General features: G+C 63.9%; 59 protein-coding genes (2 of these 59 running past the window's edge). 28 read left to right on the forward strand and 31 right to left on the reverse strand.

Annotation, left to right across the window (positions count from 1 at the left end; genetic code table 11):
* Positions 1-133 carry the 3' portion of a hypothetical protein gene (locus SB765_RS09995; RefSeq protein WP_016497998.1) on the forward strand. 332 nt of this gene lie to the left of the window's left edge, so 133 of the gene's 465 nt are visible here — the last part of the coding sequence; the start codon falls outside the window, past its left edge; it ends in the stop codon at positions 131-133.
* Between the two features lie 87 nt (positions 134-220).
* Entirely contained in the window at positions 221-1,033 is an 813-nt protein-coding gene (locus tag SB765_RS10000) for an SDR family oxidoreductase (RefSeq protein ID WP_410931249.1), read from the forward strand.
* 122 nt (positions 1,034-1,155) lie between these two features.
* On the opposite strand, the gene SB765_RS10005 is transcribed toward SB765_RS10000, so the two are convergent.
* The 4 genes from SB765_RS10005 to SB765_RS10020 all read right to left on the reverse strand — a co-directional run bounded on the left by SB765_RS10005 (position 1,156) and on the right by SB765_RS10020 (position 6,257).
* Positions 1,156-2,607 carry an efflux transporter outer membrane subunit gene (locus SB765_RS10005; RefSeq protein ID WP_410931250.1) on the reverse strand — a complete coding sequence of 484 codons (1,452 nt, stop codon included), beginning with the start codon at positions 2,605-2,607 and terminating at the stop codon, positions 1,156-1,158.
* On the reverse strand, positions 2,604-3,665 hold the full coding sequence (locus SB765_RS10010; protein WP_410931251.1) for an HlyD family secretion protein: 1,062 nt from the start codon (positions 3,663-3,665) through the stop codon (positions 2,604-2,606). The genes SB765_RS10005 and SB765_RS10010 overlap by 4 nt, the downstream gene beginning before the upstream one ends.
* Before the next feature lie 28 nt (positions 3,666-3,693).
* Complete coding sequence (locus SB765_RS10015; RefSeq protein WP_341796741.1) at positions 3,694-5,235, reverse strand: MFS transporter; 1,542 nt, start codon at positions 5,233-5,235, stop codon at positions 3,694-3,696.
* Between the two features lie 116 nt (positions 5,236-5,351).
* Positions 5,352-6,257, reverse strand: coding sequence for a LysR family transcriptional regulator (locus SB765_RS10020; RefSeq protein ID WP_016497993.1), 906 nt, complete (start codon positions 6,255-6,257; stop codon positions 5,352-5,354).
* 273 nt (positions 6,258-6,530) lie between these two features.
* Here SB765_RS10020 and SB765_RS10025 point away from each other — a divergent pair, with 273 nt between their 5' ends.
* Positions 6,531-6,980: a universal stress protein gene (locus SB765_RS10025; RefSeq protein ID WP_410931252.1), complete on the forward strand. Its 450-nt coding sequence runs from the start codon at positions 6,531-6,533 to the stop codon at positions 6,978-6,980.
* Positions 6,981-7,004: 24 nt separating this feature from the next.
* Here the strand turns inward: SB765_RS10025 and SB765_RS10030 are convergent, their stop codons facing one another.
* The 5 genes from SB765_RS10030 to SB765_RS10050 form a co-directional block, all read right to left on the reverse strand.
* A complete protein-coding gene (locus SB765_RS10030) occupies positions 7,005-7,781 on the reverse strand; it encodes an RHS repeat-associated core domain-containing protein (RefSeq protein WP_341796743.1) in 777 nt (258 codons plus the stop codon).
* A gap of 97 nt (positions 7,782-7,878) precedes the next feature.
* On the reverse strand, positions 7,879-8,739 hold the full coding sequence (locus SB765_RS10035; protein WP_234227734.1) for an efflux RND transporter periplasmic adaptor subunit: 861 nt from the start codon (positions 8,737-8,739) through the stop codon (positions 7,879-7,881).
* Between the two features lie 10 nt (positions 8,740-8,749).
* Positions 8,750-8,950, reverse strand: coding sequence for a DUF1656 domain-containing protein (locus SB765_RS10040; RefSeq protein WP_009685040.1), 201 nt, complete (start codon positions 8,948-8,950; stop codon positions 8,750-8,752).
* Positions 8,940-11,117: an FUSC family protein gene (locus SB765_RS10045; RefSeq protein WP_341796744.1), complete on the reverse strand. Its 2,178-nt coding sequence runs from the start codon at positions 11,115-11,117 to the stop codon at positions 8,940-8,942. Before SB765_RS10045 ends, SB765_RS10040 begins: the two co-directional genes overlap by 11 nt.
* On the reverse strand, positions 11,114-12,643 hold the full coding sequence (locus SB765_RS10050) for an efflux transporter outer membrane subunit (RefSeq protein WP_410931253.1): 1,530 nt from the start codon (positions 12,641-12,643) through the stop codon (positions 11,114-11,116). Before SB765_RS10050 ends, SB765_RS10045 begins: the two co-directional genes overlap by 4 nt.
* 192 nt (positions 12,644-12,835) lie before the next feature.
* Here SB765_RS10050 and SB765_RS10055 point away from each other — a divergent pair, with 192 nt between their 5' ends.
* A complete protein-coding gene (locus SB765_RS10055; protein ID WP_410910895.1) occupies positions 12,836-13,783 on the forward strand; it encodes a LysR family transcriptional regulator in 948 nt (315 codons plus the stop codon).
* 78 nt (positions 13,784-13,861) lie between these two features.
* Positions 13,862-14,836 carry a 2-hydroxyacid dehydrogenase gene (locus SB765_RS10060; protein WP_410931254.1) on the forward strand — a complete coding sequence of 325 codons (975 nt, stop codon included), beginning with the start codon at positions 13,862-13,864 and terminating at the stop codon, positions 14,834-14,836.
* Between the two features lie 72 nt (positions 14,837-14,908).
* Here SB765_RS10060 and SB765_RS10065 read toward each other — a convergent pair whose 3' ends face one another.
* Complete coding sequence (locus SB765_RS10065; protein WP_410931255.1) at positions 14,909-15,811, reverse strand: DMT family transporter; 903 nt, start codon at positions 15,809-15,811, stop codon at positions 14,909-14,911.
* A 274-nt stretch (positions 15,812-16,085) separates the two neighbouring features.
* Between SB765_RS10065 and SB765_RS10070 the strand changes: the two genes are divergently transcribed.
* Positions 16,086-16,961, forward strand: coding sequence for an AraC family transcriptional regulator (locus tag SB765_RS10070; RefSeq protein WP_341796747.1), 876 nt, complete (start codon positions 16,086-16,088; stop codon positions 16,959-16,961).
* Positions 16,962-17,060: 99 nt separating this feature from the next.
* Here SB765_RS10070 and SB765_RS10075 read toward each other — a convergent pair whose 3' ends face one another.
* The 6 genes from SB765_RS10075 to SB765_RS10100 all read right to left on the reverse strand — a co-directional run bounded on the left by SB765_RS10075 (position 17,061) and on the right by SB765_RS10100 (position 23,379).
* Complete coding sequence (locus SB765_RS10075) at positions 17,061-19,451, reverse strand: TonB-dependent siderophore receptor (RefSeq protein WP_410931256.1); 2,391 nt, start codon at positions 19,449-19,451, stop codon at positions 17,061-17,063.
* A 168-nt stretch (positions 19,452-19,619) separates the two neighbouring features.
* Positions 19,620-20,600: a FecR family protein gene (locus tag SB765_RS10080; protein ID WP_410931257.1), complete on the reverse strand. Its 981-nt coding sequence runs from the start codon at positions 20,598-20,600 to the stop codon at positions 19,620-19,622.
* On the reverse strand, positions 20,597-21,172 hold the full coding sequence (locus SB765_RS10085; RefSeq protein WP_059395166.1) for an RNA polymerase sigma factor: 576 nt from the start codon (positions 21,170-21,172) through the stop codon (positions 20,597-20,599). Before SB765_RS10085 ends, SB765_RS10080 begins: the two co-directional genes overlap by 4 nt.
* Before the next feature lie 4 nt (positions 21,173-21,176).
* Positions 21,177-21,503: a DUF3325 domain-containing protein gene (locus SB765_RS10090; RefSeq protein ID WP_341796751.1), complete on the reverse strand. Its 327-nt coding sequence runs from the start codon at positions 21,501-21,503 to the stop codon at positions 21,177-21,179.
* Entirely contained in the window at positions 21,503-23,077 is a 1,575-nt protein-coding gene (locus SB765_RS10095; protein WP_410931258.1) for a PepSY-associated TM helix domain-containing protein, read from the reverse strand. The genes SB765_RS10090 and SB765_RS10095 overlap by 1 nt, the downstream gene beginning before the upstream one ends.
* On the reverse strand, positions 23,074-23,379 hold the full coding sequence (locus tag SB765_RS10100) for a DUF3649 domain-containing protein (RefSeq protein ID WP_016497978.1): 306 nt from the start codon (positions 23,377-23,379) through the stop codon (positions 23,074-23,076). Before SB765_RS10100 ends, SB765_RS10095 begins: the two co-directional genes overlap by 4 nt.
* Before the next feature lie 475 nt (positions 23,380-23,854).
* Here SB765_RS10100 and SB765_RS10105 point away from each other — a divergent pair, with 475 nt between their 5' ends.
* On the forward strand, positions 23,855-24,202 hold the full coding sequence (locus SB765_RS10105; protein WP_016489041.1) for an HPF/RaiA family ribosome-associated protein: 348 nt from the start codon (positions 23,855-23,857) through the stop codon (positions 24,200-24,202).
* Between the two features lie 75 nt (positions 24,203-24,277).
* Here SB765_RS10105 and SB765_RS10110 read toward each other — a convergent pair whose 3' ends face one another.
* Positions 24,278-24,685 (reverse strand): response regulator, encoded by a 408-nt coding sequence (locus SB765_RS10110; RefSeq protein ID WP_016497974.1) that lies wholly within the window; start codon positions 24,683-24,685, stop codon positions 24,278-24,280.
* 22 nt (positions 24,686-24,707) lie between these two features.
* On the reverse strand, positions 24,708-24,878 hold the full coding sequence (locus tag SB765_RS10115) for a Flp family type IVb pilin (RefSeq protein ID WP_016497973.1): 171 nt from the start codon (positions 24,876-24,878) through the stop codon (positions 24,708-24,710).
* Positions 24,879-25,170: 292 nt separating this feature from the next.
* Here SB765_RS10115 and cpaB point away from each other — a divergent pair, with 292 nt between their 5' ends.
* From cpaB to SB765_RS10155, 8 genes are read left to right on the forward strand one after another with little or no spacing between them, the layout of a single operon-like run.
* Positions 25,171-26,121: a Flp pilus assembly protein CpaB gene (gene cpaB / locus SB765_RS10120; RefSeq protein WP_410931259.1), complete on the forward strand. Its 951-nt coding sequence runs from the start codon at positions 25,171-25,173 to the stop codon at positions 26,119-26,121.
* A gap of 18 nt (positions 26,122-26,139) precedes the next feature.
* Positions 26,140-27,378: a type II and III secretion system protein family protein gene (locus SB765_RS10125; protein ID WP_341796755.1), complete on the forward strand. Its 1,239-nt coding sequence runs from the start codon at positions 26,140-26,142 to the stop codon at positions 27,376-27,378.
* The gene (locus tag SB765_RS10130; RefSeq protein WP_410931260.1) at positions 27,375-28,565 is read left to right on the forward strand and encodes a pilus assembly protein; all 1,191 of its coding nucleotides are present in this window, start codon (positions 27,375-27,377) and stop codon (positions 28,563-28,565) included. The genes SB765_RS10125 and SB765_RS10130 overlap by 4 nt, the downstream gene beginning before the upstream one ends.
* A complete protein-coding gene (locus tag SB765_RS10135) occupies positions 28,562-29,818 on the forward strand; it encodes a CpaF family protein (RefSeq protein WP_016497969.1) in 1,257 nt (418 codons plus the stop codon). The genes SB765_RS10130 and SB765_RS10135 overlap by 4 nt, the downstream gene beginning before the upstream one ends.
* Positions 29,815-30,696 carry a type II secretion system F family protein gene (locus tag SB765_RS10140; protein ID WP_410931261.1) on the forward strand — a complete coding sequence of 294 codons (882 nt, stop codon included), beginning with the start codon at positions 29,815-29,817 and terminating at the stop codon, positions 30,694-30,696. The genes SB765_RS10135 and SB765_RS10140 overlap by 4 nt, the downstream gene beginning before the upstream one ends.
* A gap of 2 nt (positions 30,697-30,698) precedes the next feature.
* Complete coding sequence (locus SB765_RS10145) at positions 30,699-31,586, forward strand: type II secretion system F family protein (RefSeq protein WP_410931262.1); 888 nt, start codon at positions 30,699-30,701, stop codon at positions 31,584-31,586.
* A 10-nt stretch (positions 31,587-31,596) separates the two neighbouring features.
* A complete protein-coding gene (locus SB765_RS10150) occupies positions 31,597-32,298 on the forward strand; it encodes a tetratricopeptide repeat protein (RefSeq protein WP_016497966.1) in 702 nt (233 codons plus the stop codon).
* Between the two features lie 15 nt (positions 32,299-32,313).
* Positions 32,314-32,577: a DUF3613 domain-containing protein gene (locus SB765_RS10155; protein WP_341796758.1), complete on the forward strand. Its 264-nt coding sequence runs from the start codon at positions 32,314-32,316 to the stop codon at positions 32,575-32,577.
* 57 nt (positions 32,578-32,634) lie between these two features.
* Here the strand turns inward: SB765_RS10155 and SB765_RS10160 are convergent, their stop codons facing one another.
* On the reverse strand, positions 32,635-33,072 hold the full coding sequence (locus tag SB765_RS10160; protein WP_341798925.1) for a prepilin peptidase: 438 nt from the start codon (positions 33,070-33,072) through the stop codon (positions 32,635-32,637).
* Between the two features lie 75 nt (positions 33,073-33,147).
* Here SB765_RS10160 and SB765_RS10165 point away from each other — a divergent pair, with 75 nt between their 5' ends.
* Together SB765_RS10165 and SB765_RS10170 are read left to right on the forward strand one after the other, a co-directional pair.
* Positions 33,148-33,591, forward strand: coding sequence for a TadE/TadG family type IV pilus assembly protein (locus SB765_RS10165; protein ID WP_341796759.1), 444 nt, complete (start codon positions 33,148-33,150; stop codon positions 33,589-33,591).
* On the forward strand, positions 33,588-36,233 hold the full coding sequence (locus SB765_RS10170; RefSeq protein WP_410931263.1) for an ATP-binding protein: 2,646 nt from the start codon (positions 33,588-33,590) through the stop codon (positions 36,231-36,233). Before SB765_RS10165 ends, SB765_RS10170 begins: the two co-directional genes overlap by 4 nt.
* Here the strand turns inward: SB765_RS10170 and SB765_RS10175 are convergent.
* Entirely contained in the window at positions 36,218-38,176 is a 1,959-nt protein-coding gene (locus SB765_RS10175; RefSeq protein WP_410931264.1) for a pilus assembly protein TadG-related protein, read from the reverse strand. The genes SB765_RS10170 and SB765_RS10175 overlap by 16 nt on opposite strands.
* A 142-nt stretch (positions 38,177-38,318) precedes the next feature.
* Here SB765_RS10175 and SB765_RS10180 point away from each other — a divergent pair, with 142 nt between their 5' ends.
* Positions 38,319-38,609, forward strand: coding sequence for a DUF3509 domain-containing protein (locus tag SB765_RS10180; RefSeq protein ID WP_341796762.1), 291 nt, complete (start codon positions 38,319-38,321; stop codon positions 38,607-38,609).
* Positions 38,610-38,612: 3 nt separating this feature from the next.
* Here the strand turns inward: SB765_RS10180 and SB765_RS10185 are convergent, their stop codons facing one another.
* Complete coding sequence (locus tag SB765_RS10185; RefSeq protein WP_016497960.1) at positions 38,613-39,083, reverse strand: phosphate-starvation-inducible protein PsiE; 471 nt, start codon at positions 39,081-39,083, stop codon at positions 38,613-38,615.
* A 298-nt stretch (positions 39,084-39,381) separates the two neighbouring features.
* Between SB765_RS10185 and SB765_RS10190 the strand changes: the two genes are divergently transcribed.
* The gene (locus tag SB765_RS10190) at positions 39,382-39,645 is read left to right on the forward strand and encodes a YebG family protein (protein ID WP_341796763.1); all 264 of its coding nucleotides are present in this window, start codon (positions 39,382-39,384) and stop codon (positions 39,643-39,645) included.
* 62 nt (positions 39,646-39,707) lie between these two features.
* Here the strand turns inward: SB765_RS10190 and SB765_RS10195 are convergent, their stop codons facing one another.
* Positions 39,708-40,727 carry a Leu/Phe/Val dehydrogenase gene (locus tag SB765_RS10195; RefSeq protein WP_258653978.1) on the reverse strand — a complete coding sequence of 340 codons (1,020 nt, stop codon included), beginning with the start codon at positions 40,725-40,727 and terminating at the stop codon, positions 39,708-39,710.
* 124 nt (positions 40,728-40,851) lie between these two features.
* On the opposite strand from SB765_RS10195, the gene SB765_RS10200 reads away from it, so the two are divergent.
* Positions 40,852-41,658 carry a SirB1 family protein gene (locus tag SB765_RS10200; RefSeq protein ID WP_410910883.1) on the forward strand — a complete coding sequence of 269 codons (807 nt, stop codon included), beginning with the start codon at positions 40,852-40,854 and terminating at the stop codon, positions 41,656-41,658.
* Here SB765_RS10200 and maiA read toward each other — a convergent pair.
* The 3 genes from maiA to hmgA are packed head-to-tail and all read right to left on the reverse strand — an operon-like array spanning position 41,652 to position 44,894.
* The gene (gene maiA / locus SB765_RS10205; RefSeq protein WP_410910882.1) at positions 41,652-42,284 is read right to left on the reverse strand and encodes a maleylacetoacetate isomerase; all 633 of its coding nucleotides are present in this window, start codon (positions 42,282-42,284) and stop codon (positions 41,652-41,654) included. The two genes, SB765_RS10200 and maiA, sit on opposite strands and share 7 nt — an antisense overlap.
* Positions 42,285-42,296: 12 nt before the next feature.
* Positions 42,297-43,589, reverse strand: coding sequence for a fumarylacetoacetase (gene fahA / locus SB765_RS10210; protein WP_410931265.1), 1,293 nt, complete (start codon positions 43,587-43,589; stop codon positions 42,297-42,299).
* 3 nt (positions 43,590-43,592) lie between these two features.
* Entirely contained in the window at positions 43,593-44,894 is a 1,302-nt protein-coding gene (hmgA, locus tag SB765_RS10215; protein ID WP_410910880.1) for a homogentisate 1,2-dioxygenase, read from the reverse strand.
* Between the two features lie 174 nt (positions 44,895-45,068).
* Here hmgA and SB765_RS10220 point away from each other — a divergent pair, with 174 nt between their 5' ends.
* A complete protein-coding gene (locus SB765_RS10220) occupies positions 45,069-45,851 on the forward strand; it encodes an IclR family transcriptional regulator (protein ID WP_016497953.1) in 783 nt (260 codons plus the stop codon).
* 272 nt (positions 45,852-46,123) lie between these two features.
* Here SB765_RS10220 and SB765_RS10225 read toward each other — a convergent pair whose 3' ends face one another.
* From SB765_RS10225 to SB765_RS10240, 4 genes are all read right to left on the reverse strand, one after another.
* Positions 46,124-47,035 (reverse strand): SDR family oxidoreductase, encoded by a 912-nt coding sequence (locus SB765_RS10225; RefSeq protein ID WP_341796767.1) that lies wholly within the window; start codon positions 47,033-47,035, stop codon positions 46,124-46,126.
* A gap of 114 nt (positions 47,036-47,149) precedes the next feature.
* On the reverse strand, positions 47,150-48,055 hold the full coding sequence (locus tag SB765_RS10230) for an alpha/beta fold hydrolase (protein ID WP_341796768.1): 906 nt from the start codon (positions 48,053-48,055) through the stop codon (positions 47,150-47,152).
* 176 nt (positions 48,056-48,231) lie between these two features.
* Complete coding sequence (locus tag SB765_RS10235; RefSeq protein ID WP_410931266.1) at positions 48,232-48,918, reverse strand: LrgB family protein; 687 nt, start codon at positions 48,916-48,918, stop codon at positions 48,232-48,234.
* Entirely contained in the window at positions 48,908-49,294 is a 387-nt protein-coding gene (locus SB765_RS10240; RefSeq protein ID WP_016497949.1) for a CidA/LrgA family protein, read from the reverse strand. Before SB765_RS10240 ends, SB765_RS10235 begins: the two co-directional genes overlap by 11 nt.
* 98 nt (positions 49,295-49,392) lie before the next feature.
* Here SB765_RS10240 and SB765_RS10245 point away from each other — a divergent pair, with 98 nt between their 5' ends.
* The gene (locus SB765_RS10245; protein WP_410931267.1) at positions 49,393-50,286 is read left to right on the forward strand and encodes a LysR family transcriptional regulator; all 894 of its coding nucleotides are present in this window, start codon (positions 49,393-49,395) and stop codon (positions 50,284-50,286) included.
* Positions 50,287-50,355: 69 nt separating this feature from the next.
* On the opposite strand, the gene SB765_RS10250 is transcribed toward SB765_RS10245, so the two are convergent.
* Positions 50,356-50,811, reverse strand: coding sequence for a flavodoxin (locus SB765_RS10250; RefSeq protein ID WP_410931268.1), 456 nt, complete (start codon positions 50,809-50,811; stop codon positions 50,356-50,358).
* Positions 50,812-50,927: 116 nt separating this feature from the next.
* Between SB765_RS10250 and SB765_RS10255 the strand changes: the two genes are divergently transcribed.
* The gene (locus tag SB765_RS10255) at positions 50,928-51,356 is read left to right on the forward strand and encodes a PAS domain S-box protein (RefSeq protein ID WP_410931269.1); all 429 of its coding nucleotides are present in this window, start codon (positions 50,928-50,930) and stop codon (positions 51,354-51,356) included.
* Positions 51,357-51,415: 59 nt separating this feature from the next.
* Positions 51,416-52,033 (forward strand): PilZ domain-containing protein, encoded by a 618-nt coding sequence (locus tag SB765_RS10260; protein WP_049275444.1) that lies wholly within the window; start codon positions 51,416-51,418, stop codon positions 52,031-52,033.
* On the opposite strand, the gene SB765_RS10265 is transcribed toward SB765_RS10260, so the two are convergent.
* Entirely contained in the window at positions 52,018-52,953 is a 936-nt protein-coding gene (locus SB765_RS10265) for a MerR family transcriptional regulator (RefSeq protein WP_410931290.1), read from the reverse strand. The two genes, SB765_RS10260 and SB765_RS10265, sit on opposite strands and share 16 nt — an antisense overlap.
* A gap of 218 nt (positions 52,954-53,171) precedes the next feature.
* Between SB765_RS10265 and SB765_RS10270 the strand changes: the two genes are divergently transcribed.
* The 4 genes from SB765_RS10270 to SB765_RS10285 form a co-directional block, all read left to right on the forward strand.
* Entirely contained in the window at positions 53,172-53,732 is a 561-nt protein-coding gene (locus SB765_RS10270) for an antibiotic biosynthesis monooxygenase (RefSeq protein ID WP_410931270.1), read from the forward strand.
* A 77-nt stretch (positions 53,733-53,809) separates the two neighbouring features.
* Positions 53,810-54,502 carry a dihydromonapterin reductase gene (gene folM, locus SB765_RS10275; protein WP_410931271.1) on the forward strand — a complete coding sequence of 231 codons (693 nt, stop codon included), beginning with the start codon at positions 53,810-53,812 and terminating at the stop codon, positions 54,500-54,502.
* A 9-nt stretch (positions 54,503-54,511) separates the two neighbouring features.
* Positions 54,512-54,808, forward strand: a complete 297-nt coding sequence (locus tag SB765_RS10280; protein WP_003260708.1) for a DUF1244 domain-containing protein — start codon at positions 54,512-54,514, stop codon at positions 54,806-54,808.
* Positions 54,801-54,817, forward strand: partial view of a HopJ type III effector protein gene (locus SB765_RS10285; protein WP_016497941.1) — the 5' end (the start) only. 325 nt of this gene lie beyond the right edge of the window; only the first 17 of its 342 coding nucleotides appear in the window; it begins with the start codon at positions 54,801-54,803; its stop codon lies beyond the right edge, outside the window. Before SB765_RS10280 ends, SB765_RS10285 begins: the two co-directional genes overlap by 8 nt.

Below are 54,817 nucleotides of genomic sequence, written 5' to 3' on the forward strand. Positions count from 1 at the left end.
CCGGGGGCCGGGTGATTTGCAGCCGGGGGCCGAGTGGAAGGACTGCCTGCCGCTGCCCCCCCTGCGCGCCGGGTACCGGCCACAGACCCTGGAATTTCGTGCCGAGCACCTGCAAGGTACATTTGCCAATTGATATATCGCCTGTACCGACCCTTTCGCGGGTGAACCCGCGAAGAGGCCGGCACAGGAAAGCCAATCCTCCTTACAACAGGCCCCAACCATGCCCACCGTCCTGATCACCGGTTGTTCCAGCGGCATCGGCCGCGCCCTCGCCGACGCCTTTCGCGATGCCGGCCACCACGTCTGGGCCACTGCTCGCAAGGCAGAGGATGTTGAAGTGCTGAACGCCGCCGGCTTCACTGCCCGGCAACTGGATGTGAACGACAGCGAGGCCCTCGCCCGCCTGGCCGAAGAACTCGAAACCCTGGATATCCTGATCAACAACGCCGGCTACGGCGCCATGGGCCCGTTGCTGGACGGTGGTGTGGAGGCCATGCGCCAACAATTCGAAACCAACGTGTTCGCCGTGGTCGGCGTGACCCGCGCGCTGTTCCCGCTGCTGCGCCGCTCACGCGCAACGGTAGTGAACATCGGCAGCGTTTCCGGTGTGCTGGTCACGCCATTCGCCGGTGCCTACTGCGCCTCGAAAGCGGCCGTGCATGCGCTGAGCGATGCCTTGCGCCTTGAACTGGCGCCGTTCGGTGTGCAGGTGATGGAAGTGCAGCCGGGGGCGATAGACACGCATTTCGCCAACAATGCCCAGCGCCAGGCCGAGCAGGTACTGGCGGCGGACTCACCATGGTGGCCGTTGCGTGAACATGTCCAGGCGCGGGCGCGGGCTTCGCAGGACAGGCCGACTTCGGCGGCGGTGTTTGCCCAGGGTGTGTTGGCGGCAGTCGGCAAGTCGCCGGTACCGGGGGTGGTGCGGTTGGGGAATGGCAGTACGGCGTTGCCATTGATGGCGAGGTTGCTGCCTCGGCGGTTGCTGGATTGGGCACTGCGCAAGCGCTTTGGCCTGCTGCGCCCGCTCTGAGATCTCGGCTGCCCTGGGGCTGCTTTGCAGCCCATCGCGGCACAAGGCCGCTCCTACAGGGGACCGCGATCGCCTGTAGGAGCGGCCTTGTGCCGCGATGGGCCGCAAAGCGGCCCCTGCCTTTACGCTTTCTTCGTAGGCTGCTCATCAAACGCCTGCCAGCCACCACCCAAGGCCTTGTACAGCCCCACCAACGCCTGCGACACCGCCGCCGAGCTGTCGATCCACTGCTCCTCGCTGGCCAGCAATGCGCCCTGCACCGTCAGCACATTGAGAAAGTCCACCGCCCCTTCCACATACTGGCGCTGGGCAGTTTCCAGGGCGATGCGGTTCTGCCGCACGGCCTCGGCCAGGTGGTCACGGCGCAACTGGCTGGCGTTGTACAGGCGAAGCACATCGTCAATTTCATGCCAGGCACCCAGCACCACCTTGCGGTAGTTCAGCGCCGCTTCCTGCTGCTGCGCCTCGCGCAGTTCCAGGGTGCCCTTGAGCCGGCCGCCCTCGAAGATCGGTAGCGACAGCTGCGGCCCGAAGGCAAAACGGCGCGAATCCCAGCCACCGAAATCAGACAACTGCATGGCCTGGAAGCCGACACTGCCCGACAGCCGGATGCTCGGGTAGAAATCCGCCTTGGCCACGCCAATGCTGGCGGTGGCGGCATGCAGGCGGGCTTCGGCCTGGCGGATGTCAGGGCGGCGCTCGGCCAATTCGGACGGCACGCCGATGGCGAACTTCTGCTGCGGCGCGGGCAGCTCGCCGCCCTGCAGCAATTCGGCCTGCAAGCTGCGCGGCGGTTCGGCGGCAAGCAAGCTGAGCGCGTTGATCAGGTCATCACGACGGGCTTCAAGGCTTGGCAGTCGCGATTCGATCGAAGCAACCTGGGCGCTGGCCTGGGCCACGTCCAGGCGCGTGGCAACGCCTTCGGCCTGGCGGTTCTGGGAAAGCTGCAGGCTGTGCTGGGCAACCTTCAGGTTGTCCTGCGTCACATCCAGGGTGTGCTGCACGGCGCGCAGCTGGATGTAATTGCCGGCGGTTTCCGAAAGCAGGGCCAGCAGCACTCCCCGGCGGTCGTTCTCGGCCACTTCGACGGTGGCATCGGCAGCCTCGACCTGGCGCCGCACGCGCCCCCACAGGTCCAGCTCCCAACCGGCCACCAGGTCGCCTTGCCAAAGGTTGTACGCCGCTTTGCCCGCCTTGCCAGACGGATCGCTCAGGCCTTCGGCGCTGTTGCGGGCGCGGCTGTAGCCGGCGTTTGCATCCACCGACGGCACTTCATCGGCGGCCACGGTACTGCGCAAGGCGCGGCTTTGCAGCAACCGTGCACTGGCCATTTGCAGGTCGAGGTTGCGCTCGGCAACGCGCTGGATCAAGGCACTGAGCTGTGCGTCATGGAAGGTTTCCCACCAGCGCAGTTCCAGCGGTTCGGCCTGCGGCTGGCTGGCCGCCGCTTCGCCTTGCAGCGGCGCCCACTGCTGCGGTGCCTGGCTGTCGGGGCGCAAGAAGTCCGGGCCCATGGTGCAGCCGGCCAGCAACACGGCCAGCAGCAACGGGCTAAAGCGTAATGCCGGTTTCATCGTGCGCTCACCTCTTTGCCGTCCAGCTTGTCGCCACGGGTATCGATGGTCGCTTCTACCGACATGCCCACACGCAGGCGGGTGAGCAGTGGCTGGCCGTCATCGAAGACGATCTTCACCGGAATGCGCTGCACCACCTTGGTGAAGTTGCCAGTGGCGTTGTCCGGTTTGACGGCGGCGAAGGTGACGCCGGTGGCCGGGGCGATGCTTTCCACATGGCCTCGCAGCTTTTCGCCGGAGAAGGTGTCGACGCTGATGCTCACCGGCTGGCCAGGCTGCACGTGGGTCAGCTGGGTTTCCTGGAAGTTGCCGACCACATAGGCCTGTTGCAACGGCACCACCGACAGCAGGCGGGCACCCGGGTTGACGTAGGCGCCTATGCGCAGGGCACGCTCGCCGACCATGCCCTCCACCGGCGCAGTAATGCGTGTGTAGGACAGGTCGAGCTGGGCCTTTTCCACGCCCGCTTCGGCACGTTTCAGCTGGCCATCGGCGCTGGCCACTTGGGCCGTGAGAATGTCCACCTGCTTGCGCGCCGCCACTAACGCTGCCTGGGCATTTGCCAAGCGTGCGCGTGCCTGGTCTACACCGCTGCGCGCCTGCTGGGCGTTCTGCACGGTACCGGCGCCCTGCTCGGCCAGGCGGCTGTAGCGGTTGACCTCGTGGTCGGCGAACGCCGCTTCGGCCTGGGCGGCTTTGACAGCAGCCTCGGCCTGGGCAATCAACGATGCCTGGCGCTCAAGGGTGGCGCGGGCATCGGCGCTTTGCGCCTGGGCCACCAGCAACTGCGCCTGTGCGGCGTCCAGGGCAGCCTGGTAATCGCGGGGGTCGATGGTCGCCAGCAACTGGCCGGCCGTAACCTGCTGGTTGTCCTCCACCAGCACTTCCTTGATAAAGCCGGCCACCTTGGGCGCGACCACGGTGTAGTCGGCGATCACATAGGCGTCGTTGGTGCTCTGGCGATGGTCGCTGCCAAACATCCAGGGGCCGACGATGCCAGCCAGCACGGCCACGGCCAGCACCGAGCCGATGAACAGGGTTTTGCGGTTGTTGGTCATTTCAGGTGTTCTCGAATTCATCCAGGGTTCAGGCCACCGCACGCGGCGGATAGACCCGGGTAGGCACGAAAGGAATCAGGCAGATCAGGGCCACGGCAATGCAGGCCATGACCAGGTACAGGTCGGCGGAAGTGAGTACCAGCGCCTGATCGTGGATGCGCCTGGCCAGGCCGGTAGCGCTGTCGTCGACCAGCGGGGCATTGCCCAGGCTGTCCACCAGGTGGTTGGAATGGAAATGCCGGCGCAAGGTGCCAAGGGCATCCAGCAGGCCACCGGCGATCACTGCGGCCAGGCCCTTCACGGTGTTGAACCAGCTGGAGGCGAACGGGCCTTCCTGCGGGGTCATGCCGTTGGTGGACAGCATCAGCAACGGCAGCACCGCCATCGGCTGGCCGAACACCTGCAGCAGGTAGAACGGGTAGAAGTCGCCACGGATCCACTCGCTGGTAAGCAGGCTGCTGCCGACACAGGACACCGCCAGCATCGCCAGGCCGATGCCCAGCACCCAGCGGCAGTCCACCGCACGGATGTTGCACAGCGCCGCCGTCAGCGGCAGGGCGATCAGCTGCGGCATGGCCACCAGCATCATCAGCGGGCTGGTCTGCGCAGGGCGGTAGCCCTGGATCTGCGCCAGGTAGGCCGAGGGGATGCTGCCCACACCCGACAGTACGATCAGCACACCGGCCAGGGTCACCAGGGCAAAACTCAGGTTGCGCCGCTTTAGCATGCGCAACTGGAAGAACGGCAGCGGCTCGGACCACTCGTTGTACATGAACAGCACCAGCAACAGCAGGCCACCGCCCAGCAGCCAGCAGATCAGCGGCGAATCGAACCAGCCCCAGCGGTCGCCCAGCGACAGGCCCAGCACGATGCAACTGATGGCCGGCAGCCCGAGCAGTACGCCACGCCAGTCAAACTGCTTGAAACGCTCCAGGCGCAGCGGGTCCTGCGGCAGGCCCCAGCCGACGCAGACGATGGCCAGCAGCGAGGGCAGGATGATCTGCCAGAACGCCCATTGCCAGCCGACGTACTCGGTCCACAGCCCCGCCAGCGGCGTGCCGAGGTTGGGGCCGAAGGTGGCGGTCAGGGCATAGCAGGCCAGGCCGTAAACCTTTATACCCGGCGGCAAAAAGCGCAGGGCCACGCTCATCAGCATCGGTGGCAAGGCCCCCGAGGCAAAGCCCTGCAGCACCCGCAGCAACATCAGGCTGTGCAGGTTGGGGGCGAACGGTTGCAGCAGGCCAAGTACGGCAAACAGGGCGATGGCGCTCATGGTGAAGCGCCGCAGCGAGAAGGTGGTGGCCAGCCACGGCGCAAAGGCCATGGCCGAGACCGAGGCGGCGCTGTACACCGCCAGCAACCAGGCGCCTTCGTCGGCACCGATGCCCATGGCACCGCGGATATCGGCAAGGGAAATCTTGGTGACCGACTCGTTGAGACCTGCACACAGCACGGCCAGCAACACACCGAACAGCCCGACCACCACCTGCAGGCCAAACGCCGTCTGCGCAGGCGCGGCCGGCGCAGGGGCGGCGGCCAGCGCCGCAGAGGGCGCCGTCAGGGAAGTCATGAGAATACATCTCCAGCAACAATTTCAGGGCTGGGGCAAGTTTAAGAAGGTCGAATGCTGACGAAAACTGACTTGTCGGTAGTTTTATATTGCGTCAGACGCAATCCATGCCTGAATCACGGATCGATGCGGCCACACGCTTTCAACGTCTGGCGCAACCAACGGTGCGCGGGGTCGTTGTCGAAGCGCGGGTGCCACGCCTGCATCACATTGACCTTCTCCAACGGCACCGGGATCTCGAACGAGCGCAATGGCAACTTCAACCGCTGCACACTGTTGAGGATATTGGCGGGTATCGGCAGGATCAGGTCCGAATCCGGCAGCGAGAACATCGCCGAGTGGAAGCTGGTGGTGATCAGGGCCACGCGCCGCTCCACCTTGTGGTTGGCCAACGCCACATCGATCGGCCCGTTGGCACGGCCGCGCCGCGATACGCTGATCTGCGGGTAGGCGGCAAATCGCTCAGGGGTGATCGGGGCGTCGAAGATCGGGTGCCCCACACGCGCAAGGCCCACGAAGTAGGTGTTGAACAGGCTCTGCACCTTGATTTCCGGGCCCAGCTCAATGGCCGAGCTGATGATCAGGTCGATATGCCCGTTGCGCAGCACTGCATCATCGTCACCGCTGCCCTCCGGGACAAACCGCAACACCGTACGCGGCGCCTGGGCCAGCATCATGCGCAGCAGCTGGGCGCCGTAAAGGGCAATGAACAAATCATTGGTGCGGATGTTGAAGGCACGGTCCAGGTTGACCAGGTCGACATCGTCACGGCTGCGGAACACCTGCCCGGCCTGCTCCACCAGGCCATGCACCTGCTCGCGCAGGGCCAACGCACGCGGCGTAGGCACCAGGCCACGGCCAGCGCGCACCAGGATCGGGTCACCCAAGGCATCGCGGATACGCCCCAATGTCCGGCTCATTGCCGCCGGGCTCAGGTTCATGCGCTGCGCTGCGCCCACCACGCTGCCCTCGTCGAGCAAGGCATCGAGGGCGACGAGCAGGTTCATGTCCGGGAGTTGCATGGCCGTTTTCCGTTACAGCTGTGGGAAACGCGATGGTAGCAGGTTGGTGGATTGCATCAGACGCAATGCGCTCTTGCGTGGTGGGGCATTTATTCACTGGGCATGTTCGGCCTTAAATGAAGCATTGGCAGGTCTGGCCTTTTCGCGGGCGCGCCCGCTCCCACAGGAACCCCACAATGCCCGAATGTTGTGCGACACACCTGTGGGAGCGGGCATGCCCGCGAAAGGGCCGATCCTGCAGACACACAAGCCAGCCTCTGCCAAGGATCCCACATGCCCAGCCCCGTCCTGATCGCTATCGACGCCTCCCCCGCATCCAGCGCCCTGCTCACCCTCGCCCGCCGCTACTGCCGCCCCGGTGAACACGAACTGCACGTGCTGCTGGCCATCGATTCCACCTTCGCCGTGCATGAGCAACCTGCGCCCTACACCGCCGAGGAACTGGAAGAATACCCCGCCGCCTGCGAGGAACAGCAGCATGCCGACCACGCCGTAGCCGAGGCCGTGCGCGAGCTGCAGCAAGCCGGCTTCACCAGCCTGGGCTGCATGGTGGCCGGCCAGCCGGTTGAAGCGATTGTGGCCAAAGCGCAGGAATTGAACTGCGAACTGATCATCATGGGCCACCGCCACCTGTCGCGGTTGGGGCGGTTGCTGGACCCGTCAATCAGCGCGAAGGTGATTGACCGGGTCACAGTGCCCGTGATGGTGGGAGCCGCGGATTAGAGATCGCAGCATCTGACAGCTCTCCTATTGATCAGCCAAATAGGATTGCCGCGTGATTTTTATCCCAATACCGAGCTGCTCCATGTGCATTTTGACAGGCCATAACCTGTCGTATGGCGTCTTATAGTGACCACTGTAGTTGGTCATTATCAGGCGACGGTCCTTCATCGCAAACTCCCCCGCTGCGACGACATTGGGACTTGTGCGATGATCACGGGCCGCAATTTGGGCAAAGCTGGCGTGAGTCGAGTAAACCTCAGCATGCTGGAAGCTACCGACAATTAACTCCCCTCTGTCGGTGATCAACCACTTGTGCGTCACGGAGTTACCCTCCTTGAAGAGAGTGCTCATATCTGCCGAGTCGTTTACAACTGTCAGCCATGCCAGTTGGCGCTTGATATTCTTGTCAGTGGTCGAGACTTCATATTTGAGACGGTCCTGATTCGTATTGACCAAGCGCTGCATCTTTTGCACCTTCTTCGGCCCACCGGTGACTTGTTGCCAAAAGCGGCGCAGCCCAGAACGCCCAGAAGGGTCGACCCGATTGACAGGGTCTCCCGAACAATAGGAATAGGCGTTCAAACCACCGCGGCTGAAGGGGCTTAGCTTGTCGGCGCTCTGGAACCGCATAAGCCTGGGGTTATAAACCCGATGGCCATTTCCGAGCATGTAGGTACGGGTGATCAAATCAACGACAGCACCGTTAAACGCCGACATGGCCATCAAGTGTCCTTGGAACAGGACATGACCATAAGCGTCATAGGACCGCCAATCGGAAGCTTGAGCAGACGCGGTGTTCATTGTCGGCGCCCTCCATCGGAAGTATGGTCACTATCGCCTATCTGCATCATCTGGGTAACTGGCAAAAATACCAGGCGCGATCAGTGCCAGCCCCGGCTTACCCCTCGCTCGGCTTAACTACCACCGTACAAGTCGTCCCCGCCGCCAGCAAAAACCCTTCCGGCACTTCATCAATGTGGATCCGCACCGGCACCCGCTGCGCCAGGCGCACCCAGTTGAAGGTGGGGTTAACGTCGGCGATCAGCTCGCGACTTTGTGGGTTGTCGCGGTCGTAGATGCCGCGGGCAATGCTCTCCACATGCCCCTTGATGCGCTCGCCGCTCATCATCTGCAACTCGGCCTGGTCACCCACCTTCACGTGGGGCAGCTTGGTTTCCTCGAAGAACCCGTAGACCCAGAACGAATTTTCGTCGACCACCGCCATCACCGCCTCACCCGTGCGCGCATAGTCGCCCTTGTGGATGTTCAGGTTGGTCACGTAGCCATCCACCGTGGCGACAATATGGGTGCGCTTGAGGTTCAGCTCGGCTGCAGCCAGTTCGGCAAGGGCTTGCTGGTAATCGGCCTGGGCGGAGTTGGCGATATTGCTGGCGTCGTCGCGGTTTTCCTTGGAGATCACCAGGTTGTCCATGTCGGCACGGCGCTTGGCGTTGACCTTGCGCATTTCCCAGGTGGCCTTGCGCGAGGCGACCATGGCTTTGGCCTGGTCTACCGCCAGTTGGTAGTGCTCGGGGTCGATCTGGATCAGCAGGTCGCCCTTCTTCACCCGCTGGTTGTCCTTGACCGGCACATCCACCACGTAACCCGGTACGTCGGCGGCGACGTTGATGATGTCGGCGCGCACGCGGCCGTCGCGGGTCCATGGCGTGGTCATGTAGTGCAGCCACAGCTGGCGACCGATGGCCACGGCAGCGACCAGCACCAGCAGGGTGGCGATCAGGCTGAAGAACTTTTTCATCGAAGGTTTCTCACCAGTAGACAGTAAGCGCCATGGCGCCGAACAGGCAGACGAACAGGCTCAGGCGCAACAGCGCCGGGTGCCAGAAGAAGCGGTAGCCATCATGGCTGGCGATGAACCGGTCCAGGCCCCAGGCCAGGCCAAGGGCGAACAGGAACATCAAGGTCATGGTGGGCATGTACACGCCATGGAAGGCGATTTCACGGGGCATGGTGCAATCCTTTCGCCGGTGCCAGTGGCGACTGTGGGTCCAGCAAGGAGGAACGGATGAAGTGCAGGTAGCTTTGCGCTCGGCGCAGTACCGAGGTGTCGAAGTGCCGGGCGAACGGTTCGTCGGTGGCCTGCACGCGGGCAATGGCATGGTCCACGGCGACCAGGGCCCGTTCGTGGTTGCTCGCACTGGGCTGCAAGAACAACCGCGTCAGGGCACGACCCATGACGCGGATGGCCTGGCGCCACGGCTGTGACTCGGCGTAGGCCGGGTGCACCGGTGCGCGGGCTTGTTCCTTGCGCAGCTCGATCACGGCGTGGCCGATTTCCAGCACGGTGAACATCCAGCCCATCAGCTGGCTCTGCACTTGCGGCTTGCCGGCCGCCAGGCCATAGGCCTGGTGCAACAGGTCGCGGGTGCGGCTTTCGAACGCCGTGCCGATGCCGCGCAGGCGCCCGCTGATGGCAAACAGCACCTGCTCGCGCAGCTCTTGCTCCAGGCGGCTCCACAACCAGCGGCTGTTGGGCGGCAGGATGATCGCCCCGGCGGCGGCGCAGACAAACATGCCGATGACCATGCCGATGTAGTCGTTGATGAAGGTGTACGGGTCATACACAGTGAGGTTGTTCGGCACCGAGCCAATCGCAAAGAACACCAGCAGGCCGATGCCGTAACCGGCGTAGGCCGGGCGTGACGAGAGAAATGCGCCCAGCACGAACACCGGCGCCAGCACCATGCACAGCAGCGGGAAGCCGTCGATCCAGGGGAACACGAAGAAGGTTTCGAAAAAGCCGATGAAAGCGCCGATGGCGGTGCCGCAGGCCATCTGGAACGACATGCGCTTAGGGTTCGGCGAGGCCGCCGAAAGGCCCACGGTGACGGTGGCGATCAGGGTCATCATGGCGCCACTGGGCCAGTCACTGAGCAGCCAGTAGCTGCCCAGCAGCAACAGCACCGCCGAGGCGCGGATACCTGCAGCCAACGACACTAGCCAGCTGGTCTGCGCCACGTAGGGCTCGTCCCACTGCTCGCGTTCGTGCTTGTGCGCAGCCAGCGAGGCGTGGGTTTCGGCGTAGCTGTACATCTCGTCGACGAAGCGGTACAGCAGTTCGAATGCGGTGTGGAAGTCGAGCAGGTCGGATTCGCTGGGGTCGGTTGCCAGGTACTCGGCACGCAGGCCGCGCACCTGAGCTTGCAGGCCTTCCTTGTAGGCCGCCAGCTCCAGGGTCAGGCGCAGTGCATCGGCGTCGGTCAACGCCCGGCCCACGTAAGGCTGCAGCAGCTCCACCAGGGTGTTCAGGCCCGGCTCGATGGCACTGACGATCTGCAGCGGGCCACGGGCACGCAGGCGTTCGAGCAGGCGATGCAGGGCATTGAAGCGCGTGGTAATGGCCATGAACTCGCTGTTCATCCGTACCAGCCGACCACTGCGGCGACGCATGTGCGGGTCTTCGAAGGCGGTGACGTTGCGCAGGCTCTCAAGGCCCACGGCCTCGGCAACGAAGCGCACGTTGCTGCTCTCGAAACGGTCCTTCTGGCTATCGCCACGCAGGGCCTCGACCACCACCCCGGCGAACACGCCAAAGCGCTGGTACAAAGCGTTGCGCATGGCGGCACTGGCCGACTGCGGCAGGATTGCGGCACTGACGAAGGTCGACACCAGAATCCCCAGGGCAATTTCCAGCACCCGCCATACCGCGGCCATGAAGGCCTGGTCGGGGTGCTGCAGCACCGGCAGGCCGATCATCGCAGCGGTATAACCGGCGAGCACGAAGCCATATGCGCGGAAAGTGCGGTAGCGCATGGCGCCGGCCGAACACAGCCCCACCCACAAGGCCAGGCTGGGCAGGAACAGCTCGGTGTTCTGCGGGAAGATGGCGATCAGCGCCACCATCATCGCCGAGCCGGCCAGGGTGCCGAGCACCCGGTAGAAGCTCTTGGCGAACACATGCCCGCTTTGCGGCTGCATGACGATGAACACGGTGATCATGGCTGTGCGCGGTTGCGGCAGCTCCAGGCGCATGGCCAGCCACAGGGTGATGAACGCGGCGACCAGCACCTTGAAGATGTACACCCAGGTCACGCCGTCGGTGCGTGCCCAGGCAAAGAAGCCCCGGCGCCACTCCAGGCTTTGCAGCCAGCGCACGGGCAAACTGGAAGTGCTCATTCGGCGTTATCCGGCTTCTTGTCGAAAATGGCCAAAGTGGCCGGGGTTTTCGGCGCGGCCTGGCGTTCCTCTTTCGGCGCATCCTGACCGGCCTGCAGGCCACCACCCAGGGCGGTGACCAGCTCGGCATGGGCGATCAGGCGGGCGGCCTGCACCTGCTGCTGCACTTGTTGCTGGCGGAACAGCAAGGTCTGCGCGTTGAGCACGTTCAGGTAGTCGGTAAGGCCGCGCTGGAAGGCGACCATGGCGATGTCATAGGTTTTCTGCGCGGCGGCAACCGACTCGGCAGCGAAGTGCGACTGTTCTTTCATCGACTCGCGGCGGATCAACTGGTCGGAGATGTTCTTCAGTGCCCCCACCACGGTCTGGTTGTAACGGGCCACAGCCACGTCATACCCCGCCGAGGCCACACCCAGCTCCGAGCGCAGGCGGCCACCGTCGAAGATCGGCAAGCTGATGGCCGGCCCGACGTTGTAGTTGAACTTGCGCCAGGTCAAGAATTCCAGCGGGCCACCGCCGGTGGCCATGAAGCCGAGGCTGCCAACCAGGTCGACGTTGGGGAAAAAGCCGGCGTGGGCGACGTCGATACCTCGCGCCTGGGCGGCCACCTGCCAGCGGCTGGCGACCACGTCGGGACGCTGGCCGACCAGTTCGGCAGGCAGGTTCGATGGCAGTTTCAACGGCGCGGCCAAGGCCAGGGCCGGGCGCTGCAATTGCGCGCCCTCCCCCGGGCCCTTGCCGGCCAGTGCGGCCAGTTGGTTGCGGGTCAGGGCAATTTCTTCGTTCAGGCTGTCGAGCTGGCGGTGGGTTTCCGGCAGCGGCGCTTCGGCCTGGCTGACTTCGAAATGAGTACCGATGCCGGCATCCAGGCGGCGTTTGGCCAGGGCCAGGATCTGCTCCTGCTGCTCCAGTTCGGCCTTGACGATATCGCGCTGGGCAAAATGCAGGCTCAGCCGGATATAGGCGCGCACCACGTTGTTCTGCAGCTCCAGCTGCGCCTGGCGGGCTTCGGCCACGCTCATATGTGCCTGGTCGACGGCCTGCTCGCTGGCATTGCGTTCGCGGCCCCAGAGGTCGAGGGCGTAACTGAAGCCGATGGCGGCGTTGTTGTCCCAGGTGTTGGCGCCCGACAGCGCGCCCGGGCCGTAGAACTGGTCCTCAGGCCAGTTGTGGCGCTTGAGGGTGGCCTGGCCGTTGGCCTGGAGCTTTTCGGCCGACTCGACCACGCCGGCCATGGCCTTGGCCTCACGTACCCGCGCTGCGGCCATGGCCAGGCTCGGGCTGCCGGCCACGGCCAGGTTGAGCCAGCGATCCAGCTGCGGGTCGCCATAGGCGTGCCACCACTGCTGGTCGGGCCAATGGGCGTCGGTCGCGGCTTCGCGTATGGCCGCGTCGGTGGTCAAGGTATGGGCTTGCAGCGTCTTGCTTTGCGGGGCGATGCCCCAGGTTCCGATACAGCCACTCAAGGTGAGGGCAAGGGCACAGGCACTGAACGCATTGAGCGTTCTGATGATGCGACGCGGCACAGCTGCGATTTCCCGAGGAAGAGGTGAAGGGGGCTGGGCAATTCTAGGGGGCGGCAGCACTGGCGATAAGCGCAGATTCCTGCGAATCTTTGTTACCAAAACAGCGATAATCCGCCTTTGGTCGAAGGCAACTTTTCAGCTTTTCTGCGTTACTTCGTGACACAATTTTGTCCTCTACATCGAGAGTGACCCATGGACACCCTGCAAAACATGCGTGCTTTCAGTTGCGTAGCCCAGCTTGGCAGCTTTACCGCTGCTGCCGCGCAACTGGATACGACCACCGCGAACGTGTCGCGGGCGGTCTCCAACCTGGAAGCCCATCTGCAAACAAGGCTGCTCAACCGTACCACCCGCCGCATTGCGCTGACCGAGGCCGGCAAGCGCTACCTGATGCGCTGCGAACAGATTCTTACCTATGTGGAAGAAGCCGAAGCCGAAGCCAGCGATGCCCATGCCCGCCCGGCCGGGCAGCTGAAGGTGCACTCGATGACCGGGGTGGGCCAGCACTTCGTGGTCGATGCCATAGCCCGCTACCGTGAATCGCACCCGGACGTCACCTTCGACCTGACCATGGCCAACCGCGTGCCCGACCTGCTTGACGAGGGCTATGACGTGTCCATCGTGCTGGCCACCGAACTGCCCGACTCCGGGTTCGTGTCGCAGCGCCTGGGCATCACCTACAGCATCGTCTGCGCCTCGCCCGACTACATCGCCCGCCACGGCAGTGCGCAAAAACCCGCCGACCTGCTCAAGCACGCCTGCCTGCGCATGGTCAGCCCGGTGATACCGCTGGAAAAATGGCTGTTCGACGGGCCGGAAGGTCAGGAGATGGTCAACATCACCAGCTCGCCGTTCATGGTCAATACCGCCGATGCCATGAAGACTGCGATCCGCAGCGGCATGGGCGTAGGCGTGCTGCCGATCTATTCGGCCATCGATGGCCTGCGTGATGGCAGCCTGGTGCGGGTGCTGCCCGAGTACCGCCTGCAGGAGCTGAACCTGTACGCCATCTACCCGTCGCGGCAGTACCTGGATGCCAAGATCAAGACGTGGGTCGAGTACCTGCGCAACTCGCTACCGGAGATTCTCGCGGCCCATGAGGCCGACCTGAAAACCCATCAGGTGCTGGTCGCCAACTAAAAAGCTGCTGCATTGCGGGGGTGGACAATGGTAGGTTGCTAACCATTACCTACCCCCGCCTTGCAGAGAAGTTGCCCGATGAAAAAGACCGTCCTGGCCTTCAGCCGTATCACCCCGGCCATGGCCGAGCGCCTGCAGCAAGACTTCAACGTGATTTTGCCCAACCCCAAGCTCGGCGACATCAACGCCCAGTTCAACGAAGCCCTGCCGGAGGCCCACGGCCTGATCGGTGTCGGGCGCAAGCTGGGCCGTGCGCAGCTTGAAGGCGCGGCCAGGCTGGAGGTGGTGTCCAGCGTGTCGGTCGGCTACGACAACTACGACCTGGACTACTTCAACGAACGCGGCATCGCCCTGACCAATACCCCAGACGTGCTCACCGAAAGCACCGCCGACCTGGGCTTCTCGCTGGTCATGGGCTGCGCCCGCCGCACTGCCGAACTGGATGCCTGGACCAAGGCCGGCAACTGGCAGGCCACCGTGGGCCCGGCCCTCTTCGGTAGCGATGTGCATGGCAAGACGCTGGGTATCGTCGGCATGGGCAACATCGGTGCCGCCATTGCCCGTCGCGGCCGGTTCGGCTTCAACATGCCGGTCATCTACGCGGGCAACAGCCGCAAGACCGCGCTGGAGCAAGAGCTGGGCGCGCAGTTCCGCAGCCTGGAGCAGTTGCTGGCAGAAGCGGACTTCGTCGTCATTGTGGTGCCATTGTCCGACGCCACCCGCAAGTTGATCAGTGCGCGTGAACTAAAGCTGATGAAGCCAAGCGCGTACCTGATCAACATCGCCCGCGGGCCGGTGGTGGACGAAGCCGCGCTGATCGAAGCGCTGCAGAACGGCACCATTCGTGGGGCAGGCCTGGATGTGTACGAGAAAGAGCCGCTGAGCGATTCGCCGCTGTTCAAACTGCCCAACGCGCTGACCTTGCCGCACATCGGTTCGGCCACTGCCGAAACCCGTGAGGCCATGGCCAACCGCGCGATGGAGAACCTGCGCGCGGCACTGCTGGGTGAACGGCCGCGGGACCTGGTGAACCCGCAGGTTTGGAAGGGCTGATAGCCTTACTTTGCCTGTACCGGCCTCTTCGCGGGCTTGCCCGCGAAGAGGCCGGTACAGGCAACAGATTATCTATTTGGCCACCAAAATACCGTCAGCCACCTTGGCCTTGGGCTTGCGAAACACCAGCACATTCCCCGCCATCACCGCCACCAGCCCCAACAAGGCCGGCGCCGTCCACTGATACCCCTCGGCCACCGCCGACACATTCAACGCCACCAACGGGAACAGCACCGTGCAATAGGCTGCCCGCTCCGGCCCCATGCGCCCGACCAGGGTCAGGTAGGCAGTGAAGCCGATCACCGAACCCGGAATCACCAGGTACATCAGCGAACCGATGTAGCGGGTGTTCCACTCCATGGTGAAAGGAATGCCGCTGAACAGGCAATAAACCATCAGCATGGCGGCCCCGTAGACCATGCCCCAGGCATTGGTAGTCATGGGCTTGAGCCCGGCCTTCTGCTGCATGCTCGACAGCATGTTGCCTGCCGAGAAACACAGCGTGCCGAGCAGGGCAAGGCCGAGCCCGAACAGGGTCTCGCGGCTGGCGGCATGGTGGGACAGCTCTGGCCAGAACAGCAGCCCCAGGCCGATCAGGCCCAGGGCACCGCCGCCCAGCACATTGGCGGCGATCTTCTGGCCGAAGAAGACCCGCGCGTTGAGTGCGTTCCACAGGGTTGCAGTGGAGAACACCACGGCGATCAGGCCACTGGCAATCCACTGGCTGGCAGTGAGGAAGCACATGAAATTGACGCAGAACAGGCACAAACCTTGGGCCAGGCAGATCTGGTGGCCGCGGCGGTTCATGGGTTGCAGGCGGCGGGTGAGCAGCAGGATGGCGAACAGGATGAGGCCGGCCAGGCCGAAGCGATAGACGATCGAGACCGGGATGGCGACAACGCCCAGCTGGAGCTTCAAGGCGATCCAGGTGGTGCCCCAGATCAGGACGGTAAGCAGGTAGAGTGACAGGTTCATGGGTAGGGCTCCTCAAGCGGTCGTCCATTCACACCGGGGCCGCTTCGCACCCCATCGCCGGCAAGCCAGCTCCCACAGGTACAGTGCCCGGCTTGAAGCAGATGCTGTACCTGTGGGAGCTGGCTTGCCGGCGATCGAGGGTGCAGCCCTCGCCAGTGCCACCAGTGTTTGCCCTGTGCGGCGCCTGGCGCTTGCACAAACTTGCGCTTTTCCTTTGCCGGTAGATGTCACTCGATGCAAGGCGCAGTAGGATGGCTGGCAAGAGGAGCCCCCCATGACGCCACTCACCCAACTGCAAGTGTTCAACGCCATGCATGCCTCGCCCCACGCCAGGCTGGAGCTGAGCGCGCACCTGGGCGACGGGCTGGCGGCGGCGCTGTGGAGCAACCGCGACGATGCCCGCGACTATCAGGCCCCGACCCACCACACCCTGTCGTGCTACATCGCCGACGGCACCGGCACCTTTCGCCGCCAGCGCCCGGCCGACAAGGGCGCGCCCGGCAAGCTGTGCGTGATGCCAGCCGGGCAGGAGTCGAACTGGGTGGTCAATGGTGCAATCCGCCTGGCGCACTTGTATGTCAGCGAGGTGCAGTTCGCCCTGGGTTGTGTGCGCCTGCTCGACCGGGAACCGCGTGAACTGCAGTTGCAGGAAGCGACTTTTCTCGACGACCCGCAACAGGCCGTGCGCTTTCGCCAACTGATCCAGCTGGACTGGGACGAGCCCGGCGAGCGCTTGCTGGCCAGCAGCCTGGCCCACGAGATCGTCGACCATGCGCTGCTCAACCAGGTCGGGCTGCGCCAGGGCCTGCGCCTGAAAGGCGGGCTAGCGCCGAACCTGCGCCGGCAACTGGTCGATTACATCGAGGCGCACCTGGACCAGCCGATTACCCTGGGCGAACTGGCCTTGCGCTGCAACCTGTCCGAATACCACTTTGCGCGCATGTTCCGCAGCAGTTTCGGCCTACCGCCGCACCAGTACCTGCTGGCCCGGCGACTGCACCGGGCCTGCCAACTGCTGCAGCTGGGCGTGATGCCGCTGGGGGAGATTGCCCTGCTGTGCGGGTTTGCCAGTGCCAGCCATTTCAGTAACCGGTTCAGGCAGGCGCTTGGTGCAACACCTGGGGAATACCGTTCGGCATTCAAGGCGTGAAATGGGGCCGCTTTGCGGCCCTTTCGCGGCACAAGGCCGCTCCTACAGGGATCATGGATTCCTTGTGCCGCGAAAGGGCTGCAAAGCAGCCCCAAATACCTAGAATTCGAAGGTGCTGGACAGGCTCACCTGCCGCGCATCGCCGATAGCCACGAAGTACTGGTTCACCGCCGAGCTGTAGTAAACCTTGTCGAACAGGTTCTTTACGTTCAGCTGCAAACGCACGTTGTGCTCATCCAGCTTGGTCTCGTAGCTGGCGAACGCATCGGCCACGGTGTACGACGGCAGGTCGAAGGTGTTGGTCGAATTGCCCGCCCGCTCACCCACGTAACGCGCGCCTGCACCTACACGTAGCTTGTCGCCACCGAACAGGCTGCCGAAGTCGTAAACAGCCGACAGCGAACCACTGTGTTTGGCAACGTTCTGCAAGCGGTTGCCCTCAAGGTCCGGGTCTTTTGTAACCTTGGCATCGGTAAAGGCATAGCTGCCGATCAAGCTCCAGTGATCGCTGAGCTGGCCGGTCAGGTCAAGCTCCACACCTCTTGAATTGACCTCACCGGCATTGCTGTAGACCGTCTCACCAGTCCCGCTGTCGAAATTGGCAACCAGCACATTACGCTTGGTGATATCGAACAGCGCCAGCGTACCGGTCAGGCGACCGGGCATGTCCAGCTTGGCGCCCAACTCCCACGACTTGCCTTCCTCAGGTGCAACGGACGCGTCCAGCACCACACCGCCAGTCAGCGGCGCAATGCTGGAGTTGGGCTTGAACGACTCGCTGTAACTGCCGTAGAACGACAGCTGCTCATCAAGCTTGTAGACGATGCCGGCATGCGGCACCCAGGCCTGGCCGCTGTTATCGGTATTGGCCGTGAACGGGCGGCCGCGGCCGGCGTACTGGTCGAACTGCTGGAAGCGTGCGCCGGCCACCAGGATCCAGTGGTCATCCAGGTGCAATGCGTCCTGCACGAACAGTGCATCGGTGCGCAGCTTGTCGGTCTGGTCGCTGTCGCTGGCACGCACCGTGCTGCCTTCCACTTCCTGGCCGTAGACCGGGTCCACATAGCTGAAAGTGGACTTGGCAGTCTGGCGAATCAGGTCGCCGCGATACACCTTGCGGTCTTCATGGTCGACGCCGAACAACAGGTCATTCTGCAGGCCGGCCAACTCCACGTTACCGGCCAGGCTCAGGGTAGCGAACTGGTCACGGCTCATGGCGTTGTGGGTGCCATCGATGCTGCGTGTCAGCGTGCCTTTGGCTTCATTGACGCCGGTCACCCGTACCTGGCTGGCATCATAGGTCTCGCGGTTGAAGCTGTAGCCAAAGTGCAGCTTCCAGTCATTGGCCAGCTGATGGTCGACCTCCAGGCGATACAGGTCGGAGCGCCCTTCCATGTCGTTGAACGGCTCGTCCAGGCGGCGCGTGGCGGGGATGTTCAGCGGGTGGCCATTGCTGCCGAACGCTGTGCCCCGGTCGAAGGGGTAGAGAAACTCGCGGTGCTCGTAGGCCAGTACCACCTGGGTGTCTTCACCCAGCCAGGCCAGCGACGGCGCCACCAGCGATTCGCGGTGCACGCCGTAGTTGCGCCAGTAGTCTTCGTCTTCATGGTCGACGATCAAGCGGTAAGCGAAGTTGCTGTCGCCCAGCGCACCGGTACTGTCGAGCCCGCCGCCACTGCCATTCTTGCCGCTGCCGTAGGTCGAGCCGCGCACGTTCAGGGCGTTGTACTGCTGCAGTTGCGGGCGCTTGCTGACCACGTTGATCACCCCGCCCGGATCCTGGATGCCGTACAGCAGCGAGGCCGGGCCCTTGAGCACTTCAACCCGCTCGGTGCTGGCGTTGAGGCTACGCCCCTGCACGATGGGCATGCCATCGCGCATGATCGAGCCGTCGCGGTTGTCGCCAAAGCCGCGCTTCATCACCGTGTCGGACGTGCCGCCAAAGTTGTTGCCCTGGGTAATGCCGCTGACGTTGGCCAGCGCATCGTCGAGGTTGCGCGGTGCCTGGTCGCGAATGACCTGGGCCGGTACCACGTTGATGGCCTGGGGGATGTCCTGGTTCGGCCCCTGCCCGCGCATGATCGAAGCGCTGGCCGGGGGCTGGTAGCTGTAGTCGTCCAGCTGCGAGGTTACGTTGGTGGCCTGCAGGTTGAGGGCGCCTGAGGTGTCGGCGGGTTCGAGGGTCAGGGTGCGTGCGTCGACGCGCCGCCAAGCCAGCCCGGTGTTGCCCAGCAGCTGTTGCAGCGCCTGCTCGGCGCTGAAACGGCCATTCAACGCGGGCGCTTGCACGCCCGGCAGTTCGAGGGTGTAAACCACGCTCTGGCCGGTGGTGCGGCTGAAAGCGTCGAGGGCCTGGGCCAAGGGTTGGGCCGGCTGGGCGAAGGCATAGGCCTGCAACTGCTCGGCGGCGCTTGCCAGAGGGGCGACTGCCAAGGCCGGGACCGCAGCCAGGCCGAGCCAGAGAGGGACGCAACGCGAGGAGAACTTCATGGACGCTGACCTGTGAGAGGGTGACGATTGCGAATGAATCGCACTTTCACTCATTACACGGATGCCACGTCCTGTTACCTCACCCGTTGATTGAAATTATTTTTCCTGTGCCGGCCTCTTCGCAGCACAAGGCTGCTCCTACAGGTACTGCATGGCCGGTGCAGGCTGCTACCGAACCAGGGTCAGACGCCCCAACACGGTCTGCCGCGAAAAACCCATCACCTTGCCCAGCGAATCCAGCGCCAGCAGCGGCTCGGTCACCGGGAAGCTGCCGCTGACCTTGCGCTGCCCCAGTTCGCCATCCAGCAACAGGATGCGCCCCGGGTAATAGCGCCCAAGGTCTTCGACCACCTGCGCCAGCGGCACCTGGTAATAGTTCAGCCACCCCTGGCGCCAGGCCAGGCGGTTTTCACTGTCCACCCCCAGGGTGTCGCCTACCCTGCCTGCGCTGAAGGCCACCTGCTGGTTGGCCGTCAGCTCACGCGCCAGAGTGCCTTGCGCAGCGCTCACGCCCACACGCCCGCTGCGCACCGTCACCTGGGCGCCGTCGCCTTGCTCACGCACCTCGAACTGAGTGCCGAGCACCCGCACTTCGCCACCGCCGGCTTCGACCAGGAACGGCTCGCCGGTATGCGTGACCTCGAAGAACGCTGCGCCATGCAACAACCGCACACGGCGCTCTCCCTGGGCAAAATCGACCGCAATGGCGCTGCCGGCATCAAGCGTCACCTGCGACTGGTCGGCCAAAGTCACCTGGCGAACCAGCCCGGCACTGCTGTAGTCGGCCTGCAGGTCCTGCAACCAGTACGCCGGGTGCCAGCCACCGGCAACGCCCACGGCCAGCACCAGGCAGGCCGCCATCGCCAGTGCTGCCACCTGCCGCCACGGGCCGCGGGTCGGCGGCTTGGCCATGGCATCGAGGTAGCGCTGCAGGGCGTCCTGTTCTTCGTCCGCCAGGCGCGCCGCCGGGGCGGCGCTTTTCTGCCACAGCGCCTGGGCCTGTTGGTAGGCGTCACGGTGCACGGGGTCGGCCAGCAACCAGCGCTTGAACGCAGCCCCTTCGGCTTGCGCGGGCTGCTCATTGATGCGGCTGAGCCATTGCAGGGCGGCCTGGGACTGCGCCTCGGTGATCGGGGGCAAACGGCTCATCGACGGGCACTCCCAGGCCGGCGTGGGGTGGACGCGGGCTCGGCAACACTCGCCTTGCACGCTTCAAGGGCGCGCATCATATGCTTTTCCACGGCGCTCTGGGACAGCTGCATGGCCTTGGCAATTTCGCCGTACTTGCAGCCATGGATGCGGTTGAGCAGAAAGATCTGCCGGGTGCGCTCGGGCAATGCGCGCAAGGCAGCTTCGATGCGCTGCAGGTCGTGGTCGACCTCCAGCGCCTGCTCCGGCGCCTGAGCCATTGCCGCCTCGTCCATGGGCAAAGCGGCTTCTGCCACCCGTTCGCGGCTGCCTTCACTGCGCAGGTGGTCGATGGCCAGGTTGCCGGCACAGCGCAACAGGTAGGTGTCCAGCGCCTCGACCTTGACCTCGGGGCGGCGCCAGAAACGCAGGAACAGTTCCTGCACCAGGTCTGAAGCCGTGGCGCGGCAGCCAACGCGCCGGCTGACCAGCGCCTCCATGCGCGCCCGCTGGGCCAGGAACACCTGGACGAAACGTGCGCGCCCTCCACTGCTGTCGGCTTCGGGCTCGATGATATCCCCCTGCTCGCTCACAGGTTCACACGGCAAACACGGCCAGCAATGGGCCCAGCACCACGCTGGCGGCGGCCAGGCCCAGCAGCAGACGTGGCTGGTACGGCAGGCCGAACACCCACACGGTCACCCCGGCCATCATCACTGCCGTCCATTCCACCAGGCCATGGGCCCAGCCACGCAGGTGCACGCTGAGGATCAGCGACAGCATCAGCAGCAGCCAGCCGGCAACGTGCAGCAGCTGCAACTGCCCGGGGCGCGGCTTGCGCCCGAGCAAATCGCTGAAGTGCTTTTCCATGGCCAGGCACAGGGCGACAAAACCTGCGAATGCAATCAGTGCGTTACCCAGCATCAGCTCACCTGCGCCGTTTCAGTGCCCGCTTTTTTTGCCGCGCGTGGCCGCTTGGCAACCGGTTTGGGGCTGCGCAGCATCTTGCCGGCCAGCCAGGCCAGGAACAGGCCAGTACCCAGGGCCGTCAGGTCGAAGCCGGCCATGGCCCAGTCACCTGCCTGCAACGAATGGTTCAATCCCCGGTCGGTGCTCAAGCCATTGAGCAGCGGCAGCAGAACAAAGGCCAGCGCCCCCAGCGCCAGTTGCTCGCCCCACGCCCGGCGCCCGCTGCGCAGCACGGCATGCACCAGTGACAAGCCCCATGCGATGAAGAAGGCATTGACCTCCCAGCCGGCGCGGCCCTCGACGCCCACCGGGATCAGGCGGTTGGCCCAGAAGAAGCCCGCCACCGCCAGCAGCAGCCCGCTCATGCTGGCGATATTGAGCACCTCGACCAGGCGCAACTCACCCGGCATGTGCGCGCTCTTGGCATGCTTGAGCTGGCGCTTGCCCAGCCACATCACCAGCCCGGTGCCGATCACCGCAGTCCCGGCGACGCCAAAGAAGAAATACAGCCAGCGCAGCCAGGGCCCGGCGAAATTGCCCATGTGCAGCCCGGCAAAACTGAAGGCAGTCATCATCGCCCCGCTCTCTGGCTTGCCCTGGCTCAGCAGCGCACCACTGGCGCCGTCGAACGTCCAGTTGGCACTGCGCCGATAAGCCACGTGGTCGGCAGCCGACTGGGTGAAGGTGACGCGGGCATTGCTGTCGCCGGGGTTCTGCACCTGGATGAAGCCGATACGCGCGCCCGGTTGCAGTTCCTGGACCTTGGCGTACAGGGTTGGCAGCGCAACCAGCGGCGTGGGCACCTGGGCCGCTTTGGGCGCATCGTCGCGGCCGAACAGGTCGTTGAAGTACTTGCCGGTGTCATTGCCATAGCTGGCCATGATGCCCGCCGGCATCACCATGTACATGAACAGCACCAGGCTGCTGTAACTGATCATCAGGTGGAAGGGCAGCACCAGCACGCCGATGGCGTTGTGCCCGTCCAGCCAGGAGCGCTGGCCCTTGCCGGGGCGGAAGGTGAAGAACTCCTTGAAGATCTTCTTGTGGGTGATGATGCCGGTGACCAGCCCCAGCAGCATGATGAAGGCGCAGAAGGTCGACAGCCAGCGGCCAAACGGGTACGGCATCTGCAGCTGGAAGTGGAACCGGTAGAAGAACTCGCCACCCCGGCTGTCGCGTGCTTCCACTGGCAGGCCGGTCTGGGTGTCGAGGGTTTTGTTGACGAAGCCACGCGGCCCGCCGTTGGGGTCGCGATAGCCCACGCTCAGGGCCGCCTCACGCTCGTTGGGCATGTCGATGAACCAAGAGGCGGAATGCCCGGCATTGTCCTGCAGGTATTGCTGGGCCTTGTCCAGACTGAGGGCCGGGTCCAGGGTATGACGGCGCACCTCGGGCTGCGCCCAGTGGGTGATTTCATCCTTGAAGTACGACAGCGTGCCGGTGAGGAAGATGGCAAACAACAGCCAGCCAAAGATCAGGCCGGTCCAGGTGTGCAGCCAGGCCATCGCCTGGCGGAAGCCTTCTTTCATGGGTTTTTCATCCAGTAGGCAACGCCGCTGATCATGCCCAGCAACAGGCTCGGCGCCAACACCCCCAGCCAGGCACGCCAGGCGCTGCGACAGGCGAAGCACCAGATGAATGCCAGCAGGTAGAAGACGAACGACAACAGCAGGCCGGTCAGCGTGGCATCGACCTTAGGCAGTGGCGCCACCAAGGCAATGCAGACGCTGGCCATGGACGCCAGCAGGTAGCCGCCCAACAGCGCGGCCAGGCTGCGTGAGGCAACGGCCAGCCGATAGCTGAGCGAGAGGCCGGCGGTTTTGCGCGTCATGGCGAAAGTCCGGGTGTTTTGGGGGTTGCAATAATAATGATTTCAATTCTCATAGGCAAAGAGTTAGCGATGTGTTGCCTGTCCTGGCCCTATCGCCGGCAAGCCAGCTCCCATAGGTATTGCACAGGGCTTGAAGACAGCGGGGTTATGTGGGAGCGGGCTTGCCGGCGATAGGGCCGGTGGAGATTGCCGAGCATTCTGCCCTGCAATACAATGCGAACAATTCTTACTACCAGTTGCGCTACCTGGCGCCGGAGTATCACGGTGCCCAGCGCGCTCACATCCACGGTCGAACGGCCATGCAGCCCTGCCCTCCGCCATGCATCGATGGATTTGCAACAAGAAATTTATTTTCAAAAAGGGCTTGAATTCGGTCCGCGGTTGCCTGACCTTAGAGTCAAGAGGCGCAGAAATTCCAAGGGTCTCAAGGGCCTAGGCGCGTCTCCATGCGAGCAAGCTGAATAAGGATTGAATCATGCAAATCCAGGTCAACAGCAGCAACCATTTCGAAAGCAACGCCCGTCTCGATCAGTGGGTCCGCAGTACCCTGCAGAGCTCTCTGGAACGTTACGAAGAAGACCTCACCCGCATCGAGGTTCACCTGCGCGACGAGAACGGCGCCAAGCCCGGACCGCATGACAAACGCTGCCAGATGGAGGCTCGCCCCAAAGGCCACCAACCGATTTCCGTGACCCACACTGCCACTTCGGTAGACCAGGCAGTCGACGGTGCCGCCACCAAGCTCAACCACGCGCTGGAACACTTCTACGGCAAGCTGCGCAGCAAGCGCGGCGCCCTGGAACTGAGCGACCCGGACGCCTGACCCCAGCAATGAAAACGCCCGGCCAAGTGCCGGGCGCTTTTATTAAAGGCCATTAAAGGCCATTCAAGGGCTCCCTCAATTCACTACCCTCAGCCTTGGCACGGGGAACAGGTTCTCCAGGGTTGTCAGCAAACGCTTGTGATAAAGCGGCTTGCGGAAAAAATCCACCACCTGCAGGTGCAGCAGTTCGCTGACATCATCCAGGTCGGCCTGCCCGGACATGACAATCACCGGCAGGTGCAGGCGGGCCGTATGCTCGCGCATGCGCCTGATCAAACCGATGCCGCTTTCCTCGGGCATACGCAGGTCGGTGATCACCAGGGCAACGTCCGGATGACGGGTAAGCTGTTGCAAGGCTGCCTGTACCGATGTCGCGGTCAGGCAGGCGAAGCCTTCGTTCTCTAAAAGTTCGGCCAGCTCCAGCAGAACGTCCTGCTCGTCATCCACCAAAAGGATCTGCTGGCGCGAGGAAGCGTTCTGCATGGCGTTGGCTCCTGTTCAATGGTCAAAGGGCATTTTTGATCGTGGTGAAGGTGGCGTTGACCGCCGTGGAGATGTCCCCGACGAATGCCGCCAACACCACTGCAACCATCGTCGCGATGACCGCGTATTCGATACCGGATGCTCCGTCCTTGCGATGCAGGAAGTTCATGCAGTGCAGAATGAACAGTTTCATGGCTCAGCTCCTTGCGGCATGCATGCCGGCGATAGCGGTATCAAAGTGACACCTATTTGCCATCAGCATCGTCAAGCTGGAGAGGTCTGCAAATGTATTAAAGGATTAATTACAAAGTATTAATTCCCGAGAATTAACACCCATAAAAATGCTAACCCACTGTATTACCTCGACTTAATCACGATCCCGAAAAAAACCACTCCAGCTCATGGCAAATGGTGATGGCTGGGCTACCGTCCTATAGCGAAATAGTGACTTTTTGCCATCAGTCGACGCGTGCAGGGAGGCTGAGATGAGTAGTCGCTTGACCCTGATACTGGCGGCATTCTTCCTGCTGGCAGCACTGCTGGCAGGCTACTGGGGCATTGTGCTCAGCCGCCCTGCTGCTGTGCCTGCACCGGTTATCCCTACGGGCGAACAACCGGTTGTCGCCGTCGCCCCACCCCCCACCGCTCCACCGGAACCACTGCGTACAGCCGTCGTCGTCCTGCGCAAGGCACTGCCCGCCAATACGCCGGTCACTGAAGACGATGTGCTGATCGAGCGCCTGCAGGTTGCCCCCGCCGGGGCCTACCAGCAAACCGCCCAGGTGATCGGGCGAACCAGCGCCAGGCCACTTGCTGCGGGCACCTGGCTGGATGAGTCCAGCTTCCAGGCCGGCGGCCCGCTGGCGCGGATGATCCGCGCCAACGAGCGCGCCGTGGCAGTCGGTGTGGACGAAGTGGTCGGCGCTGCCGGCCAAGTGCGCCCGGGTGACTACGTGGACGTGTTGCTGTTCCTGCGTGAAGAGCCCAACAACCCTCAGTCCTCCGCCCAGGTGGTGCTGCCGGCCTTGCGCGTGCTCAGCGTCGGCGAGCAGACGGGCCTGGCCAACGATGGCCGCCCGGCGCAGACCGCCGAAGAGCAAAAGGCCCGGCGCGAACAGGCCAGCATGAGCGGCAACGGCACCCGCACGGTAGCGCTGGCAGTACCCGAGGCCTTCGCCAGCCGCTTGATGCTGGCTGCACAGGCCGGCACGTTGCGCCTGGCCGTGCGCAGTGCCGATGAACAACGCCTGGCTCGGTACTGGAACGAACCCGATGTCAAACCGCAGGTAGAAGCCGCCAACCGCGAACTCTACCGCTTCAGCCAGCTGTCCCAGTCGCCGGTGGTCAACGCTGCCAGCCTGGCGACCCGTAACCCCACACCCGCCATGCACATCATCCGTGGCGCACAGGCTGACGATACGAATAAAACCCCCTGACCCGGCAAGGATGCAGCGATGCGTAGTTCCTTTTTGAGACAAGCATGTTGTACCGGGCTGCTGGCCGCGCTGTTGCCCCAGGCGCAGGCGGCGGGTAAAGGCTGCGAAGCGGTCAGTCAGCTGCCTTCGGTCATCGAGATAGACCAGGGCCTGCAGCAGGAGCTACGCCTGCCGCTGGCGATCAGCCGGGTTGCCGTGGGTGAGCCGAAGGTGGCCGATGTGCAGTCCAGCGGCGAGCGCGGCGTGGTAATTACCGCGGTGGGCCAAGGCAATACCACCCTGATGCTGTGGACCACATGCGCCCCGTCACCTCACAGGGCCATGGTGTTCGTCAAAGGCCGGGCCAGTGCCGACATGGCCGAAGACAGCTTCTTGCCGTCGCAGGATGCGCAACTGATAAGCCAGGTGCAGGCCGACATCCGCTTCGTGGAAGTACGTCGCACCAAATACAAGGAGGCCGGTGCACGGTTGTTCTTCAAAGGCTCCAACAATAGCCTGATCGGCTCGCCGGGCACCGTGCCCGGCACGTCCGTCAGCCCCGGTTCGGTCCCCAACGTAACCCCGTCGATCCCCCTCGACGACACCGTCTTCAACATCGTCTGGGGCGGCGGCAGCAGCCGCTTCCTGGCCATGATCAACGCCCTGGAAAACAGCGGCTTCGCCTACACCCTGGCCCGCCCCAGCCTGACCGTGCTCAGCGGCCAGACTGCGAGCTTTCTGGCTGGCGGTGAAATCCCGATCCCGGTGCCCAGCGCGGGCAGCGACAACGTGTCGATCGAATACAAGGAATTTGGCGTACGCCTGGCGCTGACACCGACCGTCATCAGCCAGGGCAGGATCACCCTCAAGGTGGCGCCGGAAGTCAGCGAGCTGGACTACAGCAACGTGGTGACCATCGCCGGCACGCAGGTGCCGGGTTTGACGGTAAGGCGCACCGACACCAGCATTGCCCTGGCCGATGGCGAGAGCTTCATCATCAGCGGCCTGGTCAGCAACAACACCCGTTCCGCCGTAGACCGCCTGCCTGGCCTGGGGAGCCTGCCGGTACTGGGCGCGTTCTTCCGCAACTCGGCCATGCGCCGCGAAGAAACCGAACTGCTGATGATCGTCACCCCGCACCTGGTCCAGCCGCTGGCCGCCAACGCCCGGATGCCGCAACTGCCGGGCGAGAACCTGCGCACCTACGACCCCAGCTGGGGGCGCCTGTTCTTCCTGGAGAACGGCAACTTCGATGGCCAAGGCGGGTTATCCCAATGAACGAGAGCCTGAACCCCACCTTCCTCGCCATCACCCGCAACGAGGAGGACCTGCACTGGCTGCAAGGCGCACTGGCGCCGCAAGGCCAGGTGATCGGTGCCAGCGCCGGCAGCCTCGACGAGCTGCTGGCGCTGGTCAACGCCACCTTCAGCAACCTGATGTTCATCGGCCTGGACCGCGAACAACTGGTCAGCCAGTGCGCCTTGATCGAGGGGGTGCTGGAGGCCAAGCCGATGCTGGCGATCGTCGCCCTCGGCGATGGCATGGACAACCAACTGGTGCTGCATGCCATGCGCGCTGGCGCCCGCGACTTCGTCGCCTATGGCTCGCGCGCAAGCGAAGTGGCCGGGCTGGTGCGCCGCCTGGGCAAGCGCGTGCCGGCGGTGGCCAGCAACCCCGCCCTCGGCGGGCTGACGGTGCTGTTCGGCGTACAAAGCAGTGCCGACGGGGCATTGCTCACTACCCACCTGGCCCGGGTGGTGCAGGAGAGCGGCCAGCAAACCCTGTTGCTGGACCTGGGCCTGCCGCGTGGCGACAGCCTGGCACTGCTCGGCCTGGAAGCGTCGTTCTTCTTCGGCGACGCCCTGCGCCACTTGCGCCGCCTCGACACCACACTGATCGACAGCGCATTCACACGTGACAAGAAAGGCTTGCGCCTGCTGACCTACGCCGAGGCCGACGACCCGCTGCAGCAGACCAGCGCCGCCGAGCTGTACATGCTGTTGAGCGCCCTGCGCCAGCATTTCCAGCACATCGTCGTGAACCTGACCGGGCATGCCGACAGCGAAGCCCTGCGCACGCTGGTGAGCCATTGCGACAAACTGATCGTCTACACCGACCAGAACATCCTCGACTGCCGGCGCAACCTTGAAGTGCTCGACCTGTGGCGTGACCACGGCATGAAGCTGGAGCACGCCAGCCTGTTGGTGGACCGTTATCTGAACAACGTTGCACCCGACGCCGATACCCTGGCCAAACGCTACGGGCTGCCCTTGCTCAAGGCCATCCCCTGCAGCCCGGAAGTGCGCCTGAACGTGAAAAACCAAGGCCTGAGCCTGTTCGAACTGGCCCCGCGTGAAAACCTCACTCAAGCCCTGCGCAGCCTGGGCGAACGCCTGGCACAGCGCTCGGAAAACCTCGCACCACCAGCCTTCACCTGGCTGCGTCGGCTTTGGGGGAGCAAATGAGCAATGACCAACCCTTTGGTGGCCCGCAACACGCCTCCGGCGACCCCTACGCGCTAAAGCGTGCACTGCACCGCTTTGCCATCGACGCCATCGAGGACAGCGGCCGTAACCTGCTCGAAGGCGCCCGGCCAGCGCTGACCCAGTTCGTGCTGGAGCAGGTGGGCGATTACGTCGCGCGGCTACGCCTGGCCATGTCGCGATACGAAATGGAGCGCCTGGCCGAAGAGCTGGTGGATGAGCTGACCGGTTTCGGCCCGCTGGAAGTGTTGTTGCGTGACCCCACCGTCACGGAAATCCTGGTCAACGGGCCACACCGGGTGTTCGTCGAACGGGCGGGCCTGTTGCAGCAAACCGACCTGCGCTTTATCGACGCCCACCATGTGGAGCGGGTGATGCAGCGCATCCTCGCCCCGCTTGGCCGGCGCCTGGATGAATCCTCGCCAATGGTCGACGCGCGCATGCCCGATGGCAGCCGGGTGAATGCGATCATTCCGCCTGTGGCACTGGACGGCCCGTGCCTGTCAATCCGCAAGTTCCGCCAGGACATGCTCAAGAGTGCCGACCTGCTGGCCACCCGCGCCATCGACCAGCACATCTTCGACTTCTTCGAGCGCGCCGTGGGCAAACGTTGCAACATTCTGGTCAGCGGCGGTACCGGCACCGGCAAGACCACCCTGCTGAACATCCTCAGCCAGATGATCGCGCCCCGCGAACGCCTGGTGACCATCGAGGACGTCGCCGAACTGAATTTGCACCATCCCCACGTGGTGCGCCTGGAAACCCGTCCGCCGAATGCCGAAGGGCATGGCGAAGTCAAAGCCAGCGAACTGATCCGCAACGCCCTGCGCATGCGGCCCGACCGCATCATCCTGGGTGAGATACGCGGCAGCGAAGTGCTCGACGTGCTCACCGCAATGAACACCGGCCACGATGGCTCGATGAGCACGGTGCACGCCAACACCGCCCAGGATGCGCTGCTGCGCCTGGAAACCCTGGTCGGCCTGAGCGGCCGGCAAATTGCCGAAAAGACCATGCGGCAAATGGTTTGCGCGGCGCTGGATGTGGTGATCCAGCTGACCCGCCTGCCCGATGGCCGACGCTGCGTCAGCGAGGTGCTGGAAGTGGTCGGCGTGCGCGATGAGGTGTACGTGACCAACACCCTGTTCCGCCTCGATCGTCGTGGCGGCGATACCTTTCTGCGCGAAGCCCCCAACCCGGCAGGCAGCAAGCTGCACGCAGAGGGCCTGCTGTGACCGGCCCCGTGTTGCTGGCACTGTCCCCGCTGTTGCTGGGCGTGGCCTTGCTGCTGCTGCGCCGTGGGCTGTACAAGCGGCACGAAGAGCGCATCCTGCAACGCCTGGGGCGGGCGTTCAGCATTGTGCGCAATGGCACCGCCCGGCGCGAATGGCTCGACGCCCTGCTGCAACGCGCCGGTTTGGGGGCTATCGACTTTGAGCCACAACGCTGGTTGCTGGCGTGGCTGGCCGTGGTGCTGCTGGCGCTGATCGTTGCCGGCTGGGTGGCTGCCTTGATGCTGCTGATCGGCCTGCCGACCCCGGCGTACCTGATCCTGAGCTGGCAAAGCCGCCGGCGGATGCGGCAAATCGTCGACCAGTTGCCCAGCCTGCTGGACTACAGCGTTCGCAGCCTAAAGGCCGGCCGCACCCTCAATGACGCGGTGCTGGGCGGCATCGACAGCAGCCGCGACCCCCTGCGCTCCGCCATGGCGCGGGTGCGGCGCAACGTACAGTTGGGCGTGGCGCTGGAGGATGCCGTGAGCGAGCTGGCCGAACTGCACCAGCAGGACGAACTGCGGCTGTTCGCCCTCGGCTTGCGCATCAACCAGCGCTACGGCGGCAATGCCAGCGAACTGATGGAAAACCTGATCAAGCTGATTCGCGAGCGTGAACAAGGGGCGCGTCAGCTCAAGGCGATGACCGGCGAAACCCGCATTACCGCGATCATTCTCGGGTCGTTGCCGCTGGCCATGGTCGGCTACTTCATGATGGCCAACCCGCATTACCTGTTGGCCATGTGGCGCGACAGCAGCGGCCAGATGATGCTGTTGCTGGCCTTTGCCCTGCAGGTGCTCGGTTGCCTGGTGCTGTGGCGGATGATGAGGAGCTTGTGACCATGGCCTTGCTGATCTGCGCCCTGTGCCTGTTCATCGCCGCCAGCCTGTTTGGTCTGCAGGTTATTCGCCAATGGCGAGCGCGGGTACTGGTGACCCGACGTCTGCAAGGGCGACTGACCCGCGACGAACGCCTGGGCGACTGGCTGCAGTGGCTGGGCAGCAGCGCGTGGGGGCAGCGGCTACAGAAATTCGACGGCGAAAGCCAGGCCCTGCTTGAGCGGATCGGCTGGCGCCGCAGCCGCCAGCGCGCCCTGTTTGCGGCTGTTCAGCTGGGCCTGCCGCTGCTGGCGGTGGCGCTGACGCTGTTGTTGCAACAGGGGTTCAAGGGCAGCGCCGCGGCCGGCTGGATGGTCTGGCCATTGTGCGCGCTGGGCGTCGGTTACCTGTTGCCCAAGCGCCTGTTGGCCGTGGCTGCGGCCCGCCGCCAGCGGCGCATCGCAGAAGAGGTCAGCCTGATGATCCCCTTGCTGCGGATTCTCTTCGAGACCGGCCTGGCCGTTGAACAGGCCCTGCGCGTGCTGAGCCACGAAGGCCGGACGTTGATCCCGCACATCAGCGCAGAGCTGCGCCAGGTGCTGCAGCGGGTGGATTCGGGCATGGCGCTCGGCGCGGAACTGGAAAAGGTCGCCCAGTTGCTGGCTGTGGATGAGTTCACCGATACCTGCGTGATCCTGCGCCAGTTGCTGACACAGGGCAGCGGCGCGATGAAGTCGTTGCAGGCACTGAAGGCGCTGCTCGACGACCGTCGCCTGACCCGCCTGCAAGAACGGGTATCGATGATGTCGGCAAAGATGTCGGCAGTGATGATGGTGTTCCTGTTTCCGGCCTTGCTCATTGTCCTTGCCGGGCCAGGCTTTTCTGCATTGGCGCGGGCGTTGAGCCCATGAGGACTGATTGATGAAGACAATCCTGTTGTGCGCAAGCCTGGTGTTGCTGACCGGATGCGCCGGGCAACAGCCCGAAGGCCTGCGCCAGTTGTTCGCCACCGCCAGTTGCAGCAAGCCGGACGCCGACCAGCAACTGGCACTGAACCTGGCAGACGAAATGCTCAACGACGGGCGCCCGCACGCCAGCCTTGCCCACCTGCAGCAACTGCCGGACACCTTCGACCAGGTGCGCCTGCGCAAGGCCAAGGTGTCACGGCTGCTTGGCCTCAGCGAGGCCGAGCCCTTGTACCGCAGCCTGCTCGGCGGTTGCCTGGCTGCCGAAGGCGAGCACGGCCTGGGCCAACTGGCATCGGCCCGCGGTGACGACGTACAGGCCCTGCAGAACCTGCAACGCGCCGTACGGCTTGCGCCTACCGACGAGCGGGTGCGCAACGACCTTGGCGTGGTGCTGATGAACCTGGGGCGCTATGACCAGGCGCGCTTCGAGTTGCTGACGGCAATCGAACTGAAGGACGACAACACGCTGTCTGCGGTCAACCTGGTGACCTTGGCGCTGGTGCAGGACAACTGGCAGCAGGCCACCGACCTGGTCGGCCGGCTGCAGCTCAAAGCCGGGCAATTTGCCGAAGCCCAGGCGCGGGCCGGCAAGATCAAGGCCGGCGGCCGAGGCCCGATTGCATCGGCCAGGGCCCCGGACATGATGGTCAATTGATACGCGGAGGTGATCATGATCAGGTACGTGATGCTACTGGCCTGCTGCGTAGGCAGCGCGACGTTGATGGCCGAGGAATACCCGCGCCATGCCGCTACGGATGAGACGGCCACCGAACGGCTGTTGCGCGTGCAGTCCAGCGGCGAACAGGCATCCACGCGCCTGCAGGTGCAAACGGCGCGGGAGCGTGACCAGTCCATGCAGCGCTGGCTGGATACCTACAAGTACGAAATCCCCGACTTCTACCGCTGGACCAAGATGACAGAGCGGAATAATTAGTTCGCGGGTATTTTTGCGTCGCCTGTTAGATCGAGCGCCGCGCGGGCGGCGCTCGATCTAACAGCCGCCGCGACACTCAAGCCAGGCAAGCGAAACGGCAAAACCGGCCAGCAAAAAAGGCGCAAACGGCCTCTTCTCCCCCGGCTGGCGTGCCCTGCGCCGCACCATCTGCCATGCCACCAGTGCCACTCCGGCACCAATGAAGGTACCGAGCACGTGGTCCACGCTGGTAGCCAGCGCCAGCGCGCCAAGCAGCTTGACGTCCCCAGCCCCGAACTGGCCGAGCATGTAGCCAGGCAGCGTCAGTAACAGGACGATGACGAAAGCCAGCGCTGCATCGCTGCCCTGGGCACCTAGCCAACTGTTCCCGGTGGCCAGCAACCAAACCAGCGCACAGGCGGCAACACCGAGCGTCAGGACATTGGAAATCTGCCGCTCCCGGGCATCCTGACCGGCGCACAACGCAAGCCAGACAAGCACTGCAAGGCTGTGTATAGGCAATTGGCCATCCCTGTTCGTCGATCGGTTCTATGCTGTTACTCAGGATTCATGGTCAGGGTAGACGCAATCATGAAAGCAGGCCCGGCAAAACGGCAAAACGGCGCAGCGGCCATTGAGTTCGCGGCCGTATTCATGATTTTTTTCGCGGTGTTCTACGGCCTGGTCAGCTACACCTTGCCCATGCTGATGCTGCAGTCATTCAACCAGGCCAGCGCCGAGGCCGTGCGGCGCTGCGTGGCCCTGGACCCGAACAGCGCCAGCTACACCACCGATGTGCAGGACCTGGCCCACCAGGTCATCGGCCAACAGTTGCAGTGGATGCCTGCCGCGTTCAACTTCCAGCCCGCCAGTGACGCGCAGGTAACCCTGGGCGCCAACAAATTGCTGACCGTGACCATCAATTACCCCAAAACGAAACTGACCAACGTGCTGCCGATGCTGGTCCTGCCGCTGATCGGTGAAGTGCCGCACCTGCCCGATCGCCTGCGGGCCGAAGCGAGCTTGCAGCTATGAGCGGTCTTTTCGATCGCTGGCTGAGCGGCCCGGCCACCGCGCAGGCCGAGCCGGCCCCGCAGGCGGTGGGGCTGCAACTCTGGCTGGATGACCAGGGGCACGTGCTGCGCCTGGCCGGGCCCCTGCGCACGGTGCTGCCTGCAAATTCACACAGCGCCCCGCGTGTGCATGACTACCTCCAACGGCAAAGCTGGCTGGTACTTGAAGGCCTCCCCGCCGACTGGCAGGGGCAACCGCTGGACCTTGATTTTGCGACCGTTCACGGCCCTGCCCTGCACACCCGTGGCTGGCTTCAGCGACAGGCCGATGGCTGGCTGCTGCAGGTGTTCGATATCGGTGACCTGCTGGGCGAACGCGAGCAGCACGGCCATCGCCTCACCCAGCAGAAGCTGGCAACGGAGCTTGGCCGCAGGCTGCGTGACTGCGACGAAGAACGCCTGCTGCTGACAGCCACCGAACAACTGCAGCAACTGGCCGAGCACTGGCATGCCGGCTCTGTGCGCCTGATGCTGCCGGGCGATAGCGGCTGGTACACCTACACCTGCAGCGACAACGACTGGCCCTGGGCCGAGGACGAGCGCTTGCGCCCCTGGCTGCAAACACTACCGCCTCGGGGCCGCGAAATAGCTGCTGGAAACCCGCTGTTGCAGCCATGGTGCGCCGGTTTGCCATTGTTGGCCGTGCCCTACCTGCACGGCCATACCGTGCAGGCCTGGTTGCTGTGCGCGGGCGCGCCACGGCCGCCGACCAGCGAAACGGTCGCTGCCCTGCTGCAAGCGCTGATCGAACCCCTGCTCACTCGCCTGCGTCAGCAGCAGTTGCGGCAACGCTCACGCCACCTGGATGAACTGCAACAGCAACTGGGCGCTGGCTGGTGGTCATGGCCCCTGCAGGGGCCGCTGCAGTTTGACCCGGCCCTGGCCTTGCGCCTGGGCGTGCCGCCGGAAGCGACCGCCGAGCAATGGTTGGAGCGCTTGCACCCGGCCGACCGCGAAGCCGCACGCATGGCGCTGGAGCAACTGCGCGAAGGCATTGCCTTGAACCTGAACCTGCGCCTTCTGCCAGCCAACAGCCTGGCAAGCCCGCGCTGGCTGCAGTGGGTAGGCCAGTTGCACGGCCGTCAGGTCCAAGGATTTCTGCTCGATATCAGCGCGCTGAAGGCCCAGGAGCTGCAGGCCGGCGCCGCACGCGCGCGGCTGGAAAACCTCATCGCCAGCTCGCCCGCAGTGATTTACGTCCAGCGCTATGCCGAAGGTGCACTGCACAGTGAATTCTTCAGCGCCAGCCTGACGCCGCTGCTGGGCTGGGAGCCGGACAGCGAACAGGCCCGCCAGCCAGGCCAGACGCTGCACCCCGACGACCGCTGGTTGTGGCTGGAACGCACCCGCACGCTGTTGCGCGACGGCCAGGCCCGCAGCCGCTACCGCCTGCGCGACCACCTTGGCCGCTACCACTGGATACTGGACGAAGCCCGCCTGCTGCGTGACGACCTGGGCCAGCCTGTCGAGGCAGTCGGCCTGTGGCTGGACGTCAGCGAAGCGACCGAGGCGGCCGAGCAGGTGCGCCAGAGCGAGGAGCGCTACCGCGTGCTGGTAGAAGACTCGCCGGCCATGATCTGCCGCTACCGCCCAGACCTCGAACTGCTGTTTGGCAACCACCCGCTAGCCGAACAGCTGGAGTGCGCACCACAACAATTGACGGGCATGAACCTTGGTCAGTGGCTATCCGACAGCCAACATTCGGCCTTTCTCCAGCGCCTGGCGCGGTTGACGCCGGCGCAGCCCTTGGCCAGTGCCGAAATCTGCCTGCAACTGCCTGGGCGCAGAACAGCCTGGTGGGTGTGGGCCGAGCGTGGCCTGTTCGATGAGCACGGCCAGTTGCAGGAAGTGCAGGCGGTGGGGCGCGACAATACCGAAGTACGCCACAGCCAGCAGCAACTGCGGCAAGGGGCCAAGATGGCCACCTTGGGCGAATTGGCAACGGGCCTGGTGCATGAAATCAACCAGCCGTTGAGCACCATGCGCCTGGCGTTGGTCAATACCATCAAGCGCCTGGAAAGCGGTGAGGTCGATGCCGAGTATGTGACGGGCAAGCTGCAACGCATCGACGCCCAGGTCGAGCGCGTGGCGCACCTGGTGGAGCACCTGCGCACCTATGGGCGCCGCTCCGAGGTCGAACAGCATGTGTTCGCGGCGTGGGTAGCAGTGCACGGTGCGCTGGGGTTGCTGGCGGAAGGGTTGAGCGGCAAAGGCGTGGCATTGCACATCGAAGAGCCCGACCTGTGCCCGGAAGTACTGGGCCATGAGGACCAGCTCGAACAGGTACTGATCAACCTGCTGGTCAATGCCCGTGATGCGCTGCTCGAACGGCGGGTTGCCAAGCCGCGGATCAGCGTGAGCCAGCGCGTCGAGGACGGGCAACTGTGCCTGCTGGTGGAAGACAACGGCGGTGGCGTCGACCCGCGCCTGCTCGAACGCATCTTCGAACCGTTCTTCACCACCAAGCCCGCCGGCATGGGCACCGGCCTCGGTTTGTCGGTCAGCCACAGCATCGTCGAAGCAATGGGCGGCCGGCTGGAAGCGCACAACGGCAACGAAGGTGCGTGCTTGCGAGTGTGGTTGCCGCTCTACAACGCCAGCTGAGCGCGGCCGCTGGAGCAACTGAGGTTGGCGCCGACTTCGGCGTTGACCAGGTCGATGCCCAATACTTTCAGCAGCACGTTCACCAAGGGGTCAAGCAACGGGCTCAGCAGGTTTTTGATCAGGGGCTCGACAATGCCCTTGACGCCGCTAAGCACGCTGCCAACGATAACCAGCACGTCGCCGAGGCCGCTATTGACGGTGGGTTTGTAAGCTTCCAGTTGTATGCCTTGCAGCGTGTCGGTGAGGCTGCCAACCACGTTGCTGCTGGCGGTTTGCATGCTTTGGTAAGCGGGGGTAAGGCCAATGTTTGGTGGGGTGCTGTTGGGCGCCTGGAAGATCAGCGGGCGCTCGACGGCACCGCTGCCCAGCAGCTTGCTGTTGACCCGCAGGCCGAGGCCGCCGCCGACGAAGGGAATACGGGCCTCACAGGTTGCAGGCAGTATCAAAAGCCGAGTGCATCGCTTGGAACCGATGTCTACCAACGGCAAAGCCTTTACGGCCGTGGTGCCATTGGTGAAGAACGCATTGGCGGACTCAAAACGCCCGACTGCAACCTTGGCCGCTGAGCTCTGGGTTTGCGTCGTCAGACGCTTGGGTGAGCAACTGAATGTATCGGGTGATTGGGGGTTGAGACGCGTGGTGGCCTCGGCGACCTCCAGCCCTATATCCAGTGACAGTTTATCCGGCACCAGAATGATGTCACTGACCGTGCAGGGTATGCCCACCAGGCAGAGCACCGATTGCAACGTGCTGGCCAGGTTCAGGCTGAGCAGGTTATTGATCACGTTGGTCAGCGGCGACACCAGGTCGAGCACTGCGTTAGCGAGCCCGAACACAGAATCCAGCAACGGCAACTCTAGCGAAATCATCGCCCGCACCTGTGCGGTATGCACCCGCAACTCGTTCGTGCGCGGGTCGCCCACCGCCGAAATCTGCTGAGGCTCGATCACCATCAGACGCACCCGGCCATTGACCAGCCCTAACACGGTTATTGGTAAATCCACCGTTGCAGCACTTTCGCTGACCGCCAGCTGAATGACCCCCTGCACCAATTGCAGCAACTGAATATTGGCATCCAGCCCGGCCTGCGCCGTACCGTTCTGAATATCGAGCAAGTCGCCCAGCTGCAGCAACGTACTGTTGCTGGCACCAAGGGCCAGCTTGCCAAGGTTGGTCACCACATTTGCCGCTGCACCGCTCTGCTGCAGCACCTTTACAGCCGCTTGCAGCAATTGCGTAGCGGTGGCGTTGGCAGTGAGCAATTGCTGGTAGTCGCCTGCCTTGAGCTTGAGGTCGATGGCCAGCTGGTCGAGATAGCGGAGCAAATTGAGTTGGGTGCTGGCGATGCCTTGCCAGCCGGCTACATCCAGCTGAACGGAACCGCCCAAGGCGCCGAGCAGTGCATTGAGCAAAACCGACTGCCGCGAATCGACGGTCGCCAGCGTGGTCCGAATGGTCAACATCGCCTGCGGCGGCAGAGGCGACGATGCCACCGCGTGCGCCTGCAAGGTCGTGGTCAACGGCACACCACTGCCCTGCGCCAGGCTATACACCCCCGCCGCAACACTGGTGGGCACCGTGTTGCTCACATCCACGCGGATGGCTTCATTGCGATTGTTGTCACTGGTGAAGGTGCGCAAGCTGTTGGCGCCGGTCTGCAAGTACCCGCAACTGGCGGTCAGCGGGTTGCTGGCCGCGTGGCCGTTGCGGGTGGCGGCTGTGCGGGCAATCGCGTTGGCCTGGGGCCCGCTGCCGGTGCACACGGCAAACTGGCCTGCCGCCTCCAGCGCCGACATGTCGGCAATGCGCTGCAGCTTGCGCTGCTCCAGGTACAAGCGGCCGCTGTCGATCACCACCAGCATGAACAACAGGGCAAGGCCCAGGGTTATCACCGCCATGAGGCCAATTGCGCCACGTTGACGGGCAGCAGATGAGGGAACCACGGGCACTCCTTTGCCGGCCACTGGCCATGCGTCGCGGCTGCGGTTCAAGGAGTGTAGTTGCGATGATGGCTAATTGCCTTGCAGGAACCAACCTGGCAGTGCCCGGTCAACTTCTGCAGACATTCTTAGCAGGGCCCCAGGCATGAACAACCCTTTCGACCGAATCAGTGCTGCATTCGCCCCCGAATACCGGGTCAACCTGAGCATCGCCAACCTCGACGGCAGCATCATGCTGACCCTCTCGGACGACGCCGGCGTAGTCGCCAAGCGCCTCATCACCCAGGCCCAGCGCAACGACCCGGTACGCCTGCAACGGGTGATCGACAGCATCCGCCTGGGCCTTGCGATCGAACTCAGCCAGAACCCCATGCAGGTGCTGGCCGCGCTCACCCGTGACGCCCGTAACGAGCCGCGCCATTTCGTTGCCAACTGAGGGCTACTTGCCCTCCTCCACTGCCTTGCCATTGGCATCCAGCACCTTGGTCGAGGGGTAGCGGTACGAGGCGTAGCGCACCACCAGGATCGAGAACGCCAGCAACAGGATGCCCCCACACAGGTACAGCAGCCCTTCGTCCGGCGCCTTGTGGTGCGAGACATCACCGATCAGCAGGCGGGTCAGCGCGGTGATGGCCACGTACAGCAGGAAGCGGATCGGCATGTGGTTGGTCTTGAAGTAGATACCGACCATCGCCCCCAGCTCCAGGTAGATGAACAGCAGCAGGATGTCATCGACACTGATCCCGCCCTTGCCCAGCATTTCCAGGAACGTCGCCACCGCCGCGTAGGCAGTGATCGCGCCAATGCCGAACAACGCCAGGTAATGGAACGCCTCGACGCACAGGTTGCCCAGCGAGTCGGCCGAGCCGTGCAGGCCCTTGCGCAGTTTTTCTGCCCATTTGATGTTCACGATGTTCCATTCCCCGATACGACTTTAAGGATGATGCGTCACCCGTGTGACGCTTGTGCCATGCAGTTAAAGGGCCAGGCCCCTGTCTTGGAAGGCGACCGATTGCCGCAAGGCACTTTGGGCATGGCAAGAAGACAGGTCGCCTGGGCCGGCCCTTTCGCGGGTGAACCCGCTCCCACAGGTACTGCTTCCCTGGGCCACGCTACAATTTCTGCTTGCGAACCAACCAAATTTGCCATTACTGTATATAGATACAGTAAATCGCAACACAACCAGCAAAAAGGCATAGAGGTGATGAATGGCCGTCGAAGTGGTGTACCGCAGCAGCCGCGACCCGGAGCGCTTGTTTATGGATAAGGCCGAAGCAGACCGTCACGACAAGATGCTCGAACTGGCCGAGCGCCTCGCTGAAGTGCTGCACAAGGCGGTGCCGTCGCTGACGGAGCAGCAGGTCGAGGAAGCCGGTATCTACATGGCCAAGAATCGCGATGTGTTCGCTCGGGCGTTCAAAAGCCAGCCGGATGCGTTGGCCGAACTGCTGGAAGGTGGCGCAACCGAGTAACATCGGCGCCGCCTGCTTCGCGGGTTCACCCGCGAATAGGCCAGCAAAGCCAGTATCAACCTTCAGCCATACAGCAACCGCTCCGCCAGCATCTGCGCCACCCGCGCCGGCGAACGTTTTTCCGCCTGCGCATGGCCAAACACTTCGGTCAGCCGTGAAGGAATGCGCGCCAGGTGCGCGGTGATGGTGCCCAGGTCTTCGCCACGGTGGGTCAGCGCCACATAGATCAGCCCACCGGCATTGATCACGTAGTCTGGCGCATACAGTATCCCGCGTGACTCCAGCTGGTCTGCCACCTGCAAGGTAGTCAGCTGGTTGTTGGCCGCCCCCGCCACTGCCGCACAGCGCAGCTGCATCACGCTCTGCCCGTTCAGCACCGGCCCCACGCCGCAGGGTGCGAAGATGTCGCAAGGGGTGCTGATCAACGCATCGTTGGTCACAGGTTTTGCATCGAACTGCTCCATCGCCAAGCGCACACGCCCTGGGTCCAGGTCGCTGACCAGCAGCTCCGCGCCCACCGCATGCAGTTGCTCCGCCAGCGCATACCCGACATTGCCCAGGCCCTGTACCGCTACTCGCAGGCCTCTGAGGTCATCGCTGCCCAGCCGGAACGAGGTAGTGGCGCGAATGCCGGCGAACACCCCCATCGCCGCATGCGGCGAGGGGTCACCCGAGGCCGTGGTGCTGGTCACATGGGGGGTGCTCTGGGCGATGCAGTCCATGTCCAGGGTCGAGGTGCCGCTGTCTACGGCGATGATGAAACGCCCATGCAAGGTATCGATGAAGCGGCCAAAGGCCTCGAACAGCGCGGCGCGGTTCTCTACATGCGGGTTGCGCATGATCACCGCCTTGCCCCCACCCAGCGGCAAGCCCGCCAGCGCCGCCTTGTAGCTCATGCCTTGGGCCAGGCGAATGGCGTCGGTCATGGCGCTTTCGTCATCGGCGTAAGGCAGATAGCGGCAACCGCCCATGGCTGGGCCCAACTGCTCGCTGTGGATCGCCACGACCGCTTTCAGGCCCGTAGACGGGTCGTTGAACAGGTGCAGTGACTGGGTACGGGTGCTTTGCATCAGTGCGAACATCGACGGGCTCCCCCACGAGGTGCTCCTTCCAGTATAGGCACCGCCCCAAAGCTGGCGTGGCTGCCGGACCACTGGACGAAACCGCCCGCCACAGCTAATACTCAAGCGTGTGTGGAGATACCCCATGAAGCCACGTCAAGCCTGCCTGGCCTGCCTGGAACGCGAGCCTGTCGCCCTGCTGGAAGCCGCATTGTGGATGGCCGCCGAGCACGACCTCAGCGTCGAGCCCGCGGCCAGCCTTGCCATTCTGCATGACCTGCAGCGTGAGATCAGCGCCAACCTGCCGATGCTGCCACTGTGCGAACTGGCCCAGCCACTGCTGCGCCAACTCAATGCCCTGGGCTTTCAGCAGGATGAGTACCACCCCCTGCGCCCGCAGGCCGCGATGATGGACAAGGTGCTACAACGCCGCCGTGGCCAACCACTGACCTTGGCCATCCTTGCCCTGGAGCTGGCCCAGCGGCTGTCCATCCCGCTGGAGGGTGTGGGCTTCCCTGGCCATTTCCTGCTGCGCGTGCCGGGTGCCGACCACCTGCTCGACCCCTGTGGTGGCCGGCGCCTGTACCCCAATGATTGCCGTGAGCTGCTGGCGCGCCAGTTTGGCCCGCACGTTGCGCTGACGGCGGAGCACCTGCGCAGCGCCAGCCCGCTGCAGATGCTGCAACGGCTGTCACGCAACCTGCGCCAGCTGCACATCAGCAACGACAACCACCTGGCGGCCTTGATCGACGCCGAGCGGATCATGCAGCTGGGCCCGGTTCAAGTCAGCGACTACGTGACCCGCGCCTCGCTGTACCAGCACCTGGACTGCCCACAGGCCGAGCGCTTCGACCTGGAGCATGCGTTACTGCTCACGGAAGACCCGATCCAGCGCCTGAAGCTGTCCGAGCGGATCGGCAAGCTTCCGACGGCGAACCGTTCGCTTCACTGAACCGGGCTGTCCGGCTGCTGGGCTGGGTGGGCCTTGGCGAATGCCGGGTGCACGGCCGCCAAGGCGGCAACCCGGAGGATGCGCGGGAAGCTGTCGAGGTCGATATTGAAACGCTCGGCGGCATAAAGCTGCGGGATCAGGTACACATCCGCCAGCCCCGGTTGCTCACCGAAGCAAAAGCCATGGTCACCGATCAGTTGCTCCACCGCTGCCAAACCCTGGCTGATCCAGTGGCCGATCCACTGGTTGACCTGGCCTTCGTCCTGGCCGGCCTGGCGCAACCGGTTGAGCACGCTGACGTTGTGTAGCGGATGAACGTCGCAGCCAATGATTGCCGCCACGCCGCGTACCTTCGCGCGCGCTTCGGCCGTGGCCGGCAGCAGTGCAGGCTGTGGATAAACCTCTTCCAGGTACTCGATGATCGCGGGTGACTGCACCAGCAATTCGCCGCCGTCGGTGCGCAAGGCCGGCACGCGGCCCTGCGGGTTGACGGCGACATAGCCCGCACCGCGCTGCTCACCCTGTAGCAGGTTGACCGGCAAGGACTGGTAGGCCAGCCCCTTCAGTGCCAGGGCAATGCGCACCCGGTAGGACGAGGTGGAACGGTAATAGGTGTACAGCTCCATGCCCCTGCCTCCTCAGTGGGCCGCAATGACCGTGCCACGGCATTCGCCGAAGCCGATGCTGGCCACGCCGTCACGCGTGCAGCGGGCACGCAGGATGATCTCGTCGCCGTCTTCGAGGAACTTGCGCACCTCGCCGCTGGCCAGTTCAACCGGCAGCTTGCCGCCTTCGGTGATCTCCAGCAGGCTGCCGTAAGAACCCGGCGTGGCGCCCGACAATGTGCCCGAACCGAACAGGTCGCCCGGCTGCAGTTGGCAGCCGTTGACGCTGTGGTGCGCCACCAGCTGCGCCACGGTCCAGTACATGCTGCGGGTGTTGCTCAGGGTCAGGCGGTGCGGGGCAGCGCCCTGCTCGCGCATGCGCTCGGTCAGCAGCAGCACTTCAAGTTCGATATCGAATGCACCGGCGGCCTGGTCGCGCTTGTCCAGCAGGTACGACAGTGGCTGCGGGTCGCCATCCGGGCGTGCCGGCTGGGCGCAGCGGAACGGCTCCAGCGCTTCAGCCGTGACTACCCAAGGCGAGATGGTAGTAATGAAGCTTTTGGACAGGAACGGCCCCAAGGGCTGGTATTCCCAAGCCTGGATATCACGCGCCGACCAATCGTTGAGCAGGCACAGGCCGGCTACGTGCTCGGCAGCATCGCCAATCGGGATCGCCTGGCCCATGTCATTGCCCTGGCCAATCCAGATGCCCAGTTCCAGTTCGTAGTCCAGCCGCGCGCAAGGGCCGAAGCTCGGCTCGGTGTGCCCGGCCGGCAAGGTCTGGCCCTTGGGCCGGCGTACATCGGTGCCGGACGTGCGGATGGTCGAGGCGCGGCCGTGATAACCGATCGGCACGTACTTGTAGTTTGGCAGCAGCGGGTTGTCGGGGCGGAACAGCTTGCCCACGTTTTTTGCGTGCTCGATGCCCACGTAGAAGTCGGTGTAGTCACCGATCTGCGCAGGTACATGCAACTGGCAGGCACTGGCCGGGTACAGTGCGGCTTGCAGCGCCGCCTGGTGTTCGCTGTGTTCGCCAAGCAGTACCTGCAAGCGCTCGCGCAGGGCGACACGGGCGCTGCGGCCCAGCGCGAAGAATGCGTTCAGTGCACCACCACGGGTGGCTTCCACGGCGGCCTTGGCGGCGCCGTCGAACAGGCCGGCGGCCAGTACCGCCTCCAGGTCAAGGATCGCGTCGCCGATGGCCACGCCACAGCGCCTGGCCTCACCTGGCCGGCTGAAGATACCCAATGGCAGGTTCTGCAGCGGGAAGTCGTTGTGCCCGTTGGCGTGCTCGACCCAGCTACGGGCATTGGCAGTGTGGTTCATCGGTTATCTCCGGTTCGGGTTGAAGGTGCTCGGCAAGGTGGCCCAGCAACTATCGTAGTCGGCCTGCAATTGCGGGCATTCAAGGGCCTGCTGGCTCGGGCGCAGCACTTGGCTGGTCTCGAACATGAAGGCCATGGTGTTATCGATCTTGTGCGGCGCCAGGTCGGCGGCAATGGCTTTTTCGCAGGTTTCGGCGTCGGGGCCGTGGGCGCTCATCACCCCGTGCAGCGAGGCACCACCGGGCAGGAAGCCCTCGGCCTTGGCATCATAGGCACCGCTGATCAAGCCCATGAACTCGTTCATGAGGTTGCGGTGGAACCATGGCGGACGGAAGGTGTTCTCGGCCACCATCCAGCGTGGTGGGAAGATCACGAAGTCCATATTGGCCAGGCCATGCACGCTGGTCGGCGAAGTCAGCACGGTGAAGATCGACGGGTCCGGGTGGTCGAAGCTGACCGTACCGATGGTGTTGAAACGGCGCAGGTCGTATTTGTACGGCACGTTGCTGCCGTGCCAGGCAACCACATCCAGCGGTGAGTGCTGCAGTTCGCAGGCCCAGTGCTCGCCGAGGAACTTCTGCACCAGTTGCACCGGCCCTTCGGCCTCTTCGTAGTGCGCCACCGGGGTGAGGAAGTCGCGCGGGTTGGCCAGGCCGTTGCTGCCAATCGGGCCCAGCTCCGGAATACGCAGCGGTGCACCGTGGTTTTCGGCGATATAGCCACGGGCCTGGCCGTCGAGCAGTTCGACGCGGAACTTCATGCCGCGCGGAATTACCGCGATTTCCAGGGGGCCGACTTCCATTACACCCAGTTCGGTGGCAATGCGCAGGCGGCCCTGTTCCGGCACCAGCAGCAGTTCACCGTCGGCGTTGAAGAACACCCGCTCCATGGAACGGTTGGCGCAGTAGATGTAGATGCTCACGCCGGCCGGTTTCTGCGCCGGGGCATTGGCCACCATGGGCAGCCAGCCTTCGATGAAATCGGTGGGCTCGGCAGGTATCGGCTGGGGGCTCCAGCGCAGGCGGTTGGGGTTGATGGCCCCCAGCGGCGCGGTCAGCGCCTGGCGCGCCAGCCGCTCGAAACGCGGGTGCAATGCAGACGGGCGAATGCGATACAGCCAGGTACGGCGCAGCTCGCTGCGGGCCATGGTGAACGCCGTGCCCGAGAGCAATTCGGCGTACAGCCCATAAGGCGCCTTCTGCGGCGAGTTCTGCCCGACCGGCAAGGCACCCGGCAGCGCTTCGCTGGCAAACTCGTTGCCGAAGCCGCTGAGGTAGTGAAGGTCGGGTGATGTGTCGCGAGTCATCGATGCCTCCGGGCTCTGACCGAGCCGTTGCTGGCAGCTGGCTGCTGGCCCGATGCGGGGTGACAGCGCGTCTGCATTGTTTTTATCGTAATCAGATTACGAATAACGTAATTTGCTACGGGCATGGCGTCAAGCTATAAAGGCGCGACTCGAAGAATCCGGAAGCAGATGTCCATGACCAAAGCCAGCTCCTCCGCCGACAACGGCAAGCAGAAAGTCCGCTCGGCGGAGGTTGGCACAGACATCCTCAAAGCCCTTGCCGAACTCTCCCCCTCCACCTCGCTGTCGCGCCTGTCGGAGCATGTGCAGATGCCGGCGAGCAAGGTGCACCGCTACCTGCAGGCGCTGATTGCCAGCGGTTTTGCCGAGCAGGATGCGGCCACCAACCATTACGGTTTGGGCCGTGAGGCATTGCGGGTCGGGCTGGCGGCGCTGGGCAGCATCGATGTGCTGAAGATTGCCGCACTGCCGCTGTCGCAGCTGCGCGACGAACTGAACGAGAGCTGCTTCATTGCGGTGTGGGGCAACCAAGGCGCAACCGTGGTCAGCATCGAACCTGCGGTGCGTGCAGTTACCGTGGTCACGCAGATGGGCTCGGTGCTGCCGCTGCTCACCTCGTCCACCGGCCTGGTGTTCGCCGCCTACCTGCCGGAACGCGAGACCGTGGAGCTGCGTGACCGGGAACTGGCCGCCCTGCAGCAGAGTGCCGACGATTACCAGGCGGTATTGGCGGGCATTCGCGAACGCGGCCTGCACCATGTGCACGGGCTGCTGATGCCGGGCGTGGATGCGCTGTCGGCGCCCGTGTTCAATGCCATGGGGCAGGTTGCGGCGGTGATGACCGTGGTCGGGCCGACGTCGATCTTCCACGCCGACGAACATGGCCCGGCGGCGCAACGGCTGCTGGCGGCTGCGCGGGAAACCAGCTGGCGCATGGGCTATTCGCCCGCTGCCTGAGTGGCCGCAGCACTATTGCCCGATACGTAAAGGTGAATGTCATAAGCCGCTATTTTTCCCATGGGATCAAGCGCTTATTCTTGACTCACTGGCCGGCATGAAGGGCTCTCCCCCCGCTTTTCATGCCTGCGAGGTTCACCGACGTAGATTTTGAAGCTCCTTGATCTGACGTCTCGATTGGCCGCTGCGGCTTGCAGCGGCCTTTTTTTTGCACTGAACAACATGCGCTCTCGACTGGATGACGCGGTCCCACAAAGTACCCTGCAAGCTCTCTACAGCGGATACTTCTGCAGGTTCGCCATCATCTGCTGCAGCGCCTGCAAACTGTCCTGCGGATGCACCGCCCCGTCAAAGTCCCCGATCCGTGCCCAGTTCTCGGCCACCTGCTCCGGGGTAAAGCCTTCGCGCGGATCGAAGCCCACCCCCAGGCTGCGCTCCCAACGCACCTTGCCCACCCAGCCGCCGCCTACCTCGAACAGCTCACCCGTGCCCTGGCACTGCTCGCTGCCCAGGTACACCACCAGCGGGCTGACCAGCTCGGGCTTGAGCCGCTCGAATACCTGGGGCGGGATCAGCCCTTCGGTCATGCGCGTGCCACCGGTGGGGGCGATGGCGTTGACCAGGATGCCGTGCTTGCGCCCTTCGATCGCCAGGGTGCGGGTCAGCCCGTACAAGCCCAGCTTGGCCATGCCGTAGTTGGCCTGGCCGAAATTGCCGTAAATGCCAGAGGTAGAAGCGGTGAAGATCACCCGCCCCCAGTTCTGCTCGCGCAGGTGTGGCCAGGCAGCCCGGGTGACTTTGTAGGCCCCTTCGACATGCACCTGGTAAACCTGCTCCCAGTCGCTGTCGTCCATCTTGTGGAACGTCTTGTCACGCAGGATACCGGCATTGTTCACCAGCACATCAACCCGGCCAAAGCTGTCCAGGGCCTGCTCGACAATACGTGCACCCTGGCTGACCGAGTCGTGGTTGGCGATGGCGGTGCCACCAGCGGCGCGTATCTGCTCCACCACACGATCGGCGGCCGAGGCGCTGGCACCTTCACCGTGGGTAGAGCCGCCGAGGTCGTTCACCACCACCTTGGCGCCACGTGCGGCGAACAGCAGCGCATGGGCACGGCCCAGGCCACCGCCGGCTCCGGTGACAATCACCACGCGATCTTGCAGACGGACAGGCTCGCTCATGCTCATGGCTCCAGGCAGGTTCAGGTAAGCCGAGTGTCCGCCGCAAACAACGGGCGGACAACAAAGCTCACGCAGGCTGAATGCCTGGCAATAACGCAGGGCGATGCGGCCCGATCAGGACCACGCCACTTTCTGCGTATAGAAGCTCACAAGCTGCTCACGAAAGGCCAGGTAGTGACGCAGCACCTGCACTGGCGCTTCGGTGTGCGGGTAATGGCCGATACCTGGTAGCTGCACGGTGTCCGCCTCCGGCACCAGTTGCCGGTAGCGCTCGAGCATGTGCGCGCCGGACAGCGGGTCGACCACGCCATTGATCAGGCGCAGTGGCACGCCTGTGCGCTGCATCGCCCCGACCCAGCGCTCGCGGTGCAATCTGCGTTCGGGCATGTAGCTCACCAGCTTGTGCAGGATACGTGTGCCCCGGTTGGCGGTGATCAGGCTCCAGAAATCATCCAGGGCACTTTCGCTGGGGTGGGTGCAAGGGCCATAGACCTGGGTCACGTTGCGCACCAGGTCGTCACGCCCGAACGAACGCCCCACCAGCCAGCCGAACCGGCTGAGCAGCAGCTTCTGGATCAGCAACATGCGGCAGCTTTCGGGGAACAGCCCGCTGTTGAGGAACACACAGCTGGCAACCTCGGCACGCTGCTCATGGTGCCGCGCCAGCAGCTCCTGGGCGACGCTGCCGCCGTAGTCGTGGGCCAGCAGGTGCACCGGCTGGTCGACCTGCAGGTGGCCAAGCAAAGCCTGCTGCAAGTCTGCCTGCTCCATCAGGCTGTAGGCGTGATCGACCGGCTTGGCCGAATCGCCAAAGCCCAGCATGTCGCAAGCGATCACCCTGAAGCGTTGGCTCAAAGGCCCCCACAAATAGTGCCAATCCCAGCTGGCGGTGGGGAAACCGTGTAACAGAAGCAGGGGCTCTCCTTGCCCTGCGGTCCAGTAGCGGATGCTCTGGCCCCGGAAAGTGAAACTCTGTCCCCGGGTACGCCAGACGCACAATGGAATTTCGGCCATAGGCATCAGAACGGTCCCGGTGAAGTGGTGTTGGCGGAATAGGGCAAGGCTGCGGTCATTGCATGTCACCTCGGCACATACATGTGCTCTCTATGTCGAGGCAGAGTCTAGCCAGCAGGCCATGGGCTGAAACTTGCGTTGCCAGCCAGCTTGATGACTGAGCGAGTCAGTGGCACGAACGGTCAGAGCAGCATGGCCAGCAGCGGTGCCGCGAACAGGTTCAACAACCCGGTCAGGACCATGACCAGGCCGGCCACCGAGCCTTCCTCGCAGCCCACCTCCTGAGCCCGGCTGACCCCGGCACCGTGCGCCCCGACGCCAAACAGTGCACCCCGTGCCAGGGGCGTGCGCAACGGCAACCAGCGCAGCAGCACGCCACCGAACATGGCGCCGAGCACGCCGGTGAACATCACGAACACCGCCGTCAGTTCCGGCACGCCACCCAGGTCATGGGCCAAGGGCATGGCAAACGGCGTGGTGATCGAACGCGGCACCAGCGACAGGCTGGTTGCACTGTCCAGCGCCAGCAGATGCGCAAGGCCCCAGGAGCTGGCGATCGAGGCACTGCTGCCTGCCACCATGCCCACCATCAGGGCCGGCCAATGGCGCGCCAGCATGGCCCGCTGCTGCCAGATCGGCACCGCGAAGGCCACAGTCACCGGGCCGAGCACGCTCATCAACCAATGGGTATTGCGGGCATACTCTGCATAGGCGGTATGCAGCGGCACCGCCACGGCCAGCAGCAGCACGGGTACCAATATCAACGGCGACAGCAGGTAGCGCTTGCTGCGCCGGTACAGCCAACGGCTGCCCAGGTAAGCCAGCAAGGTCAGGGCCAGCCAGAACAGCGGCATGGGTTCAAGGCTCATGGCGCAAGCTCCAGCGGCACACCAGTTCCACGGTCAAGGCAGTCACCACCATCACCATCAGCGTGCTCACGGCGATCACCAGCAAGATGCGCCAGCCTTCTTCACGGATGAGCGAGCCGTAATCCAGCAGGCTCATCAGCGCCGGGATGAAAAACAGCAGCATCTCGGCCATCAGCCAGCCCGCGCCCAGTTGCAACATGGCCGGCTTGAGCACACCCGAAGCGAACAGTATCAACAACAGTGCCAGGCCCATCACGCCGCCAGGAATCGGCCAGCCCAGCCAACTGGCAAGCTGGCCTCCGAGCAGGAACAAAGAACAAAGGATCGCCAGCTCGACAAGCAGGCGCAGGGCTTTTTTCAACAACGCGGGTTTCATGATGCGGGTTCCTCGACAGACCCTTATTTTAAGATTCGGCTGCCTAGGCCAGAAGCGAATTGTTAGACTGATCGCCATTCCATAATGGAATTCAGGGGATGGAATTCAAACAGCTACGCAGCTTTATCGAAGTGGTCCACCGCGGCGGTTTCACCCAGGCGGCCCACACCCTGCATATCAGCCAGTCGGCTGTAAGCAAGCAGGTGGCCCAGCTGGAGCAAGATGTGGGCCAGCCACTTCTGGAGCGCCAGGCCTCGCAGCTGCACCTGACGGCAGCCGGGCGCATTGTGCTGGAGCGTGGCGAAGCCCTGCTGCGTCAGCGCCAGGCACTGCTCAACGAGCTGGACGACCTCAGCCAGATGGGGCGTGGCGAGCTGCGCCTGGGCTTGCCCATGCTGGGCAGCGACGCCTTGTTCGCCGGTTTGTTCGCTGAATACCGCCGGCGCCACCCGAATATCGCGATTCAGTTGCTCGAAGGTGGCAGCCGCAGCGTCGAGCAGGCAGTCAGGAGTGGCGAACTGGAATTGGGTGGCAGCCTGACGCCCAGCGACGAAGCGTTCGACTACCAACCGTTTTGCAACGAACCGCTGGATGCCCTGCTGCCGGCTGGCCATGCCTTGGCGGGCCTGGACGGGGTGGACCTGGCGCAACTGGCCGATACACCGTTCCTGCTGTATCAGCGCAGCTTCGTGCTCAATGACCGGCTGCTGAAGGCGTGCCAGCAGCAAGGCTTTACCCCGAAGGAAGGCGGGCGCAGCGGCCAGGCGGATTTTTTGGCAGCGCTGGTGGCGGCGGGCCAGGGCGTGGTGTTGCTGCCCCGGGTGGTGGCAAAAGCGCTTGAGCGCCCCGGGGTGGTGCGTTTGCCGCTGCGTTCGCCGCAGGATTTGCGTTGGGATATTGCCTTTATCTGGCGGCGCGGGGCGTACCTGTCACGGGCGGCGCAGGCCTGGTTGGCGTTGCTGCGCGAGTGGCCGGTGCCGGGCAGTAGCTAATGATTTAGCCAGTGCCGGCCCTTTCGCGGGTTTACCCGCGAAGAGGCCAGACCAAGCGAAAATGCCCCGTCAGGCTTTCAACGCTTGAACAAGCTCTGCCAACCACGGCTCCGCATCGGCTTCCGGGGTCACGGTCTCGCCGGCATCCAGGCGCAGCATCGGCTGCACTTCGCGCACACCCAACTCGGCAAACAACTCGCGCATTTGTTCGCCACCACCACAGTAGGTGTCACCGTAACTGGCGTCGCCCAGCGCAATGACTGCACCCGGCAGGCCACGCCAGGCCGCAGGCAGGGTGTCACGAATGGCGCAGTACAACGGCATGAGGTTGTCCGGCAGCTCGCCCATGCCGGTGGTCGAGGTCACAGCCAGCAAGGCGTCTGGGGCAAAACCTTCAAGATCCTGCAGGGTGGCACGCGCCGCATGCCAGGCCTCCAGGCCTCCAGCCTTCAACAGCGATTCGGCGTGACGGGCGACTTCTTCGGCGGTGCCATAGACCGATCCGGAAATAATGGCGACTTTCATCGGGTAGAGGATTCCGAAACTGAGTGAAAACGTAGGATACTAGCATCCAGCGCTGGCAAAAGGCCGCCTCTACCATAGTCGCCGCCTTCAGCCTTTCTTTGCTCAATGGCCCAGACATGATCAACGCGCAATTGCTGCAATCAATGGTCGATGCGTCCAATGACGGGATCGTGGTTGCCGAACAGGAAGGCGACGACACCATCCTGATCTACGTGAACGCCGCTTTCGAACGCCTGACCGGCTATAGCCGCGACGAAATCCTCTACCAGGATTGCCGCTTCCTGCAGGCCGACGACCGTGACCAGCTTGGCCGTGCCCGCATCCGCAGGGCCTTGGCCGAAGGCCGCCCCTGTCGCGAAGTGCTGCGCAACTACCGCAAAGATGGCAGCGCGTTCTGGAACGAGCTGTCGATCACCCCGGTAAGGCTCGACGCTCAACAGCGGACCTATTTCATCGGTATTCAGAAGGACGTCAGCCGCCAGGTCCAACTTGAGCGGGAGCTTGCCGAACTGCGCGTTTGTCCGAAACCCGACGAACGCGCCTGAACCAAATACGCCACGCACGGTCAATTTCGTTGAAGAAATCGCCACCACCGAGTTCGATCATGCAAGCAGACGCGCTCCTGACCCAGGACGAACTGGATTTCATCCAGAGCATGCAGCATTCGCCGCAGCTGAACCTGGCAGACTCCATGTCGAGTCTGCTGGTCAATGGCGACCGTCGTATCCAGAGCTTGCTGACCCGCCTGGTGGCCAACGAACAGGTGACTTTGCAAGCCCAGTTCAACAACCAGCAGATCAGCTTCCCGCTGCAGTTGGTGGAAGACGAGTTCCACGCCCTGCACCTTCAAGTGGGTTCACCCGAAATCTACGAAGACGGCCCCATGCTGCGCGCGTGGCGCCTGTCGATGGAAACGCCCAGCCCGTTGCTCGATAGCCATGATCAGCAAAGCGGCCTGTGGGTTCGCGATATTTCGTTCAAAGGTGTACTGGTGGAGATCCGCGGCTTGCCAGCGGCGCCCACCCGTTTCGAGTTGCGCTTCGCCCCGGGCGATATCAGCCCGATCGAATTGCATGGTGTACTGGGCCGGCGCATCGGCCCGGACCTGGCGGCCTACGACCTGGGCCAGAGCCCGGCCGAAGAGATCGACCGCCTGCGCGACTACATCCTCCAGGCCCATCGCCAGGCGCACCCCGAACTGCACACTCAGGTATCGAGCTGACCGGCCAGAAACTGCCGCAAGCGCTGGCGCATCACACTACCCTGCGCACCAAGGCACGCTACCAGGCTGCCTGCCAGGTGGTCCTGTGCCACTTCTGCAGCTTCGCCGGCCAGCAACAACGGGCATTCCAGTACCGCAGCCATGCGCACCAGTCGTCGGGTGAGTTCCGCCGTGGGTGGGTGGTGGGAAAACAGCACCAGGGCATCTGGTTTCAGGCGTTCGCAGACCAGCGCCAGCTCCTGCAGCGGCTGCCCGCTCGCCAAAGGCGTCACGCCAATCTCGTCGCTGCCCAGGCTCAGGCCGGTCACCAGTAATTCCAGTTCGTGGCATTGCCCTGGCAACGCTGCCAGCAGCACTGTGCGACCACGCGGCACGTGGGCGAGCTGCAAACGGACAAATACCCGGCCACGCAAGAACTGGTCGAGGAACAACCACTCGCTGGCCTCCCCATAGCCGCCCTGCCCCGCCGCCAGGTCGTGCCAAACCGGCATGAACACCTCGGCGAACACCTGGTCCAGGGTGTTGGCAGCAAACACCTCGTCGAACAGCCGGTCCAGGCCGGCCATGTCAAACTGCTGCACGGCCTGACGCACCTGGTGCTGCCAGCGCAACCAGACGTCCGTCGCCCCGCTGACCTGCTCGGCAAGGGCATGACCGCGAGCGAGGATGCTGCCCACTTTACTCACCGCCACACCGCGCTCAAGCCAGCCGAGGATACGGCGGATGTCATCGATGTCCGCTTGGGAATAAAGGCGGTGGCCACTGTCGGTGCGGGTTGGCTGAATCAGCCCGTAGCGGCGCTCCCAGGCACGCAGGGTCACGGCGTTGACGCCCGTCAGTCGGGAAACTTCGCGGATCGGAAACAGCTCCTGCTGCTCAAGACCCACGTCCATCAGCGGATCACGTCCCTGTTCGTTCATCTGCACGGCGTACCCTGAGTGCGGAAGTTGAGCGCTCATTCTACTACGCCGACACCGATCGCAGGGTGCAACCGTTTGCCGGCTGACATTCGGCGAAGATCACACATGCGCGATAATGCGCGCCCGATTCTTGCATGCACACCTGCGTTGCCCACCACCCCGGGCCACGTAGCCAAAGGGGCCAGCTACCCGCCAGCCCCGTTGCCAGGAGATACACGATGTCTACCCCACCCGTCACCTTGATGGTGTCGCGCCGCGCCGCCCATGGCCGCTACCAGGACCTGCTGGCCTGGCTGCATGAAGGCGAGCAGCTGGCCACCGACTTCCCCGGCTACCTCGGTTCGGGCATCCTCGCCCCGCCCCGCGATGGCGACGAATTCCAGATCATCTTCCGCTTCAGCGACGAACCCACCCTGCATGCCTGGGAGCATTCCGCCTCGCGCCGGGCTTGGCTGCAACGCGGCAACGGCCTGTTCGAACGCCCCAAAGAGGCGCGCGTCAGTGGCATTGACGACTGGTTTGGCACCAATACGGTGCAAAAACCGCCGCGCTGGAAGCAGGCCGTGGCCATCTGGCTGGCGTTCTTCCCGGTGTCGCTGGCGTTCAACCTGCTGTTTGGCCCCTGGCTGGCCGCGCTGGACCTGCTGCCCCGGGTAATGCTCAGCACCCTGGCCCTGACGCCGGTCATGGTGTACCTGTTCATCCCCCTGTCCACCCGCCTGCTGGCCAGTTGGCTGCATGCCTCACCTGCCACCACTGGCGCCCTGCGCAGCCGCTGAGGCCAGGCCATACAACAGGGAAACAGTTCGGGTATGCTGGGCGGCAACCAAACGACAGACAAGTTGACCGCCCCGAAATGAACAGCCCCATTCTCGTTACCGGAGCCAGCCAGCGCGTCGGGCTGGCCCTGGCCCTTGAACTGGCACAGGCCGGCCATACGGTGGTCAGTGCCAGCCGCAGCGTCCAGCCACACACGGCCCACCCGAACATCGTGCAGTTTCAGGCCGACCTGTGCCTGGCGGCCGACCGCCAGGCCCTGATCGATCACCTGCACAGCCATTACGAAGGCCTGCGCGCCATCATCCACAACGCCTCGCTGTGGCTCGATGACGGGCTCGACAACCTCGATACCATGTTCCGCCTGCACGTCGAAGCGCCCTACCACCTCAACCTGGCCCTGGGCGACTTGCTTGCCAAGGTGGAAAAGGCCGACATCATCCACATCTGCGACGAAACCTCTTCGCGCGGCAGCAAAAGCCACATTGGCTACGCCGCCACCAAGGCTGCGCTGCAGAACATGGTGCTGTCATTCGCTGAAAAATATGCCCCCACGGTGCACGTGAACGGTATCCTGCCCGGGCTGCTGATCCTCAAGGAAGGGGGCGACGAAGCCTACCGCCAGCAAACCCTGAAAAAAGCCCTGCTGGAGTTCGAACCCGGCGCCGGCCCGCTGATCGAGACAGTCAAATACCTGCTCGCCAGCCAGTACAGCACCGGTAGCCAGGTGGTCATCAATGGTGGCCGCCACTTGAAGAACCGCATGACCTGAGAGAAGCCCATGACCCCACAGCAACAGCTCGAACTCGAAGCCGCCGCGTTCCGGCGCCTGGTCGAACACCTGCAAAAGCGCACCGACGTACAGAACATCGACCTGATGAACCTGTCCGGTTTCTGCCGCAACTGCCTGTCCAAGTGGTACAAGGCCGCGGCCGACGAGCGCCAGCTCGACCTGAGCCTGGACGATGCCCGCGAAGCGGTATATGGCATGCCCTACGCCGAGTGGAAAGCCCAATACCAGAAAGAAGCCAGCGCCGACCAACAGGCGGCGTTCGAAAAAGGAAAACCTCGTGACTGATCTGAACAC

This window comes from Pseudomonas sp. SIMBA_067, assembly GCF_046534675.1.
Taxonomy (GTDB): Bacteria; Pseudomonadota; Gammaproteobacteria; order Pseudomonadales; family Pseudomonadaceae; genus Aquipseudomonas; species Aquipseudomonas putida.

Bases quoted from the DNA above. Each gene is read 5' to 3' on its own strand.
- SB765_RS10030 (WP_341796743.1), bottom strand. From the start codon at position 7,781: ATGAACACCGCGTCTGCTCAAGCTTCCGATTGGCGGTCCTATGACGCT.
- SB765_RS10060 (WP_410931254.1), top strand. From the start codon at position 13,862: ATGAAAAAGACCGTCCTGGCCTTCAGCCGTATCACCCCGGCCATGGCC.
- SB765_RS10280 (WP_003260708.1), top strand. From the start codon at position 54,512: ATGACCCCACAGCAACAGCTCGAACTCGAAGCCGCCGCGTTCCGGCGC.
- SB765_RS10000 (WP_410931249.1), top strand. From the start codon at position 221: ATGCCCACCGTCCTGATCACCGGTTGTTCCAGCGGCATCGGCCGCGCC.
- SB765_RS10155 (WP_341796758.1), top strand. From the start codon at position 32,314: ATGATCAGGTACGTGATGCTACTGGCCTGCTGCGTAGGCAGCGCGACG.
- hmgA (WP_410910880.1), bottom strand. From the start codon at position 44,894: ATGACTCGCGACACATCACCCGACCTTCACTACCTCAGCGGCTTCGGC.
- SB765_RS10260 (WP_049275444.1), top strand. From the start codon at position 51,416: ATGCAAGCAGACGCGCTCCTGACCCAGGACGAACTGGATTTCATCCAG.
- SB765_RS10045 (WP_341796744.1), bottom strand. From the start codon at position 11,117: ATGAGCACTTCCAGTTTGCCCGTGCGCTGGCTGCAAAGCCTGGAGTGG.
- SB765_RS10075 (WP_410931256.1), bottom strand. From the start codon at position 19,451: ATGAAGTTCTCCTCGCGTTGCGTCCCTCTCTGGCTCGGCCTGGCTGCG.
- folM (WP_410931271.1), top strand. From the start codon at position 53,810: ATGAACAGCCCCATTCTCGTTACCGGAGCCAGCCAGCGCGTCGGGCTG.
- SB765_RS10070 (WP_341796747.1), top strand. From the start codon at position 16,086: ATGACGCCACTCACCCAACTGCAAGTGTTCAACGCCATGCATGCCTCG.
- SB765_RS10025 (WP_410931252.1), top strand. From the start codon at position 6,531: ATGCCCAGCCCCGTCCTGATCGCTATCGACGCCTCCCCCGCATCCAGC.
- SB765_RS10055 (WP_410910895.1), top strand. From the start codon at position 12,836: ATGGACACCCTGCAAAACATGCGTGCTTTCAGTTGCGTAGCCCAGCTT.
- SB765_RS10225 (WP_341796767.1), bottom strand. From the start codon at position 47,035: ATGAGCGAGCCTGTCCGTCTGCAAGATCGCGTGGTGATTGTCACCGGA.
- SB765_RS10125 (WP_341796755.1), top strand. From the start codon at position 26,140: ATGCGTAGTTCCTTTTTGAGACAAGCATGTTGTACCGGGCTGCTGGCC.
- SB765_RS10130 (WP_410931260.1), top strand. From the start codon at position 27,375: ATGAACGAGAGCCTGAACCCCACCTTCCTCGCCATCACCCGCAACGAG.
- SB765_RS10150 (WP_016497966.1), top strand. From the start codon at position 31,597: ATGAAGACAATCCTGTTGTGCGCAAGCCTGGTGTTGCTGACCGGATGC.
- SB765_RS10135 (WP_016497969.1), top strand. From the start codon at position 28,562: ATGAGCAATGACCAACCCTTTGGTGGCCCGCAACACGCCTCCGGCGAC.
- SB765_RS10090 (WP_341796751.1), bottom strand. From the start codon at position 21,503: ATGCTGGGTAACGCACTGATTGCATTCGCAGGTTTTGTCGCCCTGTGC.
- SB765_RS10245 (WP_410931267.1), top strand. From the start codon at position 49,393: ATGGAATTCAAACAGCTACGCAGCTTTATCGAAGTGGTCCACCGCGGC.
- SB765_RS10240 (WP_016497949.1), bottom strand. From the start codon at position 49,294: ATGAAACCCGCGTTGTTGAAAAAAGCCCTGCGCCTGCTTGTCGAGCTG.
- SB765_RS10040 (WP_009685040.1), bottom strand. From the start codon at position 8,950: ATGCCCCGTGAAATCGCCTTCCATGGCGTGTACATGCCCACCATGACC.
- SB765_RS10190 (WP_341796763.1), top strand. From the start codon at position 39,382: ATGGCCGTCGAAGTGGTGTACCGCAGCAGCCGCGACCCGGAGCGCTTG.
- SB765_RS10265 (WP_410931290.1), bottom strand. From the start codon at position 52,953: ATGAACGAACAGGGACGTGATCCGCTGATGGACGTGGGTCTTGAGCAG.
- cpaB (WP_410931259.1), top strand. From the start codon at position 25,171: ATGAGTAGTCGCTTGACCCTGATACTGGCGGCATTCTTCCTGCTGGCA.
- SB765_RS10220 (WP_016497953.1), top strand. From the start codon at position 45,069: ATGACCAAAGCCAGCTCCTCCGCCGACAACGGCAAGCAGAAAGTCCGC.
- SB765_RS10230 (WP_341796768.1), bottom strand. From the start codon at position 48,055: ATGCCTATGGCCGAAATTCCATTGTGCGTCTGGCGTACCCGGGGACAG.
- SB765_RS10195 (WP_258653978.1), bottom strand. From the start codon at position 40,727: ATGTTCGCACTGATGCAAAGCACCCGTACCCAGTCACTGCACCTGTTC.
- SB765_RS10165 (WP_341796759.1), top strand. From the start codon at position 33,148: ATGAAAGCAGGCCCGGCAAAACGGCAAAACGGCGCAGCGGCCATTGAG.
- SB765_RS10200 (WP_410910883.1), top strand. From the start codon at position 40,852: ATGAAGCCACGTCAAGCCTGCCTGGCCTGCCTGGAACGCGAGCCTGTC.
- SB765_RS10080 (WP_410931257.1), bottom strand. From the start codon at position 20,600: ATGAGCCGTTTGCCCCCGATCACCGAGGCGCAGTCCCAGGCCGCCCTG.
- SB765_RS10110 (WP_016497974.1), bottom strand. From the start codon at position 24,685: ATGCAGAACGCTTCCTCGCGCCAGCAGATCCTTTTGGTGGATGACGAG.
- SB765_RS10170 (WP_410931263.1), top strand. From the start codon at position 33,588: ATGAGCGGTCTTTTCGATCGCTGGCTGAGCGGCCCGGCCACCGCGCAG.
- SB765_RS10250 (WP_410931268.1), bottom strand. From the start codon at position 50,811: ATGAAAGTCGCCATTATTTCCGGATCGGTCTATGGCACCGCCGAAGAA.
- SB765_RS10115 (WP_016497973.1), bottom strand. From the start codon at position 24,878: ATGAAACTGTTCATTCTGCACTGCATGAACTTCCTGCATCGCAAGGAC.
- SB765_RS10145 (WP_410931262.1), top strand. From the start codon at position 30,699: ATGGCCTTGCTGATCTGCGCCCTGTGCCTGTTCATCGCCGCCAGCCTG.
- SB765_RS10020 (WP_016497993.1), bottom strand. From the start codon at position 6,257: ATGCAACTCCCGGACATGAACCTGCTCGTCGCCCTCGATGCCTTGCTC.
- SB765_RS10270 (WP_410931270.1), top strand. From the start codon at position 53,172: ATGTCTACCCCACCCGTCACCTTGATGGTGTCGCGCCGCGCCGCCCAT.
- SB765_RS10035 (WP_234227734.1), bottom strand. From the start codon at position 8,739: ATGAAAAAGTTCTTCAGCCTGATCGCCACCCTGCTGGTGCTGGTCGCT.
- SB765_RS10180 (WP_341796762.1), top strand. From the start codon at position 38,319: ATGAACAACCCTTTCGACCGAATCAGTGCTGCATTCGCCCCCGAATAC.
- SB765_RS10065 (WP_410931255.1), bottom strand. From the start codon at position 15,811: ATGAACCTGTCACTCTACCTGCTTACCGTCCTGATCTGGGGCACCACC.
- SB765_RS10105 (WP_016489041.1), top strand. From the start codon at position 23,855: ATGCAAATCCAGGTCAACAGCAGCAACCATTTCGAAAGCAACGCCCGT.
- SB765_RS10255 (WP_410931269.1), top strand. From the start codon at position 50,928: ATGATCAACGCGCAATTGCTGCAATCAATGGTCGATGCGTCCAATGAC.
- SB765_RS10235 (WP_410931266.1), bottom strand. From the start codon at position 48,918: ATGAGCCTTGAACCCATGCCGCTGTTCTGGCTGGCCCTGACCTTGCTG.
- SB765_RS10100 (WP_016497978.1), bottom strand. From the start codon at position 23,379: ATGACGCGCAAAACCGCCGGCCTCTCGCTCAGCTATCGGCTGGCCGTT.
- SB765_RS10095 (WP_410931258.1), bottom strand. From the start codon at position 23,077: ATGAAAGAAGGCTTCCGCCAGGCGATGGCCTGGCTGCACACCTGGACC.
- fahA (WP_410931265.1), bottom strand. From the start codon at position 43,589: ATGAACCACACTGCCAATGCCCGTAGCTGGGTCGAGCACGCCAACGGG.
- SB765_RS10005 (WP_410931250.1), bottom strand. From the start codon at position 2,607: ATGAAACCGGCATTACGCTTTAGCCCGTTGCTGCTGGCCGTGTTGCTG.
- maiA (WP_410910882.1), bottom strand. From the start codon at position 42,284: ATGGAGCTGTACACCTATTACCGTTCCACCTCGTCCTACCGGGTGCGC.
- SB765_RS10015 (WP_341796741.1), bottom strand. From the start codon at position 5,235: ATGACTTCCCTGACGGCGCCCTCTGCGGCGCTGGCCGCCGCCCCTGCG.
- SB765_RS10010 (WP_410931251.1), bottom strand. From the start codon at position 3,665: ATGACCAACAACCGCAAAACCCTGTTCATCGGCTCGGTGCTGGCCGTG.